At 70.2% G+C, this 56,252-nt stretch carries 60 protein-coding genes (2 of these 60 only partly in view); 28 read left to right on the top strand and 32 right to left on the bottom strand.

Translation table 11 applies throughout. From position 1 onward, the window contains the following. The 3 genes in view from FG385_RS08160 to msrB are tightly spaced (at most 10 nt apart) and all read left to right on the top strand, a layout consistent with a single transcriptional unit that may run on beyond the window. Positions 1-180, top strand: partial view of a serine/threonine-protein kinase gene (locus tag FG385_RS08160; protein WP_139096173.1) — the 3' end only. The gene continues 1,338 nt to the left of window position 1, outside the view; 180 of the gene's 1,518 nt are visible here — the last part of the coding sequence; its start codon lies beyond the left edge, outside the window; the stop codon is at positions 178-180. Next, positions 180-491 (top strand): hypothetical protein, encoded by a 312-nt coding sequence (locus tag FG385_RS08155; RefSeq protein WP_407645470.1) that lies wholly within the window; start codon positions 180-182, stop codon positions 489-491. The genes FG385_RS08160 and FG385_RS08155 overlap by 1 nt, the downstream gene beginning before the upstream one ends. 10 nt (positions 492-501) lie before the next feature. Next, positions 502-924 (top strand): peptide-methionine (R)-S-oxide reductase MsrB, encoded by a 423-nt coding sequence (gene msrB, locus FG385_RS08150; RefSeq protein ID WP_139096010.1) that lies wholly within the window; start codon positions 502-504, stop codon positions 922-924. Between the two features lie 77 nt (positions 925-1,001). Here the strand turns inward: msrB and FG385_RS08145 are convergent, their stop codons facing one another. The 4 genes from FG385_RS08145 to hemE form a co-directional block, all read right to left on the bottom strand. Continuing rightward, entirely contained in the window at positions 1,002-1,286 is a 285-nt protein-coding gene (locus FG385_RS08145) for a type II toxin-antitoxin system VapC family toxin (protein WP_139096009.1), read from the bottom strand. Positions 1,287-1,446: 160 nt separating this feature from the next. Next, entirely contained in the window at positions 1,447-2,139 is a 693-nt protein-coding gene (gene hemQ / locus FG385_RS08140) for a hydrogen peroxide-dependent heme synthase (RefSeq protein ID WP_139096008.1), read from the bottom strand. 4 nt (positions 2,140-2,143) lie between these two features. Beyond that, positions 2,144-3,517 (bottom strand): protoporphyrinogen oxidase, encoded by a 1,374-nt coding sequence (gene hemG / locus FG385_RS08135; protein ID WP_139096007.1) that lies wholly within the window; start codon positions 3,515-3,517, stop codon positions 2,144-2,146. Further along, positions 3,514-4,593, bottom strand: coding sequence for a uroporphyrinogen decarboxylase (hemE, locus tag FG385_RS08130; RefSeq protein ID WP_200834361.1), 1,080 nt, complete (start codon positions 4,591-4,593; stop codon positions 3,514-3,516). The genes hemG and hemE overlap by 4 nt, the downstream gene beginning before the upstream one ends. Positions 4,594-4,679: 86 nt before the next feature. Here hemE and FG385_RS08125 point away from each other — a divergent pair, with 86 nt between their 5' ends. The 5 genes from FG385_RS08125 (at position 4,680) to FG385_RS08105 (ending at position 11,141) form a co-directional block, all read left to right on the top strand. After that, positions 4,680-5,243 carry a DUF3000 domain-containing protein gene (locus FG385_RS08125; protein WP_200834360.1) on the top strand — a complete coding sequence of 188 codons (564 nt, stop codon included), beginning with the start codon at positions 4,680-4,682 and terminating at the stop codon, positions 5,241-5,243. Positions 5,244-5,657: 414 nt separating this feature from the next. Beyond that, complete coding sequence (locus tag FG385_RS08120; RefSeq protein WP_139096005.1) at positions 5,658-6,374, top strand: response regulator; 717 nt, start codon at positions 5,658-5,660, stop codon at positions 6,372-6,374. A 68-nt stretch (positions 6,375-6,442) separates the two neighbouring features. Continuing rightward, positions 6,443-7,681, top strand: coding sequence for a ribonuclease D (locus FG385_RS08115; RefSeq protein WP_139096004.1), 1,239 nt, complete (start codon positions 6,443-6,445; stop codon positions 7,679-7,681). 161 nt (positions 7,682-7,842) lie between these two features. Further along, a complete protein-coding gene (locus FG385_RS08110) occupies positions 7,843-9,036 on the top strand; it encodes a thiolase family protein (protein WP_139096171.1) in 1,194 nt (397 codons plus the stop codon). Continuing rightward, positions 9,033-11,141 (top strand): 3-hydroxyacyl-CoA dehydrogenase NAD-binding domain-containing protein, encoded by a 2,109-nt coding sequence (locus FG385_RS08105; protein WP_139096003.1) that lies wholly within the window; start codon positions 9,033-9,035, stop codon positions 11,139-11,141. The genes FG385_RS08110 and FG385_RS08105 overlap by 4 nt, the downstream gene beginning before the upstream one ends. Positions 11,142-11,181: 40 nt before the next feature. On the opposite strand, the gene FG385_RS08100 is transcribed toward FG385_RS08105, so the two are convergent. The 9 genes from FG385_RS08100 to FG385_RS08060 all read right to left on the bottom strand — a co-directional run bounded on the left by FG385_RS08100 (position 11,182) and on the right by FG385_RS08060 (position 18,052). Beyond that, a complete protein-coding gene (locus FG385_RS08100) occupies positions 11,182-11,586 on the bottom strand; it encodes a type II toxin-antitoxin system VapC family toxin (protein WP_235022443.1) in 405 nt (134 codons plus the stop codon). Then, positions 11,583-11,864 (bottom strand): type II toxin-antitoxin system Phd/YefM family antitoxin, encoded by a 282-nt coding sequence (locus tag FG385_RS08095; RefSeq protein WP_139096002.1) that lies wholly within the window; start codon positions 11,862-11,864, stop codon positions 11,583-11,585. Before FG385_RS08095 ends, FG385_RS08100 begins: the two co-directional genes overlap by 4 nt. Positions 11,865-11,950: 86 nt before the next feature. After that, positions 11,951-13,090, bottom strand: a complete 1,140-nt coding sequence (locus FG385_RS08090) for a sensor histidine kinase (protein ID WP_200834359.1) — start codon at positions 13,088-13,090, stop codon at positions 11,951-11,953. Beyond that, entirely contained in the window at positions 13,087-13,764 is a 678-nt protein-coding gene (locus tag FG385_RS08085) for a response regulator transcription factor (protein WP_200834358.1), read from the bottom strand. The genes FG385_RS08090 and FG385_RS08085 overlap by 4 nt, the downstream gene beginning before the upstream one ends. Positions 13,765-13,911: 147 nt before the next feature. After that, a complete protein-coding gene (locus FG385_RS08080) occupies positions 13,912-14,571 on the bottom strand; it encodes an anti-sigma factor (protein ID WP_139096001.1) in 660 nt (219 codons plus the stop codon). Beyond that, positions 14,568-15,122: a sigma-70 family RNA polymerase sigma factor gene (locus FG385_RS08075; protein ID WP_139096000.1), complete on the bottom strand. Its 555-nt coding sequence runs from the start codon at positions 15,120-15,122 to the stop codon at positions 14,568-14,570. Before FG385_RS08075 ends, FG385_RS08080 begins: the two co-directional genes overlap by 4 nt. Before the next feature lie 59 nt (positions 15,123-15,181). Continuing rightward, positions 15,182-16,603, bottom strand: coding sequence for a DUF1996 domain-containing protein (locus FG385_RS08070; protein WP_139095999.1), 1,422 nt, complete (start codon positions 16,601-16,603; stop codon positions 15,182-15,184). 186 nt (positions 16,604-16,789) lie between these two features. Continuing rightward, on the bottom strand, positions 16,790-17,497 hold the full coding sequence (locus FG385_RS08065; protein WP_139095998.1) for an anti-sigma factor family protein: 708 nt from the start codon (positions 17,495-17,497) through the stop codon (positions 16,790-16,792). 6 nt (positions 17,498-17,503) lie between these two features. Beyond that, positions 17,504-18,052 carry a sigma-70 family RNA polymerase sigma factor gene (locus tag FG385_RS08060; RefSeq protein WP_139095997.1) on the bottom strand — a complete coding sequence of 183 codons (549 nt, stop codon included), beginning with the start codon at positions 18,050-18,052 and terminating at the stop codon, positions 17,504-17,506. A gap of 364 nt (positions 18,053-18,416) precedes the next feature. Between FG385_RS08060 and FG385_RS08055 the strand changes: the two genes are divergently transcribed. Genes FG385_RS08055 through FG385_RS08035 form a run of 5 tightly spaced genes read left to right on the top strand, consistent with a single transcriptional unit; the run spans position 18,417 to position 21,669 of the window. After that, complete coding sequence (locus tag FG385_RS08055; protein ID WP_235022442.1) at positions 18,417-18,848, top strand: COG4315 family predicted lipoprotein; 432 nt, start codon at positions 18,417-18,419, stop codon at positions 18,846-18,848. Next, positions 18,832-19,596 (top strand): DUF4142 domain-containing protein, encoded by a 765-nt coding sequence (locus FG385_RS08050; RefSeq protein ID WP_139095996.1) that lies wholly within the window; start codon positions 18,832-18,834, stop codon positions 19,594-19,596. Before FG385_RS08055 ends, FG385_RS08050 begins: the two co-directional genes overlap by 17 nt. Before the next feature lie 12 nt (positions 19,597-19,608). Further along, positions 19,609-20,193, top strand: coding sequence for a ferric reductase-like transmembrane domain-containing protein (locus tag FG385_RS08045; protein ID WP_139095995.1), 585 nt, complete (start codon positions 19,609-19,611; stop codon positions 20,191-20,193). After that, positions 20,190-20,417: a ferredoxin gene (locus FG385_RS08040; RefSeq protein WP_235022441.1), complete on the top strand. Its 228-nt coding sequence runs from the start codon at positions 20,190-20,192 to the stop codon at positions 20,415-20,417. The genes FG385_RS08045 and FG385_RS08040 overlap by 4 nt, the downstream gene beginning before the upstream one ends. Next, positions 20,410-21,669: an NAD(P)/FAD-dependent oxidoreductase gene (locus tag FG385_RS08035; RefSeq protein WP_139095994.1), complete on the top strand. Its 1,260-nt coding sequence runs from the start codon at positions 20,410-20,412 to the stop codon at positions 21,667-21,669. The genes FG385_RS08040 and FG385_RS08035 overlap by 8 nt, the downstream gene beginning before the upstream one ends. Before the next feature lie 107 nt (positions 21,670-21,776). On the opposite strand, the gene FG385_RS08030 is transcribed toward FG385_RS08035, so the two are convergent. The 3 genes from FG385_RS08030 to dxs are packed head-to-tail and all read right to left on the bottom strand — an operon-like array spanning position 21,777 to position 25,861. Next, complete coding sequence (locus FG385_RS08030) at positions 21,777-23,276, bottom strand: penicillin-binding transpeptidase domain-containing protein (RefSeq protein ID WP_139095993.1); 1,500 nt, start codon at positions 23,274-23,276, stop codon at positions 21,777-21,779. 28 nt (positions 23,277-23,304) lie between these two features. Then, positions 23,305-23,931: a class I SAM-dependent methyltransferase gene (locus FG385_RS08025; RefSeq protein WP_139095992.1), complete on the bottom strand. Its 627-nt coding sequence runs from the start codon at positions 23,929-23,931 to the stop codon at positions 23,305-23,307. A 31-nt stretch (positions 23,932-23,962) separates the two neighbouring features. Continuing rightward, positions 23,963-25,861, bottom strand: a complete 1,899-nt coding sequence (gene dxs / locus FG385_RS08020) for a 1-deoxy-D-xylulose-5-phosphate synthase (protein ID WP_139095991.1) — start codon at positions 25,859-25,861, stop codon at positions 23,963-23,965. A 182-nt stretch (positions 25,862-26,043) separates the two neighbouring features. Here dxs and FG385_RS08015 point away from each other — a divergent pair, with 182 nt between their 5' ends. After that, positions 26,044-27,543 carry an aldehyde dehydrogenase family protein gene (locus tag FG385_RS08015; RefSeq protein WP_139095990.1) on the top strand — a complete coding sequence of 500 codons (1,500 nt, stop codon included), beginning with the start codon at positions 26,044-26,046 and terminating at the stop codon, positions 27,541-27,543. After that, complete coding sequence (locus FG385_RS08010) at positions 27,540-29,087, top strand: GMC family oxidoreductase (RefSeq protein WP_139095989.1); 1,548 nt, start codon at positions 27,540-27,542, stop codon at positions 29,085-29,087. Before FG385_RS08015 ends, FG385_RS08010 begins: the two co-directional genes overlap by 4 nt. Here the strand turns inward: FG385_RS08010 and FG385_RS08005 are convergent, their stop codons facing one another. From FG385_RS08005 to FG385_RS07995, 3 genes are read right to left on the bottom strand one after another with little or no spacing between them, the layout of a single operon-like run. After that, positions 29,088-30,242 (bottom strand): DUF2786 domain-containing protein, encoded by a 1,155-nt coding sequence (locus FG385_RS08005; RefSeq protein ID WP_139095988.1) that lies wholly within the window; start codon positions 30,240-30,242, stop codon positions 29,088-29,090. Between the two features lie 48 nt (positions 30,243-30,290). Continuing rightward, positions 30,291-31,532 carry a class I SAM-dependent RNA methyltransferase gene (locus FG385_RS08000; protein WP_139095987.1) on the bottom strand — a complete coding sequence of 414 codons (1,242 nt, stop codon included), beginning with the start codon at positions 31,530-31,532 and terminating at the stop codon, positions 30,291-30,293. Further along, positions 31,529-33,541: an APC family permease gene (locus FG385_RS07995; protein ID WP_139095986.1), complete on the bottom strand. Its 2,013-nt coding sequence runs from the start codon at positions 33,539-33,541 to the stop codon at positions 31,529-31,531. The genes FG385_RS08000 and FG385_RS07995 overlap by 4 nt, the downstream gene beginning before the upstream one ends. A 92-nt stretch (positions 33,542-33,633) precedes the next feature. Here FG385_RS07995 and FG385_RS07990 point away from each other — a divergent pair, with 92 nt between their 5' ends. Together FG385_RS07990 and FG385_RS07985 are read left to right on the top strand one after the other, a co-directional pair. Then, positions 33,634-34,299, top strand: coding sequence for a potassium channel family protein (locus FG385_RS07990; RefSeq protein WP_139095985.1), 666 nt, complete (start codon positions 33,634-33,636; stop codon positions 34,297-34,299). After that, positions 34,299-34,955 (top strand): potassium channel family protein, encoded by a 657-nt coding sequence (locus FG385_RS07985; protein ID WP_139095984.1) that lies wholly within the window; start codon positions 34,299-34,301, stop codon positions 34,953-34,955. Before FG385_RS07990 ends, FG385_RS07985 begins: the two co-directional genes overlap by 1 nt. 30 nt (positions 34,956-34,985) lie before the next feature. Here the strand turns inward: FG385_RS07985 and FG385_RS07980 are convergent, their stop codons facing one another. Both FG385_RS07980 and FG385_RS07975 read right to left on the bottom strand, forming a co-directional pair. Next, entirely contained in the window at positions 34,986-35,705 is a 720-nt protein-coding gene (locus FG385_RS07980; RefSeq protein ID WP_139095983.1) for a DUF3159 domain-containing protein, read from the bottom strand. A 15-nt stretch (positions 35,706-35,720) separates the two neighbouring features. Continuing rightward, a complete protein-coding gene (locus FG385_RS07975; protein ID WP_139095982.1) occupies positions 35,721-36,098 on the bottom strand; it encodes an OB-fold nucleic acid binding domain-containing protein in 378 nt (125 codons plus the stop codon). 117 nt (positions 36,099-36,215) lie between these two features. Here FG385_RS07975 and FG385_RS07970 point away from each other — a divergent pair, with 117 nt between their 5' ends. Continuing rightward, positions 36,216-36,956, top strand: a complete 741-nt coding sequence (locus FG385_RS07970; protein WP_139096165.1) for an alpha/beta fold hydrolase — start codon at positions 36,216-36,218, stop codon at positions 36,954-36,956. On the opposite strand, the gene FG385_RS07965 is transcribed toward FG385_RS07970, so the two are convergent. Beyond that, positions 36,953-37,612 carry a DUF3710 domain-containing protein gene (locus FG385_RS07965; RefSeq protein WP_139095981.1) on the bottom strand — a complete coding sequence of 220 codons (660 nt, stop codon included), beginning with the start codon at positions 37,610-37,612 and terminating at the stop codon, positions 36,953-36,955. The two genes, FG385_RS07970 and FG385_RS07965, sit on opposite strands and share 4 nt — an antisense overlap. Next, positions 37,612-38,094, bottom strand: coding sequence for a dUTP diphosphatase (gene dut / locus FG385_RS07960; protein ID WP_139095980.1), 483 nt, complete (start codon positions 38,092-38,094; stop codon positions 37,612-37,614). Before dut ends, FG385_RS07965 begins: the two co-directional genes overlap by 1 nt. A 24-nt stretch (positions 38,095-38,118) precedes the next feature. Here dut and FG385_RS07955 point away from each other — a divergent pair, with 24 nt between their 5' ends. Next, positions 38,119-38,628 carry a DUF3093 domain-containing protein gene (locus FG385_RS07955; RefSeq protein WP_139095979.1) on the top strand — a complete coding sequence of 170 codons (510 nt, stop codon included), beginning with the start codon at positions 38,119-38,121 and terminating at the stop codon, positions 38,626-38,628. On the opposite strand, the gene FG385_RS07950 is transcribed toward FG385_RS07955, so the two are convergent. After that, positions 38,629-38,937 carry a DUF4193 domain-containing protein gene (locus tag FG385_RS07950; RefSeq protein ID WP_139095978.1) on the bottom strand — a complete coding sequence of 103 codons (309 nt, stop codon included), beginning with the start codon at positions 38,935-38,937 and terminating at the stop codon, positions 38,629-38,631. A 397-nt stretch (positions 38,938-39,334) separates the two neighbouring features. On the opposite strand from FG385_RS07950, the gene cei reads away from it, so the two are divergent. Further along, positions 39,335-40,012, top strand: a complete 678-nt coding sequence (gene cei / locus FG385_RS07945; RefSeq protein ID WP_139095977.1) for an envelope integrity protein Cei — start codon at positions 39,335-39,337, stop codon at positions 40,010-40,012. A gap of 153 nt (positions 40,013-40,165) precedes the next feature. On the opposite strand, the gene FG385_RS07940 is transcribed toward cei, so the two are convergent. Then, positions 40,166-40,984: an inositol monophosphatase family protein gene (locus tag FG385_RS07940; RefSeq protein WP_200834357.1), complete on the bottom strand. Its 819-nt coding sequence runs from the start codon at positions 40,982-40,984 to the stop codon at positions 40,166-40,168. A 72-nt stretch (positions 40,985-41,056) separates the two neighbouring features. On the opposite strand from FG385_RS07940, the gene ppgK reads away from it, so the two are divergent. Further along, positions 41,057-41,818, top strand: coding sequence for a polyphosphate--glucose phosphotransferase (gene ppgK, locus FG385_RS07935; protein ID WP_139095976.1), 762 nt, complete (start codon positions 41,057-41,059; stop codon positions 41,816-41,818). A gap of 187 nt (positions 41,819-42,005) precedes the next feature. Continuing rightward, the gene (locus FG385_RS07930; protein WP_139095975.1) at positions 42,006-43,400 is read left to right on the top strand and encodes an RNA polymerase sigma factor; all 1,395 of its coding nucleotides are present in this window, start codon (positions 42,006-42,008) and stop codon (positions 43,398-43,400) included. 290 nt (positions 43,401-43,690) lie between these two features. Here FG385_RS07930 and FG385_RS07925 read toward each other — a convergent pair whose 3' ends face one another. Together FG385_RS07925 and FG385_RS07920 are read right to left on the bottom strand one after the other, a co-directional pair. Further along, entirely contained in the window at positions 43,691-44,464 is a 774-nt protein-coding gene (locus FG385_RS07925; protein WP_139095974.1) for a DUF6885 family protein, read from the bottom strand. Beyond that, entirely contained in the window at positions 44,465-45,811 is a 1,347-nt protein-coding gene (locus FG385_RS07920) for a type I glutamate--ammonia ligase (RefSeq protein WP_139095973.1), read from the bottom strand. A 406-nt stretch (positions 45,812-46,217) separates the two neighbouring features. Here FG385_RS07920 and FG385_RS07915 point away from each other — a divergent pair, with 406 nt between their 5' ends. Continuing rightward, a complete protein-coding gene (locus FG385_RS07915; protein ID WP_139095972.1) occupies positions 46,218-46,397 on the top strand; it encodes a DUF7455 domain-containing protein in 180 nt (59 codons plus the stop codon). A gap of 138 nt (positions 46,398-46,535) precedes the next feature. On the opposite strand, the gene FG385_RS07910 is transcribed toward FG385_RS07915, so the two are convergent. Next, positions 46,536-48,284, bottom strand: a complete 1,749-nt coding sequence (locus FG385_RS07910; protein ID WP_139095971.1) for a DEAD/DEAH box helicase — start codon at positions 48,282-48,284, stop codon at positions 46,536-46,538. A gap of 206 nt (positions 48,285-48,490) precedes the next feature. Here FG385_RS07910 and FG385_RS07905 point away from each other — a divergent pair, with 206 nt between their 5' ends. Continuing rightward, a complete protein-coding gene (locus tag FG385_RS07905) occupies positions 48,491-49,588 on the top strand; it encodes a YihY/virulence factor BrkB family protein (RefSeq protein ID WP_139095970.1) in 1,098 nt (365 codons plus the stop codon). Here the strand turns inward: FG385_RS07905 and FG385_RS07900 are convergent. Further along, positions 49,555-49,803, bottom strand: a complete 249-nt coding sequence (locus tag FG385_RS07900; RefSeq protein ID WP_139095969.1) for a DUF3039 domain-containing protein — start codon at positions 49,801-49,803, stop codon at positions 49,555-49,557. The two genes, FG385_RS07905 and FG385_RS07900, sit on opposite strands and share 34 nt — an antisense overlap. Positions 49,804-49,903: 100 nt before the next feature. On the opposite strand from FG385_RS07900, the gene FG385_RS07895 reads away from it, so the two are divergent. Together FG385_RS07895 and FG385_RS07890 are read left to right on the top strand one after the other, a co-directional pair. Beyond that, the gene (locus tag FG385_RS07895) at positions 49,904-50,806 is read left to right on the top strand and encodes a pseudouridine-5'-phosphate glycosidase (RefSeq protein ID WP_139095968.1); all 903 of its coding nucleotides are present in this window, start codon (positions 49,904-49,906) and stop codon (positions 50,804-50,806) included. Next, a complete protein-coding gene (locus FG385_RS07890) occupies positions 50,803-51,669 on the top strand; it encodes a carbohydrate kinase family protein (protein WP_139095967.1) in 867 nt (288 codons plus the stop codon). The genes FG385_RS07895 and FG385_RS07890 overlap by 4 nt, the downstream gene beginning before the upstream one ends. Here the strand turns inward: FG385_RS07890 and FG385_RS07885 are convergent. The 3 genes from FG385_RS07885 to FG385_RS07875 are packed head-to-tail and all read right to left on the bottom strand — an operon-like array spanning position 51,666 to position 54,422. Beyond that, positions 51,666-52,031, bottom strand: a complete 366-nt coding sequence (locus FG385_RS07885; protein ID WP_139095966.1) for a DUF3099 domain-containing protein — start codon at positions 52,029-52,031, stop codon at positions 51,666-51,668. The two genes, FG385_RS07890 and FG385_RS07885, sit on opposite strands and share 4 nt — an antisense overlap. 23 nt (positions 52,032-52,054) lie before the next feature. After that, positions 52,055-53,164, bottom strand: a complete 1,110-nt coding sequence (locus FG385_RS07880; RefSeq protein ID WP_139095965.1) for a M20 family metallopeptidase — start codon at positions 53,162-53,164, stop codon at positions 52,055-52,057. Between the two features lie 7 nt (positions 53,165-53,171). Next, entirely contained in the window at positions 53,172-54,422 is a 1,251-nt protein-coding gene (locus FG385_RS07875) for an amidohydrolase (RefSeq protein ID WP_139095964.1), read from the bottom strand. 41 nt (positions 54,423-54,463) lie between these two features. On the opposite strand from FG385_RS07875, the gene FG385_RS07870 reads away from it, so the two are divergent. Beyond that, positions 54,464-55,942: a DUF7782 domain-containing protein gene (locus FG385_RS07870; protein WP_139096163.1), complete on the top strand. Its 1,479-nt coding sequence runs from the start codon at positions 54,464-54,466 to the stop codon at positions 55,940-55,942. 70 nt (positions 55,943-56,012) lie between these two features. Then, positions 56,013-56,252, top strand: the 5' portion of a protein-coding gene (dtd, locus tag FG385_RS07865) for a D-aminoacyl-tRNA deacylase (protein WP_139095963.1). The gene runs 186 nt beyond the window's last position; 240 of the gene's 426 nt are visible here — the first part of the coding sequence; its start codon is at positions 56,013-56,015; the stop codon falls past the right edge of the window.

The following is a 56,252-nucleotide window of genomic DNA, read 5'->3' as shown; positions in this document are numbered from 1 at the left end:
TTCCAGTCCTACTGGCTCGCGCACCAGATCGACTCGTACCGCCAGATCCTGGCCGACAACGGGCCGAACGCCGACGGTTCGGTCGACATGTACGTCACGATCAACGGCAACCGGGTGCACTGGCGAGTGGTGAACACCGCGGAAGGTCTGCGGATCGACGCGAACACCCAGATCGGCTGATGGCCTACCGTGGGGGTATGGCCGAGACCGAGCGCGACCCTCGGTTCGACGACGAGCTGATCGGGCTGGACCCCGAAGATCCCGAAGTGCGGGCTTTCGCCGCACATCTGGAGCGCATGCGGCGCTGTGAGCCGGGTTTCACGATCGAGGCCTCGCTCGACCGCGTCGCCGACTTCGCGGAGTCCTCCAGCCGGGCCGGTGGTCTGCGCTGGTGGGTCGCCGCGATGATCGTCGTGCTGATCGTGTTCGGGGTGGTCGTGGCCTCGTGGGACATCGTCGTCCACGCGATCGAGTGGCTGACCGCCGGGTAACCTGCAAGGCATGGAACCTGTCACCGGATCCGCTCCGCGCGTGGTCAAGTCGGAGCAGGAGTGGCGCGCGCAGCTGAGCCCGCAGGAGTACGCGGTGCTCCGCGAGGCCGGCACCGAGCGCCCGTTCACCGGCGAGTACACCGACACCAAGACCGAAGGCGTGTACGAGTGCCGCGCGTGCGGCGCCGAACTCTTCCGTAGCGACACGAAGTTCGAAAGCCACTGCGGCTGGCCGTCGTTCTTCGACCCGGCGGACTCCGACGCGGTGATCATCCGCGAGGACCGCTCGCTCGGCATGGTGCGCAGGGAGGTGCTGTGCGCGAACTGCCACAGCCACCTGGGCCACGTCTTCGAGGGCGAGGGCTACCCGACGCCGACCGACCAGCGCTACTGCATCAACTCGATCTCGTTGCGCCTGAAGCCGGCGGAGTAGCCCGGCGCCTCTCTGGCCGTCGCCGCCAAGGTGAAGGCCGCCCCGCGCTGACCCGGCGGGCTCACACGATTTCGACCTCACACGGCAGGTCCGGCGCCTTGGCGAGCGTCACGTCGGCGGGTGAGCAACGGAAGCTCCAGCCGGGCCGCCAGCGCGACGTACAGGGCGTCGTAGAAGCGCACGCGATCCCGCAAATCCCACGCATCCCGCGAAAGAGCGCCGACATGCGCATATCGGGCGTCGACAAGGCTGTTCAGCGACATTAGCGCCGTCTCCGCGGTCTCGGCGCGCAACCGACCGTGAGGCACCATCCGACGCAGCACGTCCCCGACCTCGGCGTCGACGAGGTGCGGGGCGTTCACCCCGGGTCCCGGTGTCCCTTGCCAGCACATCCCGCGCCGCATCGAGCGCGGCCTTCTTGCGCGCCCGGCGGGCGATCACACTCGTCTGCTCCTGCATGTAGGCCTGCAGCGACTTGCCCGGTCCAGCTCGCGATCTCGTCCAGCAGGCCGACGACGGCCACTACGGCAGGGCCGCGATCAGCTCCGCGGGCGGCACCCTCGTGCCGGTGTAGAACGGGATCTCCTCACGCACATGCCGCCGCGTTTCGCTGCCGCGCAGATGCCGCATGAGATCGACGATCCGGTGCAGCTCGTCGGCCTCGAACGCGAGGATCCATTCGTAGTCGCCGAGGGCGAACGAAGCCACCGTGTTGGCCCGCACGTCGGGGTAGTCGCGCGCCATCTTGCCGTGCTCGGCGAGCATCGCGCGGCGCTCCTCGTCCGGCAGCAGGTACCACTCGTACGAACGCACGAACGGGTACACGCAGACGTACTTGCGGGCTTCCTCACCGGCCAGGAACGCCGGGACGTGGCTCTTGTTGAACTCCGCGGGCCGGTGCAGCGCGAACTGGCTCCACACCGGCGTCGAGACCCGGCCGAGCGGCGTACGGCGGAAGCCGGTGTACGCGGCCTGCACCTGCTCGGGCTCCTGTGCGTGCCACCAGATCAGGTAGTCCGCATCCGCCCGCAGCCCCGACACGTCGTACACCCCGCGCACGACGACACCCTTGCCCTCCAAGGCATCCAGGTACTCCGTCGTCTCGCGCGCCACGGCGCCGCGATCCTCGGGGAGCCGGCCCGGCTCGACCCGGAACACGGACCAGGCGGTGTAGCGGATGGTGTCGTTGAGCTCGGTGTAGTTCAGGCGCGCCATATGTTCATGATGGCACTGGCTGCCCGTGACCGGCCGCCGAGGTGATGCGGCTCGCGCCCGCTCCCGCCGTCGCGATGCACGCGGGGATCCCGACGCCGTGCAGCGCCGCCCCCACGATCGCGAGCCCGGGCACCTCGGCCACGGCTCGTTCGACGCGCGCCACGAGGTCGAGATGCCCGACGCCGTACTGCGGCAGCCCGCCGCCCCAGCGCATGACGTACGTGTCGACCGGCTCGGCCGTCACCCCGGTCAGCTCGGCGAGATCCGTCCGCACGAGCCGGATCAGCTCCTCGTCGTCCGCCTTGAGCGCGCCGGGTTCGCCGAACCGCCCGACCGAACCGCGCACGAGCAGCGGGCCGTCGTTCAGATGCGCCCATTTGCGGCTCGAGAACGTGAACGCCTTCGACGTCAGCCCCTCATGGACGCCGATCAGCACCCCGGACGCGTCCGGCACCGCGGCGTCCGGCGGCAATGCGAGCGCGACAACCGCCATCGACGCGACCTCGACCTCGCTCAGCGCGGCCGACGCCGCGGGCACGACGTCCGCCAGCAGCCGCCTCGCGGCCGGTGCTGGGACGGCCAGCAGCACGGCGTCCACCTCGACGGTCTCGTCCACCAGCTCCAGCCGGAACCCCGACGGCAACCGCGTCAGCCCACGGACGAGCGTGTTGAGCCGCAGCTCGGGTTTCGCCAGCTCCACGAGCCTGTCGACGAGCGTGCCCAGGCCGCCGGCAAGGGTGCCGAACACCGGCGCGTCGCCGGTGGACTTCGGAATCAGCGAAGCGGCGGCCTCGGTCAGCGAGCGGGCGCCCTGGCCGATCGCGGTCGCGAGCCCGGGAACGGTCGCCCGCAAGCCCAGCCCGTCGGCTCCGCCCGCGTACACACCGCCGAGCAGCGGATCGACCAGCCGGTCCACCAGCTCGTCGCCGAACCGGGCGCGTAGCAGCTCACCGAGCGCGACGTCGCCCTCGAGCCGTACCGGCGGCAACTCCGGCTCGGCCGCGACCTGGCGACGCCCGTCCTCGGACAGCACCCCGGCGACGGCCTCGACGGACCCCGGCACGCCCATCACGGTGCCGCCCGGCATGGCGACCTGCTGACCGCCCGCGCGCACCGTCGAGCGCGCCTTCGTCGGATGCACGAGCCGTTCGGTGAGCCCGGTCTCCTCGACCAGCGCGAGCGCTTCGGGCCGGCGCGCCAGGAAGGCCTCCGCGCCGACGTCGTAGGCCTGCCCGGCCAGTTCGATCGTCCGCAGCTTGCCGCCGAGGCCCGGACCCGCCTCGAACACGGTGATCGTGGCCCCGTCACCGAGCCCTGCCCGCAGGCGGTAGGCGGCGGTCAGCCCGGAGATCCCGCCACCGACGACCGCTACCCTCATGGCTCGATCCCGTGCACCAGCTCGACGATCCTGGTCAGCACCGCGGGGTCGGTGCCGGGCGGCACCCCGTGGCCCAGGTTGAAGATGTGCCCGGCGGCGGCGCGGCCCTCCGCGACGATCCGGCGGGTCTCCGCCTCGATCACCGGCCACGGGGCACCCAGCAGCGCCGGGTCGAAGTTGCCCTGCACCGCGGGCGCGGGACCACCGGCCGCCGTCAGCCGCCGCACGGCCTCGTCCAGCGGAATCCGCCAGTCGACCCCGACCACGTCCGCCCCGGCCTCGCGCATCGCGGTGAGCAACTCGCCCGTCCCGACCCCGAAGTGGATCCGCGGTACGTCATAGTCCGCGAGCCCGCCCAGCACCTTCGCTGAATGCGGCAGCACGAACTCGCGGTACTCGCGCAACGACAGCGCGCCTGCCCACGAGTCGAACAGCTGGACCGCGTCGGCGCCGGCGTCCAGTTGCGCGTGCAGGAAGGTGAGCGCGATATCGGCGAGCTTGCCCGCCAGCGCGTGCCACAGCGCCGGGTCTGCGTGCATGAGCGCCTTGGTGTGCTCGTAGCTGCGGCTCGGCCCGCCCTCGATGAGGTACGACGCGAGGGTGAACGGCGCACCGGCGAACCCGATCAGCGGCGTCTCACCCAGCCGCTCCACCAGCAGCCCGACGCCTTCGGCCACCGCGGCGACCTGGTCCGGCTCCAGTAGGGGTAGCGCCGCGACGGCATCGGCGGAGCGGACCGGCTTCGCGACCACCGGCCCGGTCCCGGGCACGATGTCGATGTCGACGCCCGCCGCGAACAGCGGCACCACGATGTCGCTGAACAGGATCGCGGCGTCCACCCCGTGCCGGCGGACCGGCTGCAGCGTGATCTCGGCGAGCATCTCGGGGTCGAAACAGGCCTCGAGCATCGGCACGCCTTCGCGCAGCGAGCGGTACTCGGGCAGCGACCGGCCGGCCTGCCGCATGAACCACACCGGCACCCGCGAGGGCCGCTCGCCGCGGGCGGCGGCCAGTAACGGGGCGGTGGACAGATCGCGCTGGGCCGGCCGCCGGCGCGACGGGGCGGAAGTAGACATCGTCTTCATCGTGCCACGGCCCCGGACCGGGCCGTCCTTCGGCGCGTCTACGCGTTCCGCCTGGGATTCCGGCCTAAAGTCGCACGGTGACCGCGATGACGCAAGCGCCCGAACTCTTCCGTGAAGCCGTCGCGGCCTTGCGAGCCCTTCGCGCCCGGCCGGAGATGACGCTGGAGACCGTGCGCGCCCCGCAGCGGCTCGCCCCGTGGGCACATGCGCTCAGCTGCGAGACCACCGGTCCGGCCGACGTGCTGGCGACCGGACGGCTCGTGCTGCTGCACGACCCCGAAGGCCAGGAGACCTGGCAGGGCACGCTGCGCCTGGTGGTCTACGTGCGGGCCGAACTGGACCGCGAACTCGCGACCGACCCGTTCCTGCCCGCCGTCGGCTGGTCCTGGCTCACCGACGCGCTCGACCATTCCGGCGCCCCGTACACGGCGCTGGGCGGCACCGTCACCGAAACCTCTTCGGCCCGCTTCGGCGAGATCGCCGGGCCCGCTCGGAGCGACGACCTGGAGCTGAGGGCATCGTGGACCCCGCTCGACGGGCGGCTCGAACCGCACGGCGAGGCGTTCCTGCAGCTCATGTCGAGCGTCGCCGGGCTTCCCCCGGTCGGGGTCACCCTCTTCGGCCGCCGCGAGGGGTCGTAGGCCGTTCCTGAGTCCCTCGATCGAGGGGTTCGCGCGCACGCGAACCGCCGGCGAACGCTTTACTGCGAACTGATGAATGCTCTCCCAGATGGGGTCGGCGCCCGCTACATTTGATGCCCGGGCAGATGCACGGCCCGTATGCACGAGCATCTGGCGTGCTACCAACTGTGCTCTATCGTGTTCGCTCCGCAAGCCGTTAGCCACAGGTCGTCTATTCACCCGTTCGTGTTACAAGGACACCAGTTAGTAACTACTCGATCGGGATAGATACCCGTTCGATCCCCCCGCGAACGCCCGGAGACGGCTAGAGTGCTCCTTCGACGACACCACTTTCGGTCTAGAGCTGGCGCGGCTGATTGGCCGAAAGTCCCGGTGCCGGTCGGGGGGCACGACCGACTCCAGGGAGGTAGTGACGTGGCTGCCGTCGGCTTATCTCAGGCCGTCAGATCCACGCCAGCCGGTGCTTTGCCGGCGAGCATGGTTCCGCACCCGCGGGAAGAGCTGTTTTCCGTACTGGTGGTCGATGACCACCCGTTGCTGAGGGAGGCTATCGCCGCACGACTCGCTCAAATGGGAGCGGGCACCGTCCACGAGGCCGCCACGGTAGCCGAGGCGAGGGCGCGGGCCACCGCGACAGGTCCATGCGACCTGGCGATCCTCGATCTCGGGCTGCCTGACGGTTCGGGCATCGAGCTCGTCACCGAGCTCCGTAACCACGGCTGGCCTCGCATCGTCGTACTGGCGTCCTCGGACGATCCGTACGCGGTGCGCTCGGCGTTCCAGGCGGGAGCCCAGGCGTACCTGCTCAAGTCGGCCTCACCCATGGTGGTGACGGACGGCGTGCGGCGGGTCCTCGAAGGCGGCGTGTACGCCGACCCCAGTGTGGCTCCGGTGCTCGCCACCGGAACCCGGGTGCCGGGCACGGACAACACCCCGCGGGAACTGTCCGCACGTGAGGTGGAGGTACTCCAGCTCGTGGCGGACGGTCAGTCCAACAAGGAGATCGGCGAGGAGCTCAGCCTCTCCGCGCTCACCGTCAAGTCGCATCTGTCGCGGATCGGGCGCAAGCTCGGCACCGGTGACCGGGCGCAGATGGTGGCGCTGGCGATGCGCGCGGGCGTCATCCGCTGACCGACGCAGAACGCTCTGCGGGACGGGCGCGCCAGGCGCGGCCTGCCCGTCCCGTAGGGTGGAAAACCGTGGAAACCGCAGATCACGAGCCGGAGAGTGCTGAACCGATCCTGCTGCAGGAGCCGGCTGACGGAACTCCCGCCGTGGTCTCCAACCCCACTGAGCTCGCCCTCGCCTGCGAACAACTCGCCGAGGGGACCGGGGCAATAGCGGTCGACACCGAACGTGCGTCCGGCTACCGGTACTGGCCGAAGGCCTACCTGGTCCAGCTGCGACGTGACGGGGCGGGCACCATGCTCGTCGACCCCGTCGCACTCGAAGGCGAACTGGAGCCGCTCCGGAGCGTCATCAACAGCGAGGAGTGGGTGCTGCACGCCGCCTCGCAGGATCTGCCGTGCCTGGCCGAGCTGGAACTGAGCCCGGCGAGCCTGTTCGACACGGAGCTGGCCGGCCGGCTCGCGGGCTACGAGCGGGTGGCGTTGGGCACCCTCGTCGAGCGACTGCTGGGCTACCGCCTCGAAAAGGGCCACAGCGCCGCCGACTGGTCGAAGCGGCCGCTCCCGGTGGACTGGCTGAACTACGCGGCGCTGGATGTCGAGTTGCTCGTGCAGTTGCGCGAGAAGCTCGAGGCCGAACTGGCCGCGCAGGGCAAGCTCGTATGGGCGCAGCAGGAGTTCGAGGCCGTCCGGACGGCTCCCCTGCCCGCGCCACGGACCGAGCCGTGGCGCCGCACCTCCGGTATCCACAAGGTCCGCACCGCGCGCGGGCTCGCCACCGTGCGGGCGCTGTGGGAGGCGCGCGACGAACTGGCTCGCAAGCGTGATCGTGCCCCGAGCCGGGTGCTGCCGGACAGCGCGATCATCAACGCGGTGCTGGCCGAGCCCAAGACCGTCGCCGAACTGCAGGCGCTGCCCGTTTTCGGCGGCCGCGTGCAGCGGCGCTACACCGCGAACTGGTTCCGGCATCTCGAGGCGGCGCGGGCGCTGCCGCGCGAGCAGCTGCCGAATCCGACCCAGCCCAACGACGGCCCGCCCCCGGCCAACCGGTGGGCCGACAAGGACCCGGACGCGGCCGCCCGCCTCGCCGCGGCGCGGGCCGTGCTGAACCGGATCGCCGAACATCACCAGCTGCCGGTGGAGAACCTGCTCCTGCCCGATCTGCTGCGCCGCACCTGCTGGCGCCGGCCCGACGACACCTCGCCCGAGGGCGTCGCCGAGGTGCTGAGCATCGGCGGTGCACGACCGTGGCAGGTCCAGCTGACCGCGAGCGAGCTATCGACGGCGCTGCAGGCGACCGCGAAGAAGTAGGCGCCGTACGCGTTCCGCGGAGTGGCGTGACCCACTCGACCGGGGAGCCACCCTGGTTACCCGCGGGTAACCAGGGCTATGGTGCGAGTGTACAGCCTCTACTTCTTCTCCGAGGAGCAACCGTGGCCGCAACACCCCTGGCGGCATCCCAGCCCCGCGCGGTGCGCACCGTCGCGTTCGTCGACGGGGTGCGCACCCCGTTCGGCAAGGCCGGCGACAAGGGCATCTACGCCGGCACCCGCGCCGACGATCTCGTCGTCAAGGTCATCCGGGAGCTGATGCGCCGGCACCCCGAGCTGCCCCCGGAGCGCGTCGACGACGTCGCGATCGCCGCGACCACCCAGATCGGCGACCAGGGCCTCACCATCGGCCGCACCGCCGCGCTGCTGGCCGGGCTGCCCAAATCCGTGCCCGGCTTCGCGATCGACCGGATGTGCGCGGGCGCGATGACCGCGGTGACCGCGGTCGCCGGCGGCATCGGGTTCGGCGCGTACGACATCGCGATCGCGGGCGGGGTCGAGCATATGGGCCACCACCCGATGGGCGAGGGTGTCGACCCGAACCCGCGCATCGTCGCCGACAAGCTGGTCGACCCGACAGCGCTCGTGATGGGCCAGACCGCGGAGAACGTGCACGACCGCTTCCCCGCGATCACCAAGCTGCGTGCCGACGAGTACGCCGCGCAGAGCCAGGAGCGTTTCGCCGACGCCGTCAAGGCGGGGAAGATCGGCCCCGAACTCGTCCCGGTCGCGATCCGCAACCAGGAACTGGGCTGGGGCCTGGCGACCGAGGACGAGCCGCCACGCCCGGGCACGACGGTCGAACAGCTGGCGAAGCTCAAGACGCCGTTCCGCCCGCACGGGCGGGTCACCGCGGGCAACGCCGCGGGGCTGAACGACGGCGCTACCGGCGCGATTCTCGCCGGCGAGGACACCGCGCACGAGCTGGGCCTGCCCGTCGGCATGCGCCTGGTCGGCTACTCCTTCGCCGGGGTCGAGCCCGAGGTGATGGGCATCGGCCCGGTACCGGCCACCGAGAAGCTGCTCGCCCGCACCGGTCTGTCCATTTCGGACATCGGACTGTTCGAGATCAACGAGGCGTTCGCGGTGCAGGTACTGGCGTTCCTCGACCACTTCGGGATCGACCAGACCGATCCGCGCGTCAACCCGTGGGGTGGCGCGATCGCCTGCGGCCACCCGCTGGCCTCGTCGGGCGTGCGGCTGATGACCCAGCTCTCGCGCGAGTTCGCCGAGCACCCCGAGGTCCGCTACGGGCTGACCACGATGTGCATCGGTATCGGCATGGGCGGTTCCGTGCTCTGGGAGAACCCGAACTACAACGGGAGTGACAAGTGACCTTCACCGCCGAGCAAGCAAAAGCGGCGTTCCCGGACGAGGTGGTGACCAGGGCCGTCACGCGCCTGGCGCGCGTGCCCGGACTGGACAAGCCGGTCGCGCTGATCACCCTCGACAACGGGCACGATCACACCCGGCCCTCGACCTTCGGCCCGCAGGGGTTGATGAGCCTCGATGCCGCCCTCGACGAGGCGTTCGCCGCCGAGCCCGCCGCGATCGCGGTGACCGGCAAGCCGTTCGTGTTCGCCGTGGGCGCGGACCTGTCCGGGGTCGAGGCCCTGTCCGACCCGGCGCTCGCGCGGGAGATCGCCGAGACCGGGCACACGGTGTTCCGGCGGCTGACCGACTCGAAGGTGCCGACGTTCGCCTTCGTCAACGGCGCGGTCATGGGTGGCGGGCTCGAACTCGCGCTGTCGTGTCATTACCGGACGCTGTCGGAGAACGCGGCCGCGATCGCGTTCCCCGAGGTGTTCCTGGGCCTGTTCCCGGGCTGGGGCGGTACGCAGCTGTTGCCGAACCTCATCGGCGCGGACGCCGCGGTCACGGTGATCATCGAGAACGCCTTGAACCAGAACAAGATGCTGAGTGTCGCGAAGGCGGCGGAGCTGGGCATCGTGGACGAGGTGCTCGGCTCGGCGGACTACCTCGAGCAGTCGTTCGCGTGGCTGTCGAAGGTCGTGCGCGGCGAGATCACCGTGCCGCGCCGCGAGATCGACCGCGGCTCCGGCTGGGACGCCGCGGTCGCCCGCGCGAGGTCCATTGTGGACGGGAAGACGCACGGTGCCTCGCCGGGCGTGACGAAGGCCGTGGAGCTGCTGGAGCTGGCGCGGAACAACGATCTCGACGCGGGGTACGCGGTGGAGACCGACGCGCTGGCCGAGCTGCTGATGAGCGACACGCTGCGCGCGGGGCTGTACTCGTTCGATCTGGTCAACAAGCGGGCACGGCGGCCGGCCGGCGCGCCGGACAAGTCGCTGGCGCGCCCGGTCAACAAGGTCGGCGTCGTGGGGGCAGGTCTGATGGCCTCGCAGCTGGCGCTGCTGTTCGTGCGGCGGCTCAAGGTACCGGTCGTGCTCACCGACGTGGACCAGGCACGCATCGACAAGGGCGTGTCCTATGTGCACGGTGAGTTGGACAAACTTCGAGCCAAGCTTCGTATTTCGCCGGACGAGGCGAACCGGCTGAAGGCACTCGTGTCCGGTTCCCTTGACAAGGCTGCGTTCGCGGACGCGGACTTCGTGATCGAAGCCGTGTTCGAGGAGATGGGCGTCAAGCAGCAGGTGTTCGGGGAGCTGGAGCAGCACGTTTCCGCGGAGGCGATCCTCGCGACCAACACGTCCTCGCTGTCGGTGAGCGAGATGGCCTCGAAGCTGCGGCATCCCGATCGGGTCGTCGGGTTCCACTTCTTCAACCCGGTGGCCGTGCTGCCGCTGCTGGAGATCGTGCGGGGAGAGCGGACCGACGACGCTTCGCTCGCGACGGCGTTCGCGGTGGGCAAGCAGCTGAAGAAGTCGAGCGTGCTGGTCAAGGATGCGCCGGCGTTCGTAGTGAACCGGCTGCTGCTGCGGTTCCTCGGCGAGGTGCTGACCGCGATCGACGAGGGCACGCCGTTCGAGGTGGCCGACCACGCGCTCGACCCGCTGGGCCTGCCGATGTCGCCGCTGGTGCTGACGCAACTGGTCGGCCCGGCGATCGCGCTGCACGTCGGTGAGACGCTGCACGCGGCGTTCCCGGACCGGTTCGGCGTGAGCGAGAACCTCAAGCGGTTCGTCGATTCGGGCAAGACCGCGGTCTGGCAGTGGGATTCCTCCGGGAACCAGACCGTCGACCCGGAGGTCGCCGCGCTGTGGCAGCAGGGCGACAAGGTCTCGACGGCGGAGGAGGTCCGCGAGCGCGCGCTGGCCGCGATCGCCGAGGAGATCAAGATCATGCTCGACGAGGGCGTGGTCGTCCAGGCGCAGGACATCGACCTGTGCCTGATCCTCGGCGCGGGCTGGCCGTTCTGGCTCGGCGGCATCACGCCGTACCTGGACCGCACCGGCGTCTCGGCGAAGGTGACGGGCAAGCCGTTCCTCGCCCCAGGCGTCGCGTCTGTCCCTGCCTGACGTGCGGGCCCCGCACGCCCTCGACGTGCGGGGCCCTTCGTCATACGGTGATGACCTGGACGGCGCGTTCGAGACCGGCGAAGTCCTTGCCGTTGCGGGTGATGAGCGGGAGCGAATGAGCCGCGGCCGTGGCCGCGATCTGCAGGTCCATCCGGCGTGGACGGGGATCCCGGCCCGACTGGCGGAGCAGCGCGGCCAGGGTGCCGTACAGCTTCGCGGCCGTGATGTCGAACGGCAGAACCTCGAACTGATTGAGCGCACCGTAATACCGTTCGGTGCGCACCATCCGCTCCACAGGATCGGCAATGTCGATGCCATAGGCCAGTTCGGCGATGGTCACGGCACTCACGGCAGGATCGGTGGCCGCCCCAAGCTCCCCGAGATCGATCTCTTCGAGGTCGATGACCGAGCAGGTATCAAGTAGCATTTGGCCCGAACCGCTCACTGACGCTCCCAAGGATCTTCCGGATAGTCAGGACCGAAGATCTTGTCGTCCTCCTCGCGCTCGCGCCGCCAGCGTTCGAGATCCATCGGTGGCAGCTTCGCGAAGGTTGCCTGGATCTCTCTCAGTGTCCTCGTGGGTCGCCGCTCGACCTGGTGCGGAATGAGATCCGCGATGGGTTTGCCGTTGCGGGTCACGACGAAGCTCTCGCCCTTTTCCACCCGCCGCATGATCTCCGCATTGTCGTTGCGGAGCTCGCGTTGACCGATTGTCTGTGCCATACGACCACGATAGCGCAATCGTGCCACAAGCGCTACGGACGTGCTACACCGCGGCCGTCCGCGGTCGCCGAAAAGAGTGAAGCCGCTCAACCGCCTGCCGGAAGCAGCACCGTCACCGACAATCCGCCCCCCACAACGGGTTCCGCCGAGACCACGCCGCCGTGGGCCTCGGCCGCGGCGCGCACGATCGACAACCCCAACCCGGCTCCGGATCGCGCCGTGCGGGCGACCCCGGCCCGGCGGAAGGGTTCGAACAACTCGGCCACCGTCGCCGGGTCCACCAGACCCCCGGCGGAACGCACGCGCAGCGTCGACCACCGCTCGCCCTGGTGCGTGGTGACCTCGATCCACCCTCGTTCGACGTTGTGCCGCACCGCGTTCTCCAGCAGGTTGCCCGCGATCCGTTCCAGCAGCGCGGGATCACCGTGCACGCTCGCGGGTTCCGTCGCGAACCGCGCCTGGATCCCGCGCTGATCCGCCTCTCCCCGCACCGCGCGCCAAGCGCTCGACACCAGCGTCGCCAGGTCCGTGGGCTCGTTCACGGCGAGGCCGGCACCGTCGGTGCGGGCGAGCAGCAGCAGCGAGTTCACCAGCTGCCCGGCGCGCTCGGTGGCGTCCCGCACGACGTTCGCCATCCGCCGCAGCTCGGCCGCGTCCGCGTCCGGATCGGACAGTGTCACGTCGAGCTCGGTCCGGATCACCGACAGCGGGGTGCGCAGCTCGTGGCTGGCGTTGGCGACGAAATGCCGTTGCGCTTCGAACGCCGCCTGCAACCGGTCGAGCATCGCGTCGAACGTATGCGCCAGCTCCGTCAGCTCACCCTTCGAATCGACCTCACCGATACGCTCGCCGAGCGACTCGACCGACAGCCGCCGGGCCGTGCCGGTGATCTCCCGCAGCGGCCGCAGCACCCGCGAAGTGAACGTCCAGGCCAGGATCGCCGTCGCGGCGACGACGCAGAAGAACGCGATCGAACCGAACAGCAGCACCTTGTCCCGCGCATGCTCGCGCAGGTGTGCGGCCAGCGTGGACGCATCCACATCCACGCCGTCGACGCGAACCGTCGTACCGGGCGGCAGCTGGGGCACGGCCCCGACCGCGTCGCCGACGAGGGTCCAGGCGAGCCACAGCAGCACCACGCTCACCCCGGCGGCCAGCCCGGTCGCGAGCAGCGTGATCCGCGCCCGCAGGCTGTTCACCTGTGGCAGGCCCGCCCGCGGGCTCACCCCTTCGTCGAACCGGCGTCCGGCACCCGGTATCCCGATCCCACCACGGTCTCGATGATGCCAGGCTCGCCCAGCTTCTTGCGCAGGGTCATGACCGTCACGCGCACGGTCGTGGTGAACGGGTCGGCGTTCTCGTCCCACACCCGCTCGAGCAGCTCTTCACTGCTGACCACGGCGCCCTTGGCCGCCATCAGCACCTCCAGCACGCCGAACTCCTTACGCGTCAGCTCGACGGACTCGCCGCCGCGACGCACCGTACGGCGGGCCGGGTCCAGCTCGACGTCACCCGCGGTGAGCAGCGGCGGCGCGGCCGGGGTGGCCCGGCGGCCGAGCGCGCGCACCCGCGCGACCAGTTCGGGGAACGCGAACGGTTTGGCCAGGTAGTCGTCCGCGCCGAGGGACAGGCCCTCGACCCGGTCGGACACCGTGCCGCTCGCGGTCAGCATCAGGACCCTGGTCAGCTCACCGGAGGCGACGATCTCCTTGCACAGCTCGTCACCGGACATTCCGGGCAGGTCGCGGTCGAGCAGTACCACGTCGTAGCGCGTGATGCTCGACTTCTCATGCCCGTCGTCGCCGTTCAGCGCGACGTCGACGGCCATACCCTCACGACGCAGCCCACGGGCGATCGCGTCCGCGAGCGGCTCTTCGTCCTCGACTACCAGAATCCGCACGTCAACCACCGTGCCACAGATTCCTGAGAAGAGCCTTACCAAGCCGACCAGGAAGTAGGCCGACACGATCAACAGGAAGCCGGCCTACGTTCCAGAGATGGCCGTGGCTGACGGTCGGCTTGGTAACGACCGGCACAGTACGACCTCTCAGAGTGTGACGGACACATATTTCCGCCCGTCGAAGTTCTCCACCTCGACGCCGCTCACGTCCGCGGACGCGACCAAAGCGGCGCCGTCGAGTTCGGTGCCGTGGCCGGTGCCGGGCACGAGCCAGCTCCCCGCCTCCTGCCGGGTGCCATCACGTGACACGACGAACAGCCGGCATTTCTGCCCCGCCGGGATTCCGGCGACCGTCGCGCTGACCCGGACCCAGCCCGCGGCCGGCCGGACCGAAACCGTCATCCTCGCGCCGGTCGCCGCGTCCGTCGCCGACGCCGTCCTGGTGCCGGCGGTCTGCGTCACCCCTGGCGTCGCGCTCATGCGACCGAGCGCGATGCCACTGCCGGTGAACGCGACGGCGACCACGACGGCCGTGGTTGCGGCCATCGCCCGGCGCCGCCCGGATTCGCGGCCCTTCTCCCGGCGGATCCTTCGCAGTGTGCGCTGCAGCAGCAGGTCCCCGCCGTCGGGCGGGCCCTCGAGCATCGCCTCGGGTGGCAGCACGTCCAGTGCGGCACGCGCCATCCGCAGCTCCGCCAGCTCCGCCTGGCAGCGCCGGCACGAAGCCAGGTGCTGCTCCATCGCACGCCTCTCCCGCCGGTCCACCGCGCCGAGCACGTAAGCGCCCAGCTGCTGTTCTTCGCTCACCCCGCCACCTCGGACAGTGCGACCTGACGGCTCCCGCCGAAGGTCTGCCGCATCGCTCTGAGCGCGTAGTACGACCGCGACTTGACCGTGCCCGGTGGGACCCCGAGATGCTCGGCCGCTTCGGCGACGCTGTGCCCGCGGAAGTAGATCTCGGTCAGCACGTCCCGGTGCTCCGGGGACAGCCGTTCCAGCGCATCGAGCACCACCATCGAGGTCACCACCGAATCGGCGTGATCGTCCTGGACGGCGGTGGTGACCGGGGTTTCGGCCACCTCGGCCGGCCGGGCCGCCTTCGCGCGGTACCGGTCGGTGACGATGTTGCGGGCGACCGTGAGCAGCCACCCGCGCACCGATCCCTTGCCGTTGACGAGCGAATCGGGATGTCGCCACGCCCGGACGAGGGTCTCCTGGACGACGTCCTCGGCGGCGGCCCGGTCGTTGGTCAGCCGTGTCGCGTAGGCGAGCAGCGCACGTCCGTGTTCGGAGTAGAGCGATCGGATCAGTGCCTCATCGGCGACCGCCGCTCGTTTGCGGGCCCATAGCGCCGGCATCCGGTCACTCCTTGTTCTCCCGGTAGCCCGGGTCGCCCGGGCTACGCCGTATCTAGGGGTCACTCGTTGCAGGTCTGGCCCTGGTTGATGCAGCCGACGACGCGGCTCATCAGCTGCGGTGACATCACGTTGGCGAAGTCGTCGTGATCGGACAGCGGGTTGTGCCGCTCTTCGGGGAAAGAGTCGACTTTGTACTGCCCGGCCAGCTGCACCGCGCGCGGGATGTCGTAGGTGAGGGTCACCCGCAGCTGCGGCACGGCGACGAACCCGCGCCCGCACCGGCCGTTTTCGTCGGGAAAGACGATGTGCGTCCGGTGGTTGGCGCTGTCGGTGTTCTTGCCGTCCCAGCAGCTCGGGAAGTCGTGGATCCGCTCGACCTTGCTGCCCTCCGGGCAGATCGGGTACTTGCCGGACAGGCGGTCCTCGAACCCGGTGCACGTCCACGCAGGCCTGGCGTTCGCCGGCCCGTTCGTGCCCTCCTTCGCGTCGCCGGAGAGAACCCGGAGGAACTGCGGCATCGCCCGGACCCGCGTCACGGGACTCCCGCGGAAGGTGAGCGAAACCGTGGCCGGGCGCTGGATCTCACCGTCATTGCCGGCGATCTCGTTCTTGTCGTTCACGCCGGGCAGCTCACTCGCCGAGGTCGCGGTGGTCGTGGACCCGTTCCCGCCACGGCCCTTGACCCCGCAGTTGGCGAGGCCGCGGTCGAGCCACGCCTGTTTCCCGGCCCGGCCGATCGCGAGCCTGATCCGGTCGATGGCGGCCTGGCGCTTGTCGCGCAGCGGTCCGAGGACCGCGTTTTGGACGAAGTCCGGGCCACCTTGGCCCCGGCTGGTCACCAGCCGCTGGTCGGCGTCGGCGATCTGCTGGTTCAGCTGCGCGAGGTTGTCGTTCACCTCCGCGCTCGCCTGGCCGGGGACGCCGGGCAGCCGGCCGGCCACGTCCGGGCAGTCGACCGCGGGCGCCGCGCCGGCCTGCGTGCTGCCGGCCGACGTCTGCCGGGCCGAGGTCGCCGTCGTGCTCTCCTGCTGGTCGCCGGTGTCGATCCGGACCACCGGCCAGAAGTAGGCCGACTTGTCGCCGTTCTTGCAGGTCGTCCCGCCTGCCAGGAGGCTGTCGTCGGTCGAATCGGCGTTGGTGGTCAGGTTGCCGACGTAGTCGTGCAGGTGCTGGGCGCCATTGCGGACACCGGGCTGCGCGATGAAGTTGTCTGGGTTGAAGTGCTGGTTCTCGTTCTTGCCGCAGTCGACGGTGAACGTGCCTGCCGAGGCGGAACGGCCTGGCTGCGGCGTCTTGACGTTGGGCCGCACGGTGGTGATGTCGACGAAGAAGGACTTGTCGACGGCGTCGGCGCTGGCGCTGCCGGTGTCGCTGGTGGTCGTCGTGACGACCACCCCGCCGGTCGCGATCGCAAGCCCGACGCCTGCGGTGGCGATCTTGGTTCTCCTGGCGATGCGGTGCCGGCCTTGGTTGCGGGCCATGCAGTACTCACCTCGTTCGGGGTCGCGCCCAGGGGCGCCCCCGGGTCGGGGGCGGCCGCCAAGGCGAAGATGCGGACTGAGTGGTGACGGAGAAGGCCCCCGAGGCCCGTCACCAAGGAGTACGGAGACCGCACTCAGGTAGTTCAAAACGCGATCTGGCCGTTATCTCGCCGTTATAAATGCCGGTCAGCGTGGGATCGTCGCGAGCAGTTCACCGCTCGTCGTCCAGATTTCGAAGCGTGCGATCTCAGCCGGCGCGAGCGACGTGGCGCCCGAGATGCGCAGCGGATCCGCCGCGGCCCCGGGTCCGGGCACCGACCAGTTGGTGACGACCTGCTCGGGTCCGGCCCACGGTACGGCCACGAGCCGGCACGACTGCGGCCCGCGAGCCCCGCCGAGCACGAGGTCGACGTTCGCGCCCCATTCCGTCGGCTGCACGATGACCTGTGCCAGCAAGGACTTTCCGGCTTCACTGCCCGAGAACATGCTGGGCGTGCCCACCATGTCCGGTGTCTGGGGCGCGCTCGCGGCGGCCGGGCCGGGAGCCTGGCCGGCCGGCGCCGAGCCGGACCGCAGCAGCCCGACCGTGATGAGCGGGCCGACGATGACGAGCAGGACCGCGACGGCACCCGCCACGCGCACCAGGATCTTGCGGCGGCGCCGCATCCGGGCCAGTTCGTCGAACATCCCGTCCAGCGGCCGCGTTTGCGGGATCGGCGGATCAGGCCAGTACTTGCGGACCTCGGTGAGGATCTCCGGCAACTCGTAGAACTCGAGCAGATCGAACTGGCAGTGCGGGCAGTCCGCCAAATGCGCCTCGAAGACCGCGTTGTCGGCTTCGTCGAGGACACCCAGCACGTAGGCGGCGATATCGGTGTGCGCGACCCCTCCCACCTCGCGTCACCCCCGGTCTCGTAAGGCCCGCCGTAACGCGCGTACCGCGTGGTAGATCCGGGACTTGACGGTGCCGGGGGGAATACCGAGGGAGCTGGCCACCTCGTTCACCGTTCGATCACGGATGTAGGTCTGTAACACGGCTTCCCGTTGTTCCGGGGAGAGATTACCGAGCGCCTCGTAGACCACCATCGCGGCGAGGGTGCGATCCGACTCGTCGGGCACGCCGACCGAATCCGGTTCGGCCTCTTCGACCTCCCGCGGCCGGGCCTGGCGGCTGCGCCAGCCGTCGATGACGATGCGGCGGGCGACGGTGTGCAACCAGGCACGCAGCATTTCCGGTTCGCGGTCGAGCTTGTCGGCGTTGCGCCACGCACGGATCAGCGTCTCCTGCACGACGTCCTCGGCCCATTGCCGGTCACCGGCGGTCAGGGTCACCACGAAGGCGAACAGTGGCCGCCCGAACTCCTGGTAGAGAGCGGCGGCCAGCTCTTCATGACCGGTGCCGGCATCTGGCTCGACAACGGTTCTCAGCGATCGGCTGTGGCGTCCCACGGCGGACATCCTTACGGGGAACGGGCGAGTAGTCCAGTACCAATAAATCTCGTTCACATTCTTTGAACCGTGCCAGGGCGCCTCGCGTATCCCCCGGCGAAGGCCCCGACCGCGCTGACCCCCGACAGCGCTTTCACTCCACTGTGGACAGAAGCGTCCATAGTGGAGCCAACATGCCCGCACGCAGCGGTTTTTCCGTGCGGGTACAAACCCTGGCCCCCGACAGGGAAGGAAGTTCACTCTCGTGGTACCCCACGCAGCCAGAGCCAGATCCGTGCTCCCGCTGGCCGTGGCCGGAATCGCCGTAGTCGCGGCTTCAACCGGCTGTAATTACGTGCCCGGAGCGGATCGGCAGAGCACCTACGTGCCTCCCACCAGCGAACAAGCGACCGCCGGCAACGCGGGCGAACCGATGCTGGTCGCGGTCCGCGCGTTCGATCTCGGCCGGATGGTGATCGACGGAAACGGCGATACGATCTACATTTCCGCAGCCGACGGCACGAACCCACCCCGGTCCGCCTGCTTCGATTCCTGCCTGCGGACCTGGAAACCGGTGCCAGCCACCGCGGTCGCCCGTCTCGACGGCATCGACCAGCGCCTGGTCGGCACGTTCACCAGGACCGACAGCGCCGACCAGGCGACACTCGCCGGGCATCCGCTGTACCGCAACGTCAACGACACGGAGCCCGGCCAGACCTCCGGTATGGACGCCGCCGGATGGTCCCCGGTGACCCCGGACGGCGGGAAGGTCACCGCGGTCGCCGATCCCGGGCGGTCCGATGCCTTCGGCCTCTGACCGCCGGCTGTTCCGTGTGCTGCTCGTACTCGCCGTCTGCGTGTTGACCCAATTGGCCGTACCCGTATTCGCCCAGGCACAACAAGTCACGCTCAGCGACACCGACCGCGGCCTGCTGGTCATGGTGCGGCAGGCGGGGTTGTGGGAGATGCCGGCCAGTGACATGGCCTACCAGCGCGGATCCACCCAGTACTTCCGCGACATGGGCAAGACGCTGATGGTCGACCACGGCCGACTGGACGTGCAGACCCGCGCGCTCGCGAAGAAATTCGCCGTGCCGCTGCCCGACGCGCCGAATCCCGACCAGCAGGTCTGGCTCGACGAGATCCGCAACGCGTCCTCGCAAGCGGAGTTCGAGCGGGTGCTCGTCAACCGCCTTCGGCTGGCACACGGGTTGGTTTTCAACGCCATCGCACAGACACGCGTGAGCACCACACACGCGGAGATCAGGGCGTTCGCCGACACGGCGAACCAAGTGGTGCTGCGGCATATCACGCTGCTGGAAGGCACCGGCCTCGTCGACTACGGCAAACTGCCTCAGCCGGCCGCGGGCACCGCGAACCTGCTGAGCCTCAGCGCGTCCGATGTCTACACCGGGATCGGGATCGCGCTGGGCCTCACCGGCGCCGGGCTCGTCGCCATGCGACTGACGCGGAGAAGGCGCACCAGGCAGAAATATCACCCAGGAGATGACAATGCCCGAACCCTCAGGTCGCGCAAGGCGGCCGAGTCGGAAACTCCGGTCTAGGGCGGTGCCGGCATGGTGACGGTACTGGCTCAGCAGGACACCGACGACGGGTTGCGCATCGTCGCGCAGCTGTCGGCCCGCCTCGCCTACGTGTTCATGTGCACGACCCTGTGCTGGGGCGTGCTCACCGCCACCGGCTGGGTCCGCAACATCACCGGGCGCAAAGCGTTGCGCAGCAGCCATATCGCGATGGCGATGCTGACGCTCGCGTTCGGGGTCGTGCACGCCGGCGCGTTCTACTTCCTGTCCAACGGCGCGTTCACGCTCGCGCGGCTGACCGTGCCGTTCCTGCCGGGCACCCTCGCACGGCACGCGTTCGGCATCATCGGCCTGGAACTGATGGTGGCCATCGTGCTGACCGCCGGGCTGTACCGGTTCACCACGTACCGGCGCTGGCTCTGGCTGCATCGCCTGGCGTACGCCGCGATCCCGCTCCTGGCGATCCACTCGCTGTTCGGCGCGATGGCGAACGGCAACCTGCAGGTGCTGTGGCTGGGCGGGATCACGCTGATCGTGCCCACGATCGTCCTGGCCATCCTGCGGTTCCTGCCCGGCCGGTGGCTCGAACGGATCGGACTCGTCGAGGAGCTGGTGTGAAAGCACGCAACCGCCTACGCGCGCCGCGGATCAGCGTCGACAAGGACCGCTGCGAACTGTTCGGCACCTGCATGTGGGAAGCACCCCGGCTGTTCACGCTGGAGAAGGACGGCCGGCTGCGCTACCGCAGGCAACTGGCGGAGACCGACTACGCCGAGGCCGCCGCGGCGGCCCGCAGCTGCCCCATGCAGGCCATTGTCTTGAGAGGGATGACCGATGAGTGATGGAGACCGGATCGTCATCGTCGGGGCCGGGGTTGCCGGCCTGCGCGCTGCCGAACGGCTGCGGGAGCTCGGTTTCGACGGCGAGATCATCATCGTCGGCGACGAGCGCCGGAAGCCCTACCACCGGCCGATGGTGTCGAAACAGCTGGTGACCGGCCAGGTGCGGGCGATCGACACGGACCTGAAGTCCTATGTAGACCTCGACGCGCACTGGCGGCTTGGCACCAGGGCGACGCACCTGGACACCAGCCAGCGCGTCGTGCACCTGCCCGGTAAGGAGGAGCTCTGGTACGACGGGCTGATCATCGCGACCGGGGTCGTGCCACGGCACCTGCCCGGCGCACCACGGCACGACCCGCGGGTGCGGGTGCTGCGCACGGTCGAGGACTCGCTGTCGCTGCGCCGCGCGCTGACCGCGAGCACCAAACCGGCCGTGGTGATCGGCAGCGGGCTCATCGGCTGCGAGTTCGCGGCGAGCATGCGCTCGCTCGGCCGGGACGTCACGCTCGTCGGGCACGCCAAGGCGCCGCTGTACCGGTTCGGCCCCCGGATCGCGGACGCGGTCACCGGGGCGCACGAGAAGCACCGGGCGAGCCTGGCGATGAACTCCGAGGTTCGGCACTGGATCAGCACGAAGGAAGCGTTCGGGCTGCACCTGACGAACAACAAGCTGATCGTCGCGAGCTGCGTCGTGCTCGCGATCGGCAGCGTGCCGATGGTGGACTGGCTGCGCGGTTCCGGGCTGGACATCTCCGACGGCGTGCTGTGCGAAGCGACGCTGTTCGCCGAAGGCGCCGAGGACGTGGTCGTCGCCGGTGACACCGCGCGCTGGCCGAACCTGCGCTTCGACGAGACGCCGCGGCGGGTCGAACACTGGCTCAACGCGGTCGAGTCGGCCCGCGCCGCGGCGGAGAACCTGATGGCCGGGCGCGCGCTCGCGAAGCCGTACACGCCGTTGCCGCGGGCCTGGTCGAGCATCTACGAGCACCGGTTGCAGATGGCCGGGATGCCAGCGCTCGGCGAGGACACGGTGCAACTGGACGAGGGCGTGACCGGGTTCGTCAGGGGTGGCCAGCTGGTCGGCGCGGCAACCTGGGACAAGCCGCGCACGATGTTGCACTGGACCGCGGAGCTCGAACGCCGCCTCCCGGTGCCGGAGTACACGCCGGTCGCGAGCCCGCTCCCGGAGCTGTCCGCCGAGGAGATGTTCTCCGACGAGGAATGGCTCACCGTCAGCAGCCAAGGCGTCTGACCCGCGTGTTGGCCCCCCACGCGGGACGTTTGGCCGCGTGGGGGGCCAACACAGCGACCGGGCGGGCCAACACAGCGACCGGGTGGGCCAACACGGCGGGCGGGTAGTCAGCCGGCGGCGGCGTTGATCATCGCGCGGCCGACCGGGCCCGCCACCTTCGCCCCGACCGTGGCGAGGTCGTAGTTCCCGCCGGAGGTGACGACGACGGCGACGGCGATTGACGGGTGGGCCGCCGGGGCGAAAGCCACGTACCAGCCGTAGGGCTGCACTTGCTTCGGATCCGGTCCGTGCTCGGCCGTGCCCGTCTTGGACGCGATCGGGATCGCCGGGTTCTTCCCCGCCGTCCCGGAGTGGCTTTCCGAGTCCTCCATCATCTGGGTGATCGTCCCGGCGACCTGAGGCGAGATCACGTTGTCGTGCAACGTCTGCGGGGCGAAGCCCGCGATCGTGGAGCCGTCCGGCGCCTGCACCGCCTTGACCAACTGGGGCTGCATCTCCTTGCCACCGTTGGCGATCGTCGCCGCGATCATCGCGTCCTGCAGCGGGGTCTCGCGCACGTCGAGCTGCCCGATACCGCTCTGGTACAGCCCGGCGGTGCCGTTCGGGATGTTCATGCAGTCGCCGGCGGGCCCGAGACAGGACGGCACGACGCCGAGCGGCACGGTGAGGCCACTGTCGCCGAAGCCGAACTTCGACGCCTGCGCCGCGACAGCGGAAGCACCGACGCGGCCCGCGAGCGTCGCGAAAGCCGTGTTGCACGAATAGGCCAGCGCGGTCTTCATGGAGACCTGCCCGTTCACCGAGGACGGGCAGGTCTCGCCGTCGAAGTTCTCCAGCGTCGTCGCCGTACCCGGCAGCGTGATCCGTGGCGAGGCGGGCAGATCGGGCGTGTTCTCGTCGCCCGCCCCGCCGGACAGCGCCGCGGCCGAAACCACGAGCTTGAACGTGGAACCGGGCGCGTACGCCTGCGAAACGGCCTGGTTGATCAACGGGCTGGTGGCCGAATTCGGGTCGTAGCCGTTGTACGCCGACTGCGCGGCCGCCGTGTCGTGAGTGGACAGTTTGTTCGGGTCGTAGGACGGCACGCTCACCATCGCGAGGATCTGCCCCGTCGACGGCTGGATCGCGACCGCCGCCCCGGTGAACCCGTTGCGCACCATGGTGTTGTACGCCGCGGCCTGCACCTTGGGGTCGATCGTCAGCTGGACGTTGCCACCCACCGCGGTGCCCGAGGTCAGATCCGCCAGCCGCCGCAGCTCCAGCCTGGCGTCGCCGCCGTTGAGGACCTCGTTCTCCGCGTACTCCATCCCGTGCGCGCCGGAAGCCATCGAGAGGTACCCGGTGACCGGCGCGTACAGCGGACCGTCCGAATAGGTGCGCTGGAACTGCCGCTTGTCGTCGGCCGGCGTCGAGGAGGCCAGGACCGTCCCGTCGGAGGCGGTGATCATACCGCGCCGCACCGAGTACTGGTCGTAGAGGTGCAGCAGGTTCCTCGGATTGTTCGCGTAGCTGTCGGCCTTGATGCCCTGCACCCAGGAACCGTTGACCAGCAACAGAACCATGAGCACCATCATCAAGGTCCCGACGCGGCGGATCGCCCTGTTCACCGGGCCATTGTGCCACCGGCGCGTGTGCTCACCGTTTGCGAGCCAGGAACGCCACCCCGGGCCGCCGCCCGGCCGCCAGATCCAGCCGGGCCGTCACGGCCAGGCCCGCTTCGCCCAGCAACTCCGCGATCCGCTCCGAGGGCAGGAGATAGGACTCGTACGACACCGGCCGGCCGCCGTACGCCTGCGCCGGGCGCAGGTGCTCGCCGTCGCCGGTGTGTGTCGCCAGCATCACCTGCCCGCCGGGCGCGAGCGTGCGCTCGAACTCCGCGAACACGATGGGCAACCAGCCCGGTGGCGTGTGGTGGGTCGAGTAGTGCGCGAGGATCCCGCCAAGCTCGCCGTCGCCGGTGTCGAGTGCCGTCATCGAGCCGACGCTGAACCGCAGGTGCGGATACGCGCGCCGGGCAAGCAGGACCATCTCGGGCGAAACGTCCACTCCGGACACGGACGCGCCCCGCTCGGCCAGGAACGCGGTCACCCTGCCCGGCCCGCACCCCAGATCCGCGACCGGCCCGTGCACGATCTCGGCGAACGCGCCCAGCATCGCGCGGGCCACCGGATCCACCCGCGCGATGGGATACCGGCGTGCGTACTCCGCCGCGACGGTGTCGTAGGACTCGCGGACAGCGGCGACATGCGGCGGCTCGGTCATGCCGAGATCCACGTTCAGGACGGTGAGTTCGTCATTCGGCGGGTTCGGGCTGGGGGTCGGCGACGAGGTTCGCGGCCCATTCGGTGACCCGGCGCGCCACGTCCTGCGCCGTCAGCCCGACGCGCGCGAGGACCTCCTCGCGCGAACCGTGCTCGTGGAACTGCTGCGGCACCGCAAGATCTCGCAACGGGACGTCGACCTCCGCGTCTCGCAGCAGCGCCGCCAGCGCCGTGCCGAAACCGCCGTGCCGCCCGCTGTCCTCGACCGTCACCACCAGCCGGTGCGCCTTGGCCAGCGCGACCAGATCCCGCGGCGCGGGCACCACCCAGCGCGGGTCGACCACCGTCACGCCGACGCCCTGGTCCGCGAGCCGTTCCGCGGCCTCCAGGCCCAGCTTGGCGAACGCACCGACGGCCACCAGGAGCACGTCCGCACCGTCCGACGGTTTACGCAGCACGTCGACCACCCCGGCCCGCTCGACGGCTGGGACCGAATCGGCGACGCTGCCCTTGGAGAACCGCAACGCGGTCGGCCCGTCGGACACCGCGACCGCCTCGCGCAGTTCCTCACGCAGCGTTTCGGCGTCACGCGGGGCGGCCACCCGGATGCCCGGCACCATGCCCAGCAGTGACAGGTCCCACATGCCGTGGTGGCTCGGCCCGTCCGGGCCGGTGATCCCGGCACGGTCGAGCACGAGCGTGACCGGCTGCCGGTGTAGCGCCACGTCCATCAGCAACTGGTCGAAAGCGCGGTTGAGGAACGTCGAGTAGACCGCGACGACCGGATGCATCCCGCCCATCGCCAGGCCCGCCGCCGAAGTCACCGCGTGCTGTTCGGCGATGCCCACGTCGTACCAGCGGTCCGGGAAACGCTCGGCGAACTTCTCCAGTCCCGTCGAGCGCAGCATCGCCGCCGTGATCGCGACCACGTCCCGGCGCTCGCCGCCGATCTTCGCCAGCTCGTCGGCGAACACCGAGGTCCAGCTGCGGCCCTTGGGCTTGGGCAGGCCGGTCTCCGGGTCGATCGGATCGGTCTGGTGCATCTGATCGGCCTCGTGGTTGACCGCGGGCGGGTACCCGTGCCCCTTCTCGGTGACCGCGTGCACGACGACCGGGCCGCCGAACGCCTTCGCCGCCTGCAACGCCTTCTCCAGCGCCACCAGGTCGTGCCCGTCCACCGGGCCCAGGTACTTCAGGCCCAGATCGGAGAACATCATCTGCGGGCTCAGCGCGTCCTTGATCCCGGCCTTCGCCGCGTGCAGCGCCGCGTAGATCGGGCGGCCCACGACCGGGGTGTGCAGCAGCAGTTCCTTGCCGCCGTCGAGCATCCGCTCGTAGCCGGGCTGCAGCCGCAGCGAGGCCAGGTGCTCGGCGAACCCGCCGATCGTCGGCGAGTACGACCGCCCGTTGTCGTTGACCACGATCACCACCGGCCGGCCCGGCTCGGCGGCGATGTTGTTGAGCGCCTCCCAGCACATCCCGCCGGTGAGCGCGCCATCCCCGACCACGGCGACCGCGTGCCGCCCGTCGCCGGACAGCTCGAACGCCTTCGACAATCCGTCCACATAGGACAGCGCGGTGGAGGCGTGGCTGTTCTCGACGAAGTCGTGCTCACTCTCGGCCCGGATCGGGTAACCCGCGACCCCACCCGGCTGGCGCAACAGGTCGAAGCCCTCGCGACGGCCGGTGACGATCTTGTGGACGTAGCTCTGGTGCCCGACGTCGAACACGATCGCGTCGCGCGGTGAGTCGAACACGCGGTGCAGCGCCAGCGTCAGCTCGACCACCCCGAGGTTCGGGCCGAGGTGGCCACCGGAGCGCCGCACCCGGTCGATCAGGAAGTCACGGATCTCCCCCGCCAACTGCTCCAACTGGCCCTGCCCCATGCGCTTGAGATCGGCCGGCCCGTGCAGAGACTCCAGCAACGTCACTTTCCCACCTCACGTGTTCGATCCCGCGACCGTCCGCCCAGTGTACGAAGGAACGCTAGCTCGCCACCCTACTCTCCCCCGGCGCGCGCGGCCGGTCCGAAAGTGGCCTGCGTTACTGCTCGCCCGCCCGCGCCAGGGCACGGACCGTAGGATCCCGAACCGGTCGAAAACGGGAGGGATCGATGGCGGAGTTCTTCATCGACGGAGAATGGGCCGAGCCGGCCCGCGGCGGCACCAGGCAGATCCACTGCCCCGCGGACGGGACGCTGGTCGGGGTGGTCGGCGAAGGCACCAGGGAGGACACCGGGGCCGCCATCGCCGCCGCGCGCCGGGCCTTCGACGCCGGTCCGTGGCCGTCCACTCCGGCCGGGCGGCGCGGCGACCTTCTGTTGCGTGTGGCGGAACTGCTCGAACGCGACAAGGACGCCTACGCCCGCGCGGAATCGCTCGACACGGGGAAACGCCTGGTGGAAAGCGAATACGACCTCGCGGACGTCGCCGCGTGCTTCCGCTATTTCGGCAAGCTCGCGGGCCAGGACGCCGGGCGCGTCGTGGACGCCGGGAGCCCGGACGCGTTCAGCCGCATCGTCTACGAGCCTGTCGGGGTGTGCGGGCTCATCACGCCGTGGAACTACCCGCTGCTACAGGCGGCATGGAAGGTCGCGCCCGCGCTCGCGGCCGGGAACACGTTCGTGCTCAAGCCCAGTGAACTGACCCCGCATACCGCGATCCTGCTCATGCGCACGCTTACCGAGGCCGGGCTGCCGGCTGGGGTGGCGAACCTCGTGCTGGGCGCGGGCCCGGAGGCCGGCGCGCCGCTGTCGGAGCATCCGGACGTGGACCTGGTGTCGTTCACCGGCGGCCTGGCCACGGGCCGGGTCATCGCGGCGAACGCGGCGGCGACGGTCAAGAAGTTCGCGCTGGAACTGGGCGGCAAGAACCCGAACGTGATCTTCGCCGACGCGGACTTCGAGACCGCGGTCGACTACACGCTCACCGCGGTGTTCCTCCATTCGGGCCAGGTGTGCTCGGCCGGGGCGCGGCTGGTGGTGGCCGAGGAACTGCACGACCGACTGGTCGACGAGGTCGTGCGCCGCGCGGAGCGGATCCGCCTCGGCGGGCCGTTCGACCCGGACGCCGAGACCGGGCCGCTGATCTCGGCCGCGCATCTGGCGAAGGTCGAGAAATACGTCCAGACCGCGATCGCGGAGGGTGCGATCCTGCGCACCGGCGGCCACCGTCCGGACGACGAGCGGCTCGCCGCGGGGTTCTTCTATGCCCCGACCGTGCTCGACGGGGTCCGCCAGGGCAGCCACGCGGTCACCGAGGAATCGTTCGGCCCGGTGCTGACCGTCGAAACGTTCACGGACGAGGAAGACGCGATCCGCATCGCGAACGACACCCAGTACGGGCTGGCGGGCGCGGTGTTCACCACCGACGCCTCGCGTGCGCAGCGGGTCGCGAACCGGCTGCGCCATGGCACGGTGTGGATCAACGATTACCATCCGTACCTGCCGCAGGCCGAATGGGGCGGGTTCAAGCAGTCCGGTTTCGGCCGGGAACTGGGCCCGACCGGGCTCGGCGAGTACCAGGAGGCCAAGCACATCTACCAGAACCTTCGCCCGGCCCCGTCGGGCTGGTTCCGCGCCGGGCACCCCAGCCGAGAGGAGCCGATGCAGTGAGTGACGAGTTCGACTACGTGGTGGTCGGCGGCGGGACGGCGGGCGCGGTGGTGGCCGCCCGGCTTTCGGAGGACCCGTCGGTTTCGGTGTGCGTACTGGAAGCCGGACCGTCCGATGTGGACGATCAGGCGATTCTCCGGTTGGACCGGTGGATGGCCCTGCTGGAGTCCGGTTACGACTGGGACTACCTCGTGGAACCGCAGGAATCGGGGAACTCGTTCCTGCGGCACGCGCGGGCGAAGGTGCTCGGCGGATGTTCCTCGCACAACTCGTGCATCGCCTTCTGGGCCCCGGCCGAGGATCTGGACGAGTGGGCGTCGCTCGGCCTGCCCGGCTGGTCGACAGCGGAGATTTTCCCGCTGTACCAACGACTCGAGACGAACGACGGGCCCGGCGAACACCACGGGCGAGGCGGGCCGGTGACGATCCGGTCGGTCCCGCCGGAGGACCCGTGCGGCGTGGCGCTGCTGGAAGCCTGCGAACAGGCGGGGATCCCGCGCGCGGAGTTCAACTCCGGCCGCACGGTCACCCACGGCGCGAACTGGTTCCAGATCAACGCGCGTGAGGACGGTACGCGGGCCTCGTCCTCGGTCTCGTACCTGCACCCCGTGCTCGGTCAACGGTCCAATCTGGACATCCGGACCGGGGCGCGGGCGAGGCGGCTGACCTTCGACGGCAAGCGCTGCACCGGGGTCGAGTACCTGTCGCCGGATCTCCTGCACACCGTGGCCGTGCGGGCACGGCGCGAGGTGATCGTGTCCTCCGGTGCGATCGACACGCCGAAACTGCTGATGCTGTCCGGAATCGGCCCCGGGCAGCACCTGCGTGAGATCGGGCTGGACGTGCTGGTGGACTCGCCAGGGGTCGGCTCGAACCTGCAGGACCATCCGGAGGGCGTGATCCAGTGGGACGCGCGGCAGCCGATGACCACGGAATCCACGCAGTGGTGGGAGATCGGCGTCTTCACCACGACCGAGCCGGGGCTGGACCGGCCGGACCTGATGTTCCACTACGGTTCGGTGCCGTTCGACCTGAACACGCTGCGGTACGGCTACCCCTCGACGGAGAACGGCTTCTGCCTGACCCCCAACGTCACGCGCAGCCGCTCGACCGGCACGGTTCGCTTGCGCACCAGGGACTTCCGCGACAAGCCCCGGGTGGATCCGCGCTATTTCACCGATCCGCACGATATGCGCGTGATGACCTATGGCGTCAAGCTGGCCCGCGAGATCGTCGCGCAGCCCGCGATGTCGGCCTGGGCCGGTGCGGAACTGGCGCCGGGCGCGGACGTGGTCTCCGACGACGAGATCGCCGACTACCTGCGCAAGACGCACAACACCGTCTACCACCCGTCGTGCACCGCCAAGATGGGCCCGGCCTCGGACCCCCTCGCCGTACTGGACGAACGCCTGCGCGTGCGCGGCGTGGACGGGCTCCGGGTAGCGGACGGCTCCGCGATGCCGTTCCTGGTCGCGGTGAACCCGTGCATCACCACGATGGCCATCGGCGAGAAATGCGCCGACCTGCTCAAGGCGGACGCCTGATCACGAGCTGAGGCGGCTCCTTTCCACGGTCAGCTTCGCGGTTTCCGCGGCGGCCCGGCCGGCCTGCCAGCCGGCGCCGTTGCTGACCGAGTGGGACCGTCGGCTCACGCGCGGGAACAGTTCGGCGAACAGGGCGTCCACCTCCTGGCTGCGCCGGGCGAGCACCGGCCGCAGGCGTTCGTCGCTTACCTCCGCCGACGCGGCCGAGTTCGCCTCCTCCAGCCGTTCGCCGATCCGCCCGGCGTAGGCAAGCAGGAACGCGTGCCGGAACGAACGCGTCCTCGAGCCGTGCCGGCCCGCCGCGAGCATCGCCTCGGTGGCCTGGACCAGCAGCGACGTCGCCAGCAGTTCGACGAAGTCCAGATCCACCTCGTGCCCCACGACGGACAGGAAGCCCAGCCTCTGGTACGAAACCGCCCGGCAGCGGTTCGCCGAGGCCACCGCCGACACCAGCGCGGACTTCGCCGCGAGGTACGGCTCGTCCAGCCAGAACCGCCGCGCCGAACCGGCCGACCGCGGCGAGGACACCAGCGCCTGCTCGAAGGAATACCGGCTCATCAGCTCCTGCGCCTTCGCCGACAGCGCTTCGGCCTCCTCCGGGAACTGCGTCGACTCCGCCTTCGCCAGCAGGGCCCGCACCCGCGCGAGCATCCTCCCGTCCACCCCGGCCTGCGACGGCGAGGACAGTGGCAGCTCCGGCAGGGCGGGCAACGTCGCGAGCACCCCCAGCGCTCTCACCGCGCACGACAGCGCTTCGAACGAGCCACACCCTTCCCGGCGCGCGTACTGGCTCAGCCTCGGTTCCCCGCGCTGCCACCACACGACCGCACCGATCTGCTCGAGCTGCGCCCACCATCGCGGATGCACCGTCGCCGCGGGCCTGCCGTCCACCTCGGCCGCGAGCGCGTCCCCGGCCAGCCCAGCAGTCCTGGCATCGGCTCGCCGCGCCGTGATGCGGTGGACGTCGTACGGCTGCCACCCCCTGCGCAGCAGTCGCCCGACCACCTCCGCCAGGACCAGATCCGCCGCGCTGTCCACGAGACGGCGCCGCCCGGCGAACGCCGGCCCGGTCAGCTCGCGCACGACCTGCTCGCGCGCGTGCGGCCACCCGGCCGCGCGCAGCAACAGCCCGGAGATGTCTTCCAGTTCCGGCAATACCGTTACCCCCTCGCGCCCGCGGGTGCACGGCGTCGGACCGCGCGGTCAGACTCCTCGGAAAGGTTCATGGTCGGCATCATGCCCCGACCCACCGTCAGTTTCCGACAGGACAAGAGCCACGCACTCGACGTGATGTGTCATCGGGAAGGCGTCGAACGCCCGCAACCGCGCGAGCCGGTAACCCGATCCGGCGAAAGTCGCCAGATCCCGTGCCAGCGCGGCGGGATCGCAAGCCACATACACCACCCGCGCCGGCCCGCGCTCCACAATGGACTCCACGACCGCTCGTCCGGCCCCGGCGCGCGGCGGGTCCAGCACGACGACCTCGGGCCGCCCTGGCAGGTCCCGCAGCACGTGCTCGACCCGGCCGCCCCGCCAGTGCACCTGCGGCAGATCCGCCAGCGCCGCCTCGCCGTCGGCGACCGCGCGCCGCCCGGACTCCACGGCCACCACTTCGCCGTCCGGACCGACCTGGCCGGCCAGCACCGACGCGAACAGCCCCACCCCGGCGTACAGATCCCAGGCCAGCGCGTCTCGCGACGCCTGCGCCCACTCGCGCACGACGCGCGCGAAAGTGTCCGCGGCGGCGGGGTGCACCTGCCAGAACCCGTGTGCGTCCAGCTTCCAGTCACGTCCGGCGGCATGCTGCACCGCCACCCCGCCGGTGAGCTGCCTGGCCCGCCGCTTTCCCCGCGCCACGCTCAGCTCACGCACATGCGCCCGCCCGTCACCGTCGCTGGTCACCTCCAGCTCGGTGCCCGGCCGCCAGCGTCGGGCCAGCACGGAATCGAGCGCTCCGGGCACCGCGATGGGGCACTGTTCGAGCGGCACGACCCGGTGGCTGCGATGCGCCCGCAGGCCTGCCCGTCCGTCGGGTCCCGCGACGAGCCGCACCCGGCTCCGCCAACCGAGCGGCCCGCCGGGCAGTTCCTCGACCACGACCGGCCACTCGATACCCGCGAGCCGCGAAAGCTGCTCGATGACCACGCGTGCCTTGAGCTCGCGCTGGAACGCCGCCTTCGCGTGCTGCCAGTCGCAGCCCCCGCACCCGCCGGGCACGGCCAGCGGGCACGGCGGCTCGACCCGTTCCGGCGCTGCCTCGAGCACCCGCACCGCGTCGGCACGGCAGAACGAGCCGCCCTTGTCCTCGGTGATCTCCGCCAGCACGACCTCGCCGGGCAGCGCGTGCCGCACGAACACGACGCGGCCCTCGACCCTGGCCACGCAATGGCCGCCGTGCGCGACCGCACCGACCTCGGCCTCGACCGTGCGGCCGGTCCAGCTCATCGCACGCGGTCCTTCGACTGGTACAGACCGCGCCGCACGTCACCAGCCGCCGGGCGGGAGCGCGTCAGCCGGCGCGCCGCGGCCTGCGAGGACGCGAGCTGCCACGGCACGCTCGCCACCACGACCCCGGGCTGGAACAGCAGCCTTCCCTTGAGCCGCAACGCGCTCTGGTTGTGCAGCAGCTGCTCCCACCAGCGGCCGACCACGTACTCCGGGATGAACACGGTGACCACGTTGCGCGGATTGTCCCCGCGCACCCGTTTCACGTAGTCCACCACCGGTTTGGTGATCTCGCGGTACGGCGACTCCAGCACCTTCAGCGGCACCTTGAACCCGTGCGTGTCCCATTCCGCGGTGAGCCTCCGCGTCTCCTCGTCGTCGACGTTGACCGTGACGGCTTCGAGCGCGTCCGGCCGCATCGCCTTGGCGTAGGACAGCGCCCGCAGCGTCGGCAGGTGCAGCTTCGACACCAGCACGATCGCGTGGTTGCGCGAGGGCAGCGTGCGCTGGTCGTAACGGTCCACTTCGGAAAGCTCGGTGGCGACCCGGTCGTAGTGCCGCCGGATCCCGGTCATCAGCACGAAGATCACCACCATCGCGGCGATCGCGATCCACGCGCCGAGCAGGAACTTGGTGACCAGCACGAGCACCAGTACCGCGCTCGTCATGATGAGGCCGAACGTGTTGATCGCCTGGGAACGCCGCATCCGGCGGCGGGCGGCCGGATCGGTTTCGGTGCGCAGCAGCCGGTTCCAGTGCCGGATCATCCCGCTCTGGCTGAGCACGAACGAGACGAACACGCCGATGATGTACAGCTGGATCAGCCGCGTGACCTCCGCGTCGAACGCCACGACGAGCACGATCGCGAAGGTCGCCAGGAAGATGATCCCGTTGGAGAAGGCCAGCCGGTCGCCCCGGGTGTGCAGCTGGCGCGGCAGGTAGCGGTCCTGCGCGAGGATCGAGCCCAGCACCGGGAAGCCGTTGAACGCGGTGTTCGCGGCCAGCACCAGGATCAGCCCGGTGAAGAAGATGATGTACCAGGTCGCCGGCGGGAACCCGGCGAACACGGCGTTCGCCAGCTGCGCGACCAGCGTCTTCTGCTCGTAGCCCGCCGGGGCGCCGATCAGCTGGCCCGGATCCTCGGCGATCACGGCGTGGCTGATCCGGGCGAGGATGATCAGGCCGAGGAACATCACGACCGCGATGACGCCCATCAGCAGCAGCGTGGTCGCGGCGTTGCGCGACTTCGGCTTGCGGAAGGCGGGCACGCCGTTGCTGATCGCCTCGACGCCGGTCAGCGCCGCGCTGCCCGAGGAGAACGCCCGCAGGATCAGGAACGCGAAGCCGAGCCCGGCCAGGTGCTGACTGTTCTCCGGCAGGCTGAAGCCCGCGCTCTCCGCGCGCACGGTGTCGCCGAGCACAAACACCCGGAACAGGCCGTAGAGCAGCATGCACACGATGCCGACCACGAAGGCGTAGGTCGGGATCGCGAACGCGGTCCCCGACTCGCGGATGCCACGGAGGTTCATCGCGGCGAGCACCACGATCGCCGACACCGCGAACAGGACCTTGTGGGTGGACACGAACGGGATGGCCGCGCCGATGTTGGCCGCCGCCGAGGAGATCGAGACCGCGACGGTGAGGATGTAGTCGACGAGCAGCGCGCTCGCGACGACCAGCCCCCATCTGCGCCCGTGGTTCGTGGTCGCCACCTCGTAGTCACCGCCGCCGGAAGGGTACGCGTGCACGTTCTGGCGGTAGGAGGCGACGACCGCCAGCATGACCACGACGACCACGATGCCGATCCACACGCTGAACGCGTACGCGCTCAGCCCCGCCACGGACAGCGTGAGCAGGATCTCTTCCGGGGCGTACGCCACGCTCGACATGGGGTCGGAGGCGAACACCGGCAGCGCGATGCGCTTGGGCAGCAGCGTGTGGGACAGCCGGTCGCTGCGGAACGGACGGCCAAGGAGCAGCCTTTTTGCCACGGTCGCGAACTTCGGCACGGTGAGAGACTACTTTGCGTCCGGACAAGGTAGGTTCTCCGCTGGTGTAACGCGGGTAACCGCTGTTCGGGCTATGCACAGGAGGCAAGCGGGTGCACGTGGTGATCATGGGATGCGGCCGGGTGGGCGCGTCCCTGGCCGCGGCGCTGGAGCGTCTCGGCCACGAGGTCGCGGTCATCGACAAGGCACCGGACTCGTTCCGGCGCCTCGGCCCGGAGTTCCACGGCCGGCAGATCGTCGGTGTCGGGTTCGACCGTGAGGTGCTGATCGAGGCCGGCATCGAGAGAGCGGGTGCCTTCGCCGCGGTCTCCAGCGGCGACAACTCCAACATCATCTCGGCGCGGGTCGCGCGCGAGACCTTCGGCGTCGAGCACGTCGTGGCCCGGATCTACGACCCCAAGCGGGCGGCGGTCTACGAGCGCCTCGGCATCCCGACAATCGCCACCGTCCCGTGGACCACCGACCGCTTCCTGCGTACCCTCCTGCCGGAGGGGGTGGCCTCGGCGTGGCGGGACCCGACGGGCAACGTGGCCGTCCTGCAACTCCCGCTGCACGACGCCTGGGTCGGGCGCAGCGTCCGCGATCTGCAGGAGGCCACGGGCGCGCGTGTCGCGTTCATCATGCGGTTCGGCACGCCGGTGCTGCCGGACGCCAAGACGGTGCTGCAGGCTGACGATCTCGTGTATGTGGCCGCGCGGTCCGGGACGGTCAGCGACGTCACGAGCGTCGCCGCCAAGGCCCCAGAGGAGGAAAGCTGATGCGGGTCGCGATCGCCGGTGCGGGTGCCGTGGGGCGCTCGATCGCTCTCGAGCTCATCGACGGCGGGCACCAGGTCATGCTGATCGAACGGTCCGCGGCCCAGTTCGAGCCGGAGATCGTCGAACAGGCCGACTGGGTGCTCGGCGACGCGTGCGAGGTCTCGACGCTGGAGGACTCCGGTATCGAGCGCTGTGACGTCGTGATCGCCGCGACCGGGGACGACAAGGTCAACGTGGTCGTGGCGTTGCTCGCGAAGACGGAGTTCGCGGTGCGGCGCGTCGTGGCGCGGGTGAACGACCCGTCGAACGAGTGGCTGTTCACCGACGCGTGGGGCGTGGACGTCGCGGTGTCGACCCCGCGGATGCTCGCCGCGATGGTCGAGGAGGCGGTGAGCGTCGGCGATCTCGTGCGGCTGATGACGTTCCGGCAGGGCCACGCGAACCTCGTCGAGCTCACCCTGCCGGAGGAGACGCCGCTCGCCGGACGGCCCGTCAGCGAGATCGCGCTGCCGCGCGACGCCGCGCTGGTGACGATCCTGCGCGGCGAGCGGGTGATCGTGCCGCAGCCGGAGGACCCGCTGGAGCCGGGCGACGAACTGCTGTTCGTGGCGAACGCCGAAGTCGAAGCCGACGTCCGCACCGCCCTCGGCTACTGACGACGAGATCTACGTTCAGGACGATGAGATCTACGTAGCCTCGCCCGGGCGCTGGCTGTACTTGAGCCGCAGGGCGGCTTCCGTGTCCGCCTCTTCTGCGGCGCGCGCCTGCTGCAGCGACTTGATGCGCTTGTCCGAGCGGCGCACCGCCCAGATGACCACCAGGAACGCCAGCGCGTACAGCGGGTAGCCCATCGCGATCTTCGCGAAGGCCAGCCAGCCGGTGTGGTCGCTGTCGTACAGCCAGCGCTGGACGACGAACCGCGCGCCGAACACCACCGCGAGCGCGAGCGTCGCCAAGTCGTACCCGAACCGGGACGGCTTGTCGCGGCGCCATTCGGTGCCGGTGCCGTTGACGGCGTTCCAGATGACCCCGACGAGCGGCCAGCGCACCACGATCGAGAGCACGAACGCGGCGCCGTACACCAGGCTCGCCCAGATGCCGAACAGGAAGAAGCCCTTGGCCGAGCCCGTGCGGTACGCGATGAACGCGGCGATGGCCACCCCGAAGAACCCGGAGATCGCCGGCTGCAGCGGCTCCTTGCGCACCAGCCGCAGGATGGTGATCGCGACCGCGCTGCCGACCGCGCTCCAGATCCCGGCCTGCAGCCCGAAAAAGGCGTTCACCAGTACGAACACCAGGACCGGCACCGAAGAGTAGATGAGCCCGGATATCCCACCCATCTGTTCCAGCATCGTGGGTTCCGGTTTGTCCGGAGTCTTCTCTTCGGTGCCGGCGGGTTCAGTCACAGTGTGGATACCAACTCAGGAGGTCGTCTGCAATTCGTAGAACGGGTTGTACAGCACCTTGTGACCGTCGCGCTCGGCCATCCGGCCGCGCGCCTTGATCGTTCTCCCTGGCTCGATGCCCGGGATCCGGCGCCGTCCGAGCCAGACTAGCGTCACGCCTTCCGTTCCGTCGAACAACTCAGCCCGTAGAGTGGCGGCCTTGTCCTCCGGGCACAGCTCTACACTGCGGAGTCTGCCCAGCACCGTCACCTCGTCACCAGAACGGCAGTCGCAGGCGCGCTGCGCCCCGACCGCCTCGGATTTTTCGGAGAGATCATCGGCGTCGAGCTCGTCGACGTCGCTGGTCAGCTTGCGAACCAACCGGCTGAAGTAGCCGCCGTCTTTGGCGGACATAAGCGGTGCTCCTGTTGTCCGGGGCCCCCGACTTGAACGGCCCGTACCTAGTCAACGTTAAGGTTGTTGCGCTCGTTCCAGGCAAGGGAAACCGGTTTGCCGCAAGATCGCAACGTGATGTCCGCTATCCCGGCAGCTCCCGCCGTGCTGCTGCCGGGCACCGGCTCCGACGAGATTTTCGTCCGGGCCGTTTTCGCAGGTCCGCTGGCCGAGATCGGTCTCGAAGCGATAACGCCGCGGCCGCCTGCCGGCGATCGGCTCGCAGTGGGCTTCCTCACTCTGCTCGACGAGCTGGCCGCCCAGGGGCCCTTGATCGTGGGAGGCATCTCGTTCGGTGCCCATCTCGCGGCCGAATGGGCCCTGCGGAACCCGGACCGGTGTGCGGGCCTGCTGCTGGCGCTGCCCGCCTGGTACGGCGCGCCGGGAGACGCTCCCGCCTCACGGGCCGCGAAGGCCTCTGCGGATCTCGTGGACGCCGAAGGGATCGAAAGGGCACTGGCGCTTTCGGTGGAAGGCGTCGCGCCATGGCTCGCCGACGAGCTGGCCAGGTCCTGGCGGCGCCATGGCGACGGGCTGGCGGCGAGTCTGCGGGTGGCCGCCGACCATCCCGCGCCGACGCTGGACGAACTGCGCGAACTCGACATTCCGGCCGGGATCGCGGCCTGCACCGACGATCCCGTCCATCCGGCGGAGGTCGCCAGGACCTGGGCCGCGACGATGCCCCGGGCCGCGGTCGTCGAGACCACGCTGACGGCCCTGGGCACCGACCGGGCATCCCTCGGACGGGCGGCGATCGAAGCCCTCAGTCCCACCCGTCGCCCGACCACCACCCCTGATCGAGGCGCTCCGCGCCGCTAGGCCTGCTGGGCCTGCTGCTCCGCGATGTGCTGGGCGACGGCGTCCGGAAGCGTGACGGGCAGCGGTGAGCGCACCGGCATCGGCGCGTCCCCGCGGACGACGATCGTGTCGCGCACGATGTCCCGCAGCACACCCGGCGCCTCCGCCGACGCCGACTGCGGCCCGGCGATGACCCCGCGCAGCATCCAGCGCGGCCCGTCGACGCCGACGAACCGCAGCGCTACGTCACCGATCAGCGCGGACAGCTCGAACCCCCACTCGCCCTGTCCCGGCGAAACCCTGGCACCGTCGTTGCGCAACTGCTCGGTCAGCTCCGCGCCGACCTCATCCCACAGCCCGCCCGAGCGCGGCGCGGCGTAGGCGCTCACCGTGATCTGCCCCTGCGGGGTGACCACGTGCACCGCGCGCACGCCGCCGGCTGCGGGGTCCATCTCCACCTGGACCTGCGAACCGTCCGGCACCGGCACCCGCACCGAGCCCAGGTCGATGCGCGGCACGTCGTCCTCGGGGGCGTCCGCGACGTCGAACGGCCCGTCCGTGACGACCGGCTGCGGTGCTTCGTAGTCCTCGTCGAGGTCGTCCGGCTCGGGCAGGGCATGCCGGCCACGACTCTGTTCCGGCTCGGGTGACCGCCGCTTGCGTCCGAAAATGCCCACTACTTCTTCGCTCCTTCACCGGCCACGCCGCCCAGCGTGGCATGCCCACCGGTAGATCCGTAACCTCCGGCCCCGCGCTCGGAGGCCGACAGCTCGGCGACCTCCACGAACTCGGCCGTCTCGACGCGCTGGATGACCAGCTGCGCGATCCGGTCACCCCGGGACAGCTTCAGCCGTTCGCGCGGATCGTGGTTGATCAGGCATACCCGGATCTCACCGCGGTAGCCCGCGTCGATCGTGCCCGGGGTGTTCACGACGGACAGCCCGGCGCGGGCCGCCAGCCCCGAACGCGGATGCACGAAACCGGCGTAGCCCTCGGGCAGCGCGATCGCGACGCCGGTGCCGACGACGGCCCGCTCACCGGGCTCCAGCACGAGGTCGTCGGTGGTCACGAGATCGGCGCCGGCATCGCCGGGACGCGCGTAATTCGGAAGTGGCACACCCGGATCGAGCCGGGTGAGCAGGACCTGCACGATGGACACGGGCGGCCAGACTACCCTGGGCATGTGGGCGAGAGCGCAAGCGCGGCCGATGCGGGAGTGGACAGCACGGCGCGGACCGAGCAGAAGCGGCATAACGAACGGCTCTACCTGGCGTGGTGGGGCTGGCCGCTGCCGCTGATCGCGGCCGGGTTGCTGGCCGCGGAGGTCCACATGGGCTACCCCGGGGTACGGGCGTGGCTGCCCTACCTCATCCTGGTGCCGCTGATGGCCGGCTGGATGTTCCTGCTCGGGCGGTCGAGGGTCACCATCACCGGCAGCCGGCTGGTGGTCGGCAAGGCGAACCTGCCGCTGGAGTTCGTCGGGCAGGTCGACATCATCGACAAGGCGCACAAACGTAAGGCGCTGGGCCCCGAGCTCGACCCGACGGCGTTCGTGCTGCACCGCGGCTGGATCGGCCCGGTCGTGCGGGTCCACCTGACGGATCCCGACGACCCAACGCCTTACTGGATTTTCAGTACTCGTAAGCCCGAAGCGGTGGCCGGGCTACTGCGCGACAGCCCGGCCACCCGGTGATCAGGCACAGTCCCGGCAGATCAGCCGGCCGTTGTGCTCTTCGGCCAGCCGGCTGCGGTGGTGCACCAGGAAGCACACCGAGCAGGTGAACTCGTCGGCCTGCTTCGGCACCACCTTGACGGTCAGGTCCTCACCCGAGAGCCCGGACAGGTCCGCGCCGGGGAGCTCGAAGTTCTCCGCGGTCGCGTCCTCGTCCACGTCCACGACACCGGACTGGTTTTCGTTACGCCTGGCCTTCAGCTCCTCCAACGAGTCTTCGGCCAGCTCGTCGGCTTCGCTGCGGCGCGGAGCGTCGTAGTCGGTCGCCATTGTCCCTCACCCCTGCGATCAGCTTGTTGATGTCTCCAGGCCCGCGATGCGCGTCGCAAGCCCTTCGTGCCGCTGGACAACGTTCCAGCGCCCCTGTTTGTGCCCGGGCCGGTAGTGAGGCAGGTCTCTCTTCGGCGAGTGGTCGGAAGACCGCTGACTACGGCCGGAGCCCGCAGAGGGTAGCTCACGAGATACCCCGGCTCGCAACGTGTTAGGCGAAGGTCTTCATACGTCACCCAACAGGGGGAACGGGTGCCCTCAGAATGCCTGGTGAGGCGACACGACGACCCACTCGAACGGTGGTGTCGGCAGTGGTGCACTGTAACGCTTACGCTGATCAGGAGCGAAGGTCCTGGTGTAGGGGGACGGTCGGGGGAATCGGGAAGGGATCGGGCAGGTGGCGTCGGGGATCGGTTTCGGCAACCGCAAGAAACGAGGCTACCGCAAGCGCCGCCCGCTCCCCGCTCTCGTTCTCATCGGGATACTGGGGCTCGTCGCGATGGTCGTATGGGTGCGCGCGGTCACGACCAGAACCGATATCAACGAGGTCGTGCGCTGCACCCCGGCGCCGGCGCCGGTGGACGGGCTGACCTTCACCCCCTTGACGTACACCGCGCTCGACGACGTCGCGCCCATCCCGCCGGACAAGATCGCGGTCCAGGTGCTCAACGCGAGCACGTCCCGGGGGCAGGCCACCATCACCACCGAAAGCCTGCGCGAGCTGGGCTTCACCCAGATCGGTGACCCGGGCAACGACCCGGCGTACCCGGCTCAGGACGCCGGATGCCAAGGCCAGCTGCGGTTCGGGGACAACGGACGCTCCGCCGCTCGCACGCTCAGCCTCGTGCTGCCGTGCGTCGAACTGGTGAAGGACACGCGCGCGGACGCTTCGGTGGACCTTTCGATCGGCACGGCGTTCGGTGACGTGCGGCCGACGCAGCAGGGGCGGCAGATCCTCCAGCAACTGCAGCAGTGGTCGCAGCAGCATCCAGACGGCGGGAACGAGCAGTCCGCGGCGAGCGGCCCGGTCATCGACCCGGCGCTGCTGTCCGCCGCCCGCAACGTCACCTGCTAGCCGGACCCGCCGAACTCGCCGCCTCGACTGTCGAACTCGCCGTCCGGAACGTCGAACTCGGCGTCCCGAACGTCGAACTCGGCGTCCTCAGTGCCCAACTCGGCGTCCCCAGTGTGGAACTCGGCGTCTGGAACGTAGATCTCGGGGTGGGGGTCAGATTTTGGCGATGCCGGAGGACAGCAGGGCGGCGCGGAGCGGGGCGGCGATCGTCGGGGCGGCGGCGAACGTGGCGTCGGGCCCCAGCTCCTCGTCCTCGCCCGGCAGGGACACCACGGCGCCGGCCTCGGCGGCGATCAGCGCGCCCGCGGCCCAGTCCCACCGGTGCAGCCCGTGCTCGACGTAGGCGTCCAGCCAGCCGGCCGCGACGGCGCACAGGTCGAGCGAAGCCGCCCCTGGCCGCCGGACGTCTCGCACCCGCGACATCAGCTCCGCGACCATCGCGGCCTGACGCGCCCGGCGGGCCCTGTCGTAGGAGAACCCGGTGCCGACCAGCGTCAGATCGAGCCGCTCCGGCGCGGAGGTGTGCAGCCGCCGCCCGTCGAGCCACGCGCCCTGCCCGCGCACCGCGGTCCAGCGGCGCCCGTCGACCGGTTCCACGACCGCACCCGCGACCGAGACGCCACCGACCTGAGCGGCCACCGAAACCGCGAAACAGGGTGAGCCGTAAAGGAAGTTGACGGTGCCGTCGATCGGGTCGACCACCCACGTCACGCCGTCCCCGGCGGCGCCGCCCTCCTCCTCTCCGAGCACCTGGTCATCGGGCCGCAGCTCGGCCAGCCGCTGCCGGATCAACCGCTCCGAGGCGCGGTCCACGGCGGTGACCACATCGGTGTCGGTGGACTTGGTATCGACCTGCACCGCATCGCCTGCGACCATGGCCTCACGGGCTCGGCGCACCAGGTCGGCCGCTTCTTCGGCCACCTGGAGGGCGGTGTCACGCAGGTCTGTCGGTTCGGACTCGAAGGCTCCCACCCCACCATGTGACCACACCCGGATAAAGTCTCGTGGACAGGCTTCTGAATCGAGCAGGAAGGGATCACGCCAATGACGGCGACCCGAGGTTTCGGAATCGACATCGGCGGCAGCGGTATCAAGGGCGCCCTTGTCGACCTGGAAAAGGGCGCCCTCATTGGCGACCGGCTCCGGATCGACACCCCGCAGCCCGCGACCCCCGAGGCGGTCGCCGAAGTCGTGGCCAAGGTCGTGCGCCACTTCGACTGGGACGGCCCGGTCGGCATCACGCTGCCCGCGGTCATCAAGAAGGGCGTTGCGCACACCGCGGCGAACATCGACCCCAAGTGGATCGGCACCGATGCGGACGGTCTGTTCGCCGACGTTCTGGGCCGCCCGGTCGACGACATCGCGATGCTCAACGACGCCGACGCCGCCGGGATGGCCGAGATCCGGTTCGGGGACCCGTCGGCCCGCCACGGCGTGACGACCCTGCTCACCTTCGGCACCGGCATCGGCAGCGCCGTCTTCCAGGACGGCAAGCTCGTGCCCAACACCGAGTTCGGCCACGTCGAGGTCGACGGGCACGACGCGGAGAAGCGCGCGGCCGCCTCGGTCAAGGACAACGAGGGCCTGTCCTATCACCACTGGGCCAAGCGGGTAAGTCGTTACCTGACCGTGCTCGAGAACTTGATCTGGCCGGATCTGTTCATCGTGGGCGGCGGGGTGAGCAAGAAGTCCGAGAAGTGGGTGCCGCTGCTCGACGTCCGGACCAAGATCATCGTCGCATCCCTGCAGAACAACGCCGGAATCGTGGGTGCCGCCGCGGCGGCGGTCGAGGGCATCGAGCACTGAGGCCTGCCGCGCCGCGCACGCCGGGCAACGATGATCGGCCGCAACCTTTGCGCGTATCGTCGTTACAATGGAACACGGCCCACGGTCGCGGCGGACAAAACCGCAGGCCGCGGGATGTTCCCCGAATCTGAGGCAGCCGGGATCCCGGTTCCGGCTCGCCGTGATCGACCGCTGCGAAAGGGCGTACGTGGCACCCGCAAAAACCGCTACTCGAAGCGGCACGAAGACAACGAACGCGGAACCCGACGCAGGCGACGAGGCCGCCACCGAGCAGAACGGCGCCGACGCCGCCAAGAAGCCGGCCGCACGCAAGACCGCCGCCAAGACCGGGGCGAAAAAGGGCCCGGCCAAGACGACTCGCACGCGCAAGCCCGCGGCCAAGGGGGAGGAAGCGGGCGAGCCCGACGGTCCCGGCACCGAAGAGGACCTGGAGGACGTCGACCTCGAGGCCGATCTCGCCGACCTGGAAGAGGTCGAGGTGGACGTCGTGGACGCGACGGTCACCGAGGAGGCGGAGCCCGAGGAGGAGGACGAAGCCCCGCCCCGGGCCGAGCGTCCGAAGAGCGGCGTCGGCCCGAAGAACGCCAACGACCCCGACTTCGTCTGGGACGAGGAGGAGTCCGAGGCGCTGCGGCAGGCCCGCAAGGACGCCGAACTCACCGCCTCGGCCGACTCGGTCCGCGCGTACCTGAAGCAGATCGGCAAGGTCGCGCTGCTCAACGCCGAGGAGGAGGTGGAGCTGGCCAAGCGGATCGAGGCCGGGCTCTACGCCGCCGAGCGCGTCCGCATCGCCGAGGAGGAGGGCGAGAAGCTCGCCACCCAGATGCGCCGCGATCTCAAGTGGATCGTGCGCGACGGCGAGCGCGCGAAGAACCACCTGCTGGAGGCGAACCTCCGCCTGGTGGTCTCGCTGGCCAAGCGCTACACGGGTCGTGGCATGGCGTTCCTGGACCTGATCCAGGAGGGCAACCTCGGCCTGATCCGCGCGGTCGAGAAGTTCGACTACACCAAGGGCTACAAGTTCTCCACGTACGCCACGTGGTGGATCCGCCAGGCGATCACCCGTGCCATGGCCGACCAGGCCCGCACCATCCGCATACCGGTGCACATGGTCGAGGTGATCAACAAGCTGGGCCGGATCCAGCGCGAGCTGCTCCAGGACCTCGGGCGCGAGCCCACCCCGGAGGAGCTGGCCAAGGAAATGGACATCTCGCCGGAAAAGGTACTGGAGATCCAGCAGTACGCCCGCGAGCCCATCTCGCTGGACCAGACCATCGGTGACGAGGGCGACTCGCAGCTCGGCGACTTCATCGAGGACTCGGAAGCCGTCGTCGCGGTCGACGCCGTGTCGTTCACGCTGCTGCAGGACCAGCTCCAGTCGGTGCTGCAGACGCTGTCCGAACGTGAGGCGGGCGTGGTGCGGCTGCGCTTCGGCCTCACCGACGGCCAGCCGCGCACGCTGGACGAGATCGGCCAGGTCTACGGCGTGACGCGCGAGCGGATCCGGCAGATCGAGTCGAAGACGATGTCCAAACTGCGCCATCCGTCGCGGTCGCAGGTCCTACGGGACTATCTGGACTGAGAACGCCTTTTTTCCCGAGAGGGTCGCCGGTTCGGCGGCCCTCTCGTTCGTTTTCCGCCTGGCTAGTGTTTCGTGATCTTGTTGTCTTTGCGCGCGGGTGTGTTTGTTTGCCAGGGTGCTGAGTTGGCCCTTGGCGTCGCTGAGTTGGCTCGGGGCGTTATCGAGTTGGCCGGCCGCTGTCGCCTAGGGCAAAATCAGCGACCGGACCAGCCAACTCGACACCGCAGCGGACAAACCCACCGACCCCACGGGCAAACACGGCAACGTAAACCGGACAGGATCACACGACACTAGGCCCACAACCGGGGAATCAGACCCGCGCTCGTGACGAGTTCCTCGGCCGCCTGCCGCTCGCCGGCCTCGACGGCGAGCAAGAGACCCCCAGGGCTCGCCATGGTGTCACGGCGCAGGGCCGCGGCGAGACGATCGAGCACCTGCACGTGCACGCCATGCTCGCCCAGCGACGGATAAGTGTCCACTATGGACACGGCGGTCCCGCCAGGACCGGTTCTGGTTCCCGTGAGCAACAGGAAATGTCCCACGTGCCAACGGGAAGACCACATCGGAGGCAAGCCGCCTTCGAGGTAGTCGAGCAACGCGCGGTCCGGGGTGTCGTGCGCACCGAACTCCCCGGTGTCCACATTGGCCACCGCAGCGACCCAGTTCAGCTGGGACAAGCCGGAAAGCAGGGCGGCGAGTGATCCGGAGCCCCAGTCGCCGCTCGCCGGGACCACCCGCAAGCGACCGTCTGACAACGTTTCGATCGCACCCGCCACCCCGCCCGGAGTGGAACCCGAAGCTGCCGGGTCGGACGCGTGCGGTAACGCGAGCCGGTAGTCCTCGCGGCTCTTCTCCCCCGGCGGCCAGGTCGGCTCATGTCCTGGAGACAGCAAGGACCCCACGGCGACCGCGGCCTCGTCCTGGTCTCGCACGGGGATTCCCTTGGCACGCAAGGAAACCATGGCGACGAACGCGCCGCACAGACCGTTCTTCTGCGGCATCTCCGCGCGCGCCTGCGCCGTGATTTCCCGGGCGCCCGGGAACCACCGGATCCCGTCCAGCACTCAGTACCGCCAAAGGTGTGCGGCGACGATCTCGTCCGTACTGCGCTCGGCCGCCCATTTGAGATCGGATTCACGCACCGCGCGGAACGCTCCGAGCAGCTCTTCGCCCAGCGCGCCGGTGACCCGGGAGGACGACACCAGCGCGGCGTCCTGCTCGACGGGCGTGCTCGGCAACCGCACGATCTCCGCGGCCGCCCGGCGTTCTTCCGTCCAGGTACCGGGATCCTCCGCGATCTGCCCGGGCAGCGCCAGACCTTCGTCCATCCCGGCGAGCCCGGCGGCGATCACCGCCGCGAGCGCAAGATACGGGTTCGCCGAGGCGTCCGACGGTTTGAGTTCGACGTTCGCGTGGCCGGCGCCGAGCAGCGTGGTGCCCGGCACGAACCGCAGCGGCGCCTCCCGGTTCTCGATCCCCCAGAACGCGTAGGCGCTGGCGAAATAGCCGGGCCGCAGCCGCAGGGTCGACGGGACGCTCGGCGCGGTGATCGCGGTCAGCGCCGGCAGGTCGCGGAGCAATCCCGCCAGATACCCCGCACCTTCGCCATCGTCAAGTCCGGTCAGCAAGTTGCTTCCCCTGCGCCAGAGCGACGTGTGCAGATGCCAGCCGTTGCCGGCGGCCTCGGGGCTGACGATCGGCGCGAAGCTCGCCCGCAGCCCGTGCGCGTGTGCGGCCGCGTGGATGGTCTGGCGGGCCAGGAGCTGGTCGTCGGCGGCCGAGACCGGGTCGGTGGCCTTCAGGGACAGTTCCAGCTGCGCGAGCCCGTACTCGGCGTGCACCTGGTTGAGTGGCAGCCCGTTCGCGTCGAAATCGTGCAGCAGCGCGGCGATGAACGCGTCCAGCTCGACCAGCGCGTGCGGGCTGTACGCGGGTCCGTGATGCCCGGGCGCCGAGGCGATGTCGGGGCTGCCCGCGGGCGCCACCGCGAACTCCAGTTCGTAGCCCGCGCGAATCTCGTAGCCCCGCTCGGCGGCCGCCGCGACCTGACGTTCCAGCGCGCCGCGCTGGCAGTACGGCCACGCCGAGCCGTCCGCGGCGACCTGGTGGACGGGCGCCCAGGCGAGCGCGGGCTGCCCGGCGAGCCGCCGGAGGCGCTCGATGACGGGCACCAGCCGGATGTCGCCGGACGGCGTCGCCAGCCCCGGATGGGCATAGGTGATGGCGTCGTGAGTATCGAAAACGGCAAACAGCGAGGTTGCCCCGACCCCGCGGGTGGCCGCGTCGGCCAGGCCGCCGATCGGCACGATCCGCGACCGCGGGATGCCGTTGTTGTCGGCCCACGCCAGCTGCGCCCCGGTGACGCCGGCGGTCGCGAGGTCCTTCGCGGCTGCCGATGCTGCCTTGGTCATGAAGTGAAGTGTCTCACGTGCGCAACTGACCGAAAGGGCACAAACGCGGCGGCCCGCGGTTTCGCCGAGAACGAACACAAGAGGTGGGATAAGCCACCCGCGACGGGGATTGCCCGATCTCGTCGTGACCGTTCCGCAACCGTCTGACCTGGACGAACGGCGTGGTCTGGACGTTTCCGGAACGTTTCGCCGTCCTGCATCGCGGGATTCGTTCTACGACAACCGGGGTAATTCGACGTGACACAAGTCCCACCGAGTCGGGAACACTTGCACCATCCGCAGCGTCTGCAAGAGTGGAAGCTACGAACACTTCAGGGCCGGGGCGACCCCGCACCGGTGAGAACCGAAGTGATCGTGCTGGATCGATGGCATCGGGCAACCGGTGCCGGGACGGAGGGAGACTCCCATGACATCGCCCACGCTCGCCCGCCCCGAACTGACCGCCGCCGACCGCTGCGACCGGTGCGGTGCCGCAGCACAGGTACGAGCCGTCCTCGCCTCCGGCGGTGAGCTGCTGTTCTGCGGCCACCACGCGCGCGAGTACAAGTCCAAGCTCAAGGAAATGGCAGCCGAGATCCAGAAGTAACTCCACAAGCTGGGAGGCGAGCGCTCGCGGAGAGCGCTCGCCTTTCTTGTTCGGCGTGTCTTCTGGGGGCGGAGCCGCCAGACCCCGCCCCGGGGGCAAGCCCCCGGACCCCCGCCGTGGTTTCCGCCACGCCGCTGACTACCACGACCGCAGCGTGACGATCCGCTCCTCGAGTTGGTCCACCGTGGCCATCGCGGTGGGCGGGCCGCCGCAGACGCGGCGCAGCTCATTGTGAATCGCGCCATGCGGCTTGTTCGTGCGGTGGTGGTACATCCCGACCAGCGTGTTCAGTTCCTTACGCAGCGAAGCGATCCGCTCCGACACGGACTGTGACCGCGCGGGCGCCGGCGCCTCCTGCTCAGGCTTGCGCCGCTTCGCGTCGGACAGCTGCTCCTCCTGCCGCTTGCGCAGCAGCGCCCGCACCTGGTCCGGCTCCAGCAGCCCGGGCAGCCCGAGGTACTCCTGCTCCTCTTCGCTACCGGAGAACACCGCCGTGCCGAACGAGTTGCCGTCGTAGATGACCTGGTCCAGCTCGGCCGACGCGCCGAGCGAGGTGAACGCCTTCTCCTCCTCACCGGGCTCGTCCTCGGTGCGGTTGGCCTGGGCGAGCAGCTCGTCGTCCCAGCCGTCCTTCTCGCGATGCGGCTTGCCGAGCACGTGGTCGCGCTCGGCCTCCAGCTCGCTGGCTAGCTCCAGCAGCACCGGCACGCTCGGCACGAACACGCTGGCCGTCTCGCCCTTGCGCCGCGCGCGCACGAACCGGCCGATGGCCTGGGCGAAGAACAGGGGCGTGGACGCGCTCGTCGCGTAGACGCCGACGGCCAGCCGCGGCACGTCGACACCCTCCGAGACCATCCGGACCGCGACCAGCCAGCGGTCGTCGGAGTCGGCGAACTCGCCGATCCGCTTGGTCGCCTTCGGGTCGTCGGACAGCACGACCACCGGGTTCGCCCCCGTGATGCGCGCCAGGATCTTCGCGTACGCGCGTGCGGAGTCCTGATCGCTCGCGATCACCAGGCCGCCCGCGTCCGGGATGCCGCCGCCGCGAAGCTGCTGCAACCGGGTGTCGGCGGCCTGCAGCACGGACGGGACCCACTCCCCGCCGGGGTCGAGCGCCGTGCGCCACGCCCGCGCCGTCTGCTCTGCCGTCAGCGGCTCACCGAGGCGCGCGGTGAACTCGTCGCCCGCGCTGGTGCGCCAGGACGCCTCACCGGAGTACGCGAGGAACACGACGGGCCGCACGACGCCGTCGGCGAGCGCGTCGGCGTAACCGTAGGAGTGGTCCGGCTTGCTGCGCATCGCGCCGTCGGCGTCGGGCTCGTAGGTGATGAACGGGATCGGCGAGTCGTCGCTGCGGAACGGCGTCCCGGTCAGCGACAACCGCCGCACGGCCGGGGTGAACGCCTCGCGGACGGCGTCACCCCAGGACTTCGCGTCCCCGCCGTGGTGGATCTCGTCGAGGACGACGAGCGTCTTGAAGTTCTCGGTGCGCACCCTGTGCAGCGTCGGATGGGCCGCGACCTGCGCGTACGTGAGCGCGACGCCGTGGTAATCGTCCGAGGTGGCGCCCTGGCCGTTGCGGTAGTTCGAGTCGATCGCGATACCGGCGGCCGCCGCGGCGATCGCCCACTGGTGCTTGAGGTGCTCGGTCGGGGTGACGATCGTGATCCGCTCGATCGTGCGGTCGCTCAGCAGCTCCGCCGCGATACGCAGGCCGAACACGGTCTTGCCCGCGCCCGGGGTCGCGACCGCGAGGAAGTCCCGCGGTTTCGTGGTCAGGTACTTGGTCAGGGCGCGCCGCTGCCAGGCACGCAGCGGGCGAGGCGTCACGTCCTGCTCGGGCTCGGGCGCGACGAAGCCCCCGTTACGCTGTGCCGTGTCCGACAAGGGTGTTCCCCCTCCTCTCGCCGATCCCGGGTGCCACATGCGAAAACCCTCACGGCAGAGCCCGGCCGCGACGCCGGGTGGGAGTGAGGGCGCTCGGAAGAGATTACCGGTCTCCCCCGGCGCGGCCCGGTATCGGCACGGCAGAGTGGAACACGCCACACCGCCGGCGCGCCAAATGCGCCCGGATGGACCATCCTGGACACGACATGAGTGACAAGCCCGCAGCCCCGCCACCGCGCAAAGGTGCCCGGCGGCTGATCGGCCGCACGTTCGCCAAGGCGTGGGACGGGAACATCTTCTCTGAGTCCGCGGAAGCGGCGTTCTGGCAGACGCTGTCACTGCCGCCGCTGCTGCTGGGGCTGCTCGGGAGCCTGGGCTTCATGGGCGACTGGTTCGGCGCCGGATTCGTCGCGAACGTGCACGACAAGATCATCACGTTCACCGAGCGGGTGTTCACCGGGAACGTGGTCACCCAGATCATCGTGCCCACCGTCGACGACATCCTGACCACCGGCAAGGGCGAGATCGTCTCGGTCGGGTTCGTGATCTCACTGTGGGCGGGCTCCTCGGCGATGTCCTCGTTCGTCGACGCGATCACCGTGGCGCACGGGCAGTACGGCGTGCGGAACGAGGTATGGCAACGGATCTTCGCGCTGCTGCTGTACCTGTGCGGGCTGGTCCTGCTGGTGATCGGCCTGCCGGTGATCGCGATCGGGCCGAACCTGCTCGTCGACGTGTTCCCGGACTCGTGGCAGCCGACGCTGTCGACCTGGATCGGCATCGGGTACTACCCGGTGCTGGCCGTCGGCCTGATACTCGCGCTCGCGACGCTGTACAAGCTCGCCCTGCCGAAGCGGCTGCCCTGGCACCGGGGGCTGCCGGGCGCGGCGCTGGCGATGGTGATCTTCCTGCTGTCCAGTATCGGGCTGCGCATCTACCTGACCTGGATCACTCGCACCGGGTACACCTACGGCGCGCTCGCGACACCGATCGCGTGGCTGCTGTTCACCTTCTTCATCGGGATGGCCGTGGTGGGCGGCGCGTACTTCAACGCCGCCATCCAGGAACTGTGGCCGGCGAAGATGACCCGCCGCCAGCGGCGAAGGTGGCGGCGGCTGGAGATGGAGCGCATGAGCCACGAGGATCCGGTGGAGCCCCGGACGGACGCCGAACCGCCGACGGAGCCCCGGGCCAACCCGCCTGTCGAGCCCCGGGTGGACACGAACGACCGCCCGCCGGGGCCCCCGGCGGGCGGCGCGCGGGTGCCCGATCAGTCCTCGGGGCCGGGGCGCAGGCCCTCGTAGATCTCCTTGCACGCCGGGCACACCGGCGAACCTGGCTTCGGCGAACGCGTCACCGGGAAGACTTCACCGCACAGCGCCACCACGTGCGTGCCCATGACCGCGCTCTCGGCGATCTTGTTCTTGCGCACGTAGTGGAACATCTTCGGCTGGTCGGTATCGGTTTCTTCGGTGGTCTCGGGCCGGGTGTCGGTCTCCGGCAGAGTCGTCGTGCTCATGCCCCTATGATGCCGCAGCGTGCCCGGAAGGCGAAGGCCGTCCGCGCGCCGATGTACCCGCCGCGGGCTTGGGCGCTCGCGTCGGTGAGGATGGTCCGTCGTGATCCCGATTTCCCTCTCCGGCGAGGTCGCCGACGCCGTCAACAGCGGCAGGCCCGTCGTCGCGCTCGAAAGCACTCTGCTGTCCCACGGGCTCCCGCCCGGGCGCAACCTCGACGTCGCCCGGCGACTGGAAGAGACGGTGCGTGCCGCGGGCGCGGTGCCCGCCACCATCGCCGTACTCGACGGGACGCCCGTGGCGGGACTGTCCGGCGCGCAATTGGAGCGCGTATGCGCAGCCGGCGCCGGGCTGGACAAGCTGTCGCTGCGGGATCTGGGTCCGGCGACCGGACTCGGCCGGTCCGGGGCGACGACGGTCGCGAGCACCTCGGCGCTGGCCCACCGGGCCGGGATCGGCGTGTTCGCCACCGGCGGGCTCGGCGGCGTGCACCTCGGCGCGAGCGAGTCCTGGGACGTGTCGGCCGATCTCGGTGTCCTCGCGCGCGTGCCCACGCTGGTCGTGTGCTCCGGGGTCAAGTCCGTGCTCGACATCGCCGCCACGCTGGAGGTCCTGGAGACCAGTTCGGTACCGGTGCTCGGGTACCGCACCGGGGACTTCCCGGCCTTCTACCTGCGTTCGTCCGGCCTCGCCGTGCCCTGGCGCGTCGAGGACCCCGCACAGGCCGCCGCCGTGGTCGCCGCGCACCGGCGTTACGCCGGATCCGGTGTGCTGCTGGCCAACCCGATCCCCGCCGAGTCCGAAATGGACAGAGAGCTGCACGGCCGGCTGCTCACGGAGGGGCTGGAGTTGTTGCGCGGCAACGGTATTCGCGGCAAGGACGTCACGCCCGCGCTGCTGGAACATTTCCACACCGCGAGCGGCGGCGTGAGCCTGGACGCCAACGAGGCGCTGGTGGTCTCGAACGCGAAGCTCGCCGCGGAGATCGCCGTGGAGCTGGCGTGAAGGTGATCGTGGTCGGTGATGCCGGTTTGGACGTCGTGGCCCGGCATGAGCAGGCGATCGTGCACGGCGGTGACTCCCGCGCGAAGGTCCGGTTGGAGGGCGGCGGCGCGGGCGCGAACACCGCGTTGTGGCTCGCCGCGACCGGGATGGACACCACCCTGCTGGCGCGCGTCGGGGACGACGCGGGCGGGCGGCTCATCCGCTCGGAACTGGAGGCCGCCGGCGTGCGGTGTGCCTTCGCCGTGGACTCCGAGGCCGCGACCTGCTGCGTCGTCGTGCTCGTCGATGGAGACGGCCAGCGCAGCATGTTGCCCGACCGCGGGGCGAACGCGCGATTTCGCGCCGAGGACGTCGACCCCGCGGTGCTGGCCGGCGCGGCCCATCTGCATCTGTCCGGCTATGTGCTGCTCGATCCGTCCTCGCGGCCGGGCGGGCTCGCCGCGCTGACGATCGCGCGCGAGGCGGGCCTGACCACGTCGGTGGACCCCCAGTCCGCGGCGCTGCTGAACGACCCGCCGGGGTTCCTCGACGACGTGCGCGGCGTGGACCTGCTGTTGCCGAACACCGACGAACTCGTCGCGCTGACCGGATCGGCGGATCCGGCCGCGGCACGGAAGCTGCTGGACACGGTCGGCGCGGTCGCCGTCACCGCCGGGCCGGACGGGGCGAGCTGGGTGGACGGGGACGGCGTGGTGAGCGTTCCGGCGGAGGAGGCGGAGTGCGTGGATTCGACCGGCGCCGGTGACGCGTTCGACGCCGGAGTGCTTTCGGCGCGGCTCGCCGGAACGTCCACTGTGGACGCGCTGCGGGCCGGAACCCGGCTGGGCGCCCGCGCCGTCTCGCGCGCCGGCGCGCAGCCCTAGCCTTCGATGATGCGGTGTTCGCGGTGCTCGAGCTGCCGGGCCTCGCGCTGGTAACGGCTGACTTCTTCGGCCTTCCGGGGCGGGCGGTCGTTCGCGATCAGCACCGCGATCCACGGCAGCGGCACCGAGATCACCACGAACAGCAGCGCGAGCCACCACGTGTGGTAGAAGATGCCGGCCAGGATGAGGCACGGGAACCGCATCGCCATCATCGTCATGTACTTGCGTTTGCGGGCGGCGTGTTCCTGGTCGTAGGAGGGCGCGGCCTCGGTGATGAGCACCGGGTCGGCCTCGTCCCTGGGGTCGCGGGACGAGTTGTGCACGGGGACCACCTCCTGGTCCCATGCTCCCACTCGACGCATCCGGGCGATAGCCGGGTACGGGTTCAGATTTGACACCAATCTGCGCAGAGCCGCTCGAAGATCTCCGCCGACTGCTCGAGGCGTGTCACGGAACACCATTCGTCGGTTACGTGCGCCTGTTCCGCTTCACCCGGCCCGCAGATGATCGTGGGCACGCCGCCGAACGCGGGAGTCAGCACGGACGCGTCGGTGAAGTACGTCGCCGAGCGCGCTTCGGTCTCCTCCCCGGTGACGTCGTGGACGATGCCCGCCACCGCGCGCGCCCATTCGCCTTCCGGGTCGGTCCATACCGGCGGCAGATCGACCAGCGGGCGCAGTTCGACCTCGTCGCCGGCCACGCGCGCGAGCGCGGCGAGGATTTCCGCGTGGTCCTGGCCCGCGATGGTGCGGACGTCGATGGTGGCGACGGCGCGATCGGGCACCGAGTTGGTGTTGAGCCCGCCCTCGATGGTGCCGACGTTGAGCGTCGGCGGGCCCATGATCGGGTGCGGCGCGAGGCCGAAGTCGTGCCCGGCGAGCCGGGTGATCGCACTGGCCAGCTTGTAGATCGCGTTGTCGCCGAGGTGCGGCATCGAGCCGTGCGCGGTGACGCCGGTGGCCAGCGCCTCCAGCCACAGTGCGCCCTTGTGCCCCTGTACGACGGCGTTCGCGGTCGGTTCGGCGATCACGAGGGGGCCGCTCGGCTCGTCGAGGAGGTGCTCGGCGGCGTGGCGGGCGCCGAGCGAGCCGGTCTCTTCAGCGGCGGTGAGCACGAGACGCAGCCCCGCACGCTTCGGCTGCGTCGCCGCGATCTTGGTGGCGGCGAGCACGATCGCCGCGACGCCGCCTTTCATGTCGCTCGAACCACGGCCGTAGAGCCGGTCGCCGTCGAGTTCCCCGAACGGCTCGTGCCGCCACTTGGCGGCACCGAGGGGGACGGTGTCGACGTGCCCGGACAGGCACAGCGGTGGCGTGGTCAGATCGGTGTGCCAGTCCGCGACAAGCGTGCCGCGGCCGGGCTCGTGCTCGGCGACCGTGACGATGAACCCGGCTTCTTCCAGTAGCGGGGCCAGAACCTTGAGCGCCGCGCTTTCGTTGTGGTTGACCGTGTCGAGGCCGATCAGGCTGCGGGTGAGGGCGACTACGTCGGGCATGCCGCGATCATGTCATCGACAGGTACGCGAGCGCACCTATCGCCAGCGTCTCCACCCCGGTGGCCAGCGTCGGTTCGAGCACCGGCGCGAACAGTGGCGAGTGGTTCGACGGCACGTCCTGCTCGAACCGTCCCGCGGCCATCGCCGTCAGTACCTGCTCCGGGTCCATCCCGCCGACCAGCCAGAACACCGACGGCGCCCCCGCCGCCCTGCCGAACTCGCCGAAGTCCTCGCTGCCGGTCACCAGGGGCGCCTCGATGACCCGCTCGGCCCCGAAGTGCTCGCGGAACACCGTGGTCAGGTTCGCGTTCGCGGCCTCGTCGTTCGCCGTCACGGAGAAGCTCGCCAGCGTCGTGATCTCGGGCGGTTTCGGCGCGCCGGCGGCCATCGCCTCGGCCCGCACGATCCGGTCGATCGCGGCCAGCACCTTCTCGCGCACCTGCTCGTCGAACGTGCGCACGTTGACCTCGAGCACGGCTTCGTCGGCGATGATGTTGCTCGCAGTCCCGACGTGCATCTGGCCGACGGTCACCACCGCCGACTCGGTCGCGGAGATCTCCCGCGAGACGACCGTCTGCAACCGCATCACGACCGACGCGGCCATCACTGCGGGGTCGACCGTCGTCTCGGGGCGCGAACCGTGCCCGCCACGGCCGTGCAGCACGATCCGCAGCGAGTCCGTCGCGGCCATGATCACGCCAGGGCGGGTCAGCACCCAGCCCGCCGGGCCCGGCACGACGTGCTGGCCCAGCACCACGGACGGTTTCCCCGCGATGTCGAAGAGCCCGTCGCGCATCATCGCCTTCGCCCCCGAGCCCTGCTCCTCGCCCGGCTGGACGACGACGAGCAGCGTGCCACGCCAGGCCTCCCGCCCACGCGCGAGCAGATCGGCCGCTCCACAGAGCCAGGTCGCGTGCATGTCGTGCCCGCACGCGTGCATCACCGGCACGTCCCTGCCCTCGGCGTCCTGGCCGCGTGCCCGGCTCGCGTAGGCGAGCCCGGTCTTCTCCTCCACCGGGAGCGCGTCGATATCGGCCCGCAGCATCACGACCGGGCCGTCGCCGTTGCGCAGTACGCCGAGCACGCCTGTGCCGCCGATACCCGTGTGCACGTCGTACCCCGCCGCGCCGAGGCGCCGCGCCAACTCCGCCGCCGTCCGGTGCTCGGCGAAGGACAGTTCCGGGTGTTCGTGGAGGTCGAGATACAGCTCCCGCAGCGAAGGCAGCAGGCCGTCGAGCGGCGTGAGGACGGTGGTCATCCCGCCATCCCAGCACACTCATGGGAAGATCACTCCCTGTGATTCCCGAGTTCTCCGACGAGCTGTGTGCCCGCCTGCGCGAGGCCTTCCAGCGGACGCGCTACGACGCCGATGGCGTGCTGGAGGCGCTCGGCGCCGCCGCGCACGCCGCGCTGGGCCGGGGCGAGCCCGAACTCGCGTTCCGGGTGAGCCGGTACGCCGGGGAGCTGGGCACGTTGATCCGCCTGTTCCTGCTCGGCGGCAGCGAGCCCTCGGCGGAGGTCGAGGCCGCGCTGGCGCCGGTCACAATCGAGGACGCGCTGGCGGTCGGCCTGCTGCGGGCCGACGGAGAGTCGCTCGCGGCCGGGCTCGACATCCGCCCGCACGGCGACGAGCAGGGCGAATGGTGGGTCATCTCGGATCTCGACTCCGACCTGCTGGGCGGTGAAGTGCCGCCGGAGCACGTGCTCGGGGTCGGCCACGCGTCGCTCAGCCTGATCCGCGCGACGATCCGGCGCCCGGTGGGCACCCTGCTGGATCTCGGTACCGGCTGCGGCGTCCAGGCCCTGCACGGGGCACGACACGCCCGGCGGGTGACGGCGACCGACGTCTCCGCACGTGCGCTCGCGCTCGCGGACGCCACCTTCCGGCTCAACGGGCTCGACGTCGAACTGGCGCGCGGCGAGTGGTTCGCCCCCGTCGCGCGGCGGCGGTTCGACCAGATCGTGTGCAACCCGCCGTTCGTCGTCGGGCCGCCGCGCGTCGACTACACCTACCGCGACTCCGGCCTGGCCGGGGACGACGCCTCCGCGCTCGTCGTCCGCCAGCTGCCCGCGTTCCTCACCGAGGGCGGGGTCGGCCAGCTGCTCGCGTCGTGGCTGCACGTCGACGGCGAAGACTGGGCCGACCGGGTGACACGGTGGCTGCCCCCACGGGCCGACGCCTGGTTCGTACAGCGCGACGTCGCCGATCCCGGACTGTATGTCGGGACCTGGCTCCGTGACGCCGGGATCGATCCGCGTTCACCGGAGGGCCGGGCCAAGGCGAGCGCCTGGCTGGACTGGTTCGCCGACAACAAGGTGCAAGGCGTCGGGTTCGGCTTCGTCACCCTGCGCCGCGCGGAGGTCGCGCACCCCACGATCGTGTGCGAGGACCTGCGGCACGCCTTCGACGACCCGCTGGGCCCGGAGGCCGGCGGCTGGCTGGACCGCGTCGCGTGGCTGCGCGAGCACGGGGACGACCTGCTGGCCACGCGGTTCCGGGTGCCGGCGACGGTGCTGCTGGAGACCGTCGCCGGTCCCGGTGAGGAAGGCTGGGAGACCACGATCCGCCGCCTGCACCGCACGGACGGGCCGGGCTGGCAGCATGAGCTGGACGAGCTCGCCACGGCGCTTCTCGCGGGTTGCCGGGGCGCCTTGCCGCTGTCGGACCTCCTGGAACTGCTGTCCTTCGCCCACGGCGACAGTGTGGAGGAACTTCAGGACGCGGCGCTGCCGATGGTCCGGGAGCTCGTACGGCACGGCATGCTGGAGGCGGCATGATCGACAATCGCGAAGCCCCGATCATGCGAGCCGACCGGGTGCGGGTGCCCCGCAGGACACAGGAGGCGGCGTGAGGGCGGTCGTCGCGCGGGTGACCGAAGCGAGCGTCACGGTCGAAGGCGAAATCGTGGGCGCCGTCGACGAGCCGGGGCTGCTGGTCCTTCTCGGTGTGCACAAGGACGACACACCGGACAAAGCGGTCGTCATGGCGCGGAAGCTGCACGAGTTGCGCATCCTGAACGACGAGGAATCCGTGGCGAGTACCGGCGCCCCATTACTCCTCGTGAGCCAATTCACGCTTTATGGAGAC

Origin of the sequence: Amycolatopsis alkalitolerans, assembly GCF_006152065.1 — a bacterium.
Taxonomy (GTDB): Bacteria; Actinomycetota; Actinomycetes; order Mycobacteriales; family Pseudonocardiaceae; genus Amycolatopsis_E; species Amycolatopsis_E alkalitolerans.
This window is presented reverse-complemented; position numbering and strand designations above follow the sequence as displayed.

Bases quoted from the DNA above. Each gene is read 5' to 3' on its own strand.
- FG385_RS08155 (WP_407645470.1), top strand. From the start codon at position 180: ATGGCCTACCGTGGGGGTATGGCCGAGACCGAGCGCGACCCTCGGTTC.
- msrB (WP_139096010.1), top strand. From the start codon at position 502: ATGGAACCTGTCACCGGATCCGCTCCGCGCGTGGTCAAGTCGGAGCAG.
- hemQ (WP_139096008.1), bottom strand. From the start codon at position 2,139: ATGGCGCGCCTGAACTACACCGAGCTCAACGACACCATCCGCTACACC.
- hemG (WP_139096007.1), bottom strand. From the start codon at position 3,517: ATGAGGGTAGCGGTCGTCGGTGGCGGGATCTCCGGGCTGACCGCCGCC.
- hemE (WP_200834361.1), bottom strand. From the start codon at position 4,593: ATGTCTACTTCCGCCCCGTCGCGCCGGCGGCCGGCCCAGCGCGATCTG.
- FG385_RS08095 (WP_139096002.1), bottom strand. From the start codon at position 11,864: ATGGCACAGACAATCGGTCAACGCGAGCTCCGCAACGACAATGCGGAG.
- FG385_RS08075 (WP_139096000.1), bottom strand. From the start codon at position 15,122: ATGCCGGCGCTATGGGCCCGCAAACGAGCGGCGGTCGCCGATGAGGCA.
- FG385_RS08070 (WP_139095999.1), bottom strand. From the start codon at position 16,603: ATGGCCCGCAACCAAGGCCGGCACCGCATCGCCAGGAGAACCAAGATC.
- FG385_RS08050 (WP_139095996.1), top strand. From the start codon at position 18,832: ATGCCTTCGGCCTCTGACCGCCGGCTGTTCCGTGTGCTGCTCGTACTC.
- FG385_RS08045 (WP_139095995.1), top strand. From the start codon at position 19,609: ATGGTGACGGTACTGGCTCAGCAGGACACCGACGACGGGTTGCGCATC.
- FG385_RS08035 (WP_139095994.1), top strand. From the start codon at position 20,410: ATGAGTGATGGAGACCGGATCGTCATCGTCGGGGCCGGGGTTGCCGGC.
- FG385_RS08025 (WP_139095992.1), bottom strand. From the start codon at position 23,931: ATGACCGAGCCGCCGCATGTCGCCGCTGTCCGCGAGTCCTACGACACC.
- FG385_RS08015 (WP_139095990.1), top strand. From the start codon at position 26,044: ATGGCGGAGTTCTTCATCGACGGAGAATGGGCCGAGCCGGCCCGCGGC.
- FG385_RS08000 (WP_139095987.1), bottom strand. From the start codon at position 31,532: ATGAGCTGGACCGGCCGCACGGTCGAGGCCGAGGTCGGTGCGGTCGCG.
- FG385_RS07985 (WP_139095984.1), top strand. From the start codon at position 34,299: ATGCGGGTCGCGATCGCCGGTGCGGGTGCCGTGGGGCGCTCGATCGCT.
- FG385_RS07975 (WP_139095982.1), bottom strand. From the start codon at position 36,098: ATGTCCGCCAAAGACGGCGGCTACTTCAGCCGGTTGGTTCGCAAGCTG.
- FG385_RS07970 (WP_139096165.1), top strand. From the start codon at position 36,216: ATGTCCGCTATCCCGGCAGCTCCCGCCGTGCTGCTGCCGGGCACCGGC.
- FG385_RS07950 (WP_139095978.1), bottom strand. From the start codon at position 38,937: ATGGCGACCGACTACGACGCTCCGCGCCGCAGCGAAGCCGACGAGCTG.
- ppgK (WP_139095976.1), top strand. From the start codon at position 41,057: ATGACGGCGACCCGAGGTTTCGGAATCGACATCGGCGGCAGCGGTATC.
- FG385_RS07920 (WP_139095973.1), bottom strand. From the start codon at position 45,811: ATGACCAAGGCAGCATCGGCAGCCGCGAAGGACCTCGCGACCGCCGGC.
- FG385_RS07915 (WP_139095972.1), top strand. From the start codon at position 46,218: ATGACATCGCCCACGCTCGCCCGCCCCGAACTGACCGCCGCCGACCGC.
- FG385_RS07905 (WP_139095970.1), top strand. From the start codon at position 48,491: ATGAGTGACAAGCCCGCAGCCCCGCCACCGCGCAAAGGTGCCCGGCGG.
- FG385_RS07900 (WP_139095969.1), bottom strand. From the start codon at position 49,803: ATGAGCACGACGACTCTGCCGGAGACCGACACCCGGCCCGAGACCACC.
- FG385_RS07885 (WP_139095966.1), bottom strand. From the start codon at position 52,031: ATGCGTCGAGTGGGAGCATGGGACCAGGAGGTGGTCCCCGTGCACAAC.
- FG385_RS07880 (WP_139095965.1), bottom strand. From the start codon at position 53,164: ATGCCCGACGTAGTCGCCCTCACCCGCAGCCTGATCGGCCTCGACACG.
- FG385_RS07875 (WP_139095964.1), bottom strand. From the start codon at position 54,422: ATGACCACCGTCCTCACGCCGCTCGACGGCCTGCTGCCTTCGCTGCGG.